Origin of the sequence: Limnoraphis robusta BA-68 BA1, from assembly GCF_034932365.1 — a bacterium.
In the GTDB taxonomy this organism is placed as follows: Bacteria; Cyanobacteriota; Cyanobacteriia; order Cyanobacteriales; family Microcoleaceae; genus Capilliphycus; species Capilliphycus robustus.
In genome coordinates, this window is record NZ_JAYGHR010000002.1 from 111183 (window position 1) to 168853 (window position 57671).

A 57671-nucleotide genomic window follows, 5' to 3' on the forward strand; every position below is an offset into this window, starting at 1 on the left:
TAATCCGATTTAACCCAATCGGTAGGGCCAAGAATACAACAGTAATAACGGTAGTCATAATGTTTCCAACTAATCCGATTTAACCCAATCGGTAGGGAGTTCGTCTCAGAAGGCAGACTGAGAGAGGGTTACAGACGACAAATCGACGCACCCCCAAACAGAGCATTTGTAACACAGTTGAAACTGCCATTGTTACAGTCCTCAAACCTTGATGAGACAAGCAATCGACGCACCTCAACGCAAAAATCATAGTTTCAGCCATTGAGCAACCTGCGTCGAAACTAATCATATCACACCTCAATCATCTGATACAACCCATACTCCTGAGCCATTCCAGCATCAGAAAACGCTAATTTCACAGTCAATGGGGAAAGTTCAGCCAGAGCAACTTTCACAGCACATAAAAAGTAGGAGGAGACTCAGGTTCAGGACTACCAATCGTCAAGACTAGAGATACAGCCTCCTGAGCAATCCAGTAAAACCGAACATCATTCTCTGCGGGAACAACTAACTTTTTGACTTTTTGATGTAGGATTCGCATCTCGTCTAAAGTGATAAAAATCTCGAAGACTGAATACTGAACTCGCCGACCATAGCCTTCTAGAAAATTAGCTAACTTTGTGCGGCGCTTGTCATTAGGGATATCGTAGACCACAAGTACCATTGTTGTGCAAATCAAGAAAGGGAAGCCATCAGCAAACGCTCTGACTCCCTCCATCATATATCTGAGGTTCTACTCGCTGAATTGGAAATCTCCTTTTCCTGCCCTGTGTATAACTAGATTATGCAAACGAAAGGAAATTTCACACAGCCTATGAACCAGAAACTCAATTTATGAAGACAAATCGGCGAGTATTAATCCTCGCAGATAGCGACAATACCTTTCTCAGCGCTCAGAGTTTCAATCGAAAGGTTGATTGGCTACAAATTCGAGACTATTTAGCCGATTCCAACGAAGGAAGAGAATTAATCGAAATGGTCATTTATGTTGGCTTACCTCCTGCAAGGGAGCGATTTATTGAACAACGTAAAACCAAAGAAAAATTCATCTATTGGGCTAAAAGTAACGGATTTTTAGTAGTTCCCAAAGAAGGCAAAGCCAAGGGCGATGATTTTGAAACCAATATTGATATCGTGATGGCAATGGATGCCATTGAACTGGCTCTAGAAGTCCGTCCAGATATCGTTGTTTTGGTAACAGGAGATTCCGACTTTGCCTATCTCGCTGAAAAGCTCAGAAGGAGAGGAATTCGAGTAGAATGCTTCGGTTGAACAATCGCTCGGCAATGACCTAAAAATGGCAGCTAATAGCGTTGTTGATTTAATTGAACTGTTTGACCGTTTTGAACAACAAAAAGGCAACAAAAACCATTACCGAATTGGCTCTCTTAAATTGTTTGATTGACTAATATTTACTTTGAGGTTAAACCCAAAAATGATGAACAAAATTATAGCTCTACCCCAAGCAATTTCCGAGAAAGCGGTAAACATTCTCAATGGAAAATTGACCGTCCATCAAACCACTGGATTAAGATTTATGAATTTCCTGAGTCTAGATGGCACAAAACCGATACTCTTTCTTTGATGGCTCCCGACTGCTACTTTTGTTCTTGAAAGTCTGATTTTTTTTGAGTTTCCCGACGTTTTGGAAGACCCTGCTTCTATGCCATGTGATAATAAAACTCAAGCAAATAGAGGTATTAGCCAAGTGAAAATGCCTAGAATTGCCTAAACTCTAAATTTCTTTATTCCCCATGAATCAGCCAGTTTATACGGTTATTACCTTTGCCCCCGTGCAGGGGTTTATCGAAAAATCCCGCAAACTTCGAGATTTATATGGAAGTTCTTACATCCTGTCTTTTTTGTCTTGGGTTATTTGCCAAGTTGCTGAAACCCAAAAACTGGAGGTTATTTCTCCCGCACTCCCGAATATTACTCAAGGAATGCCCAATCAAATTATTTTAAAAGGCGATGTCTCTCCAGAAAATTTAGATCTAATCAAACGTCGATTTAATCAAGCTTGGCGACTGATTGCTGAAAGCTGTCAAGATTGGATTGAAAACAATATTAAAACCTGGACAGACTCAAAAGAAGAAACCCATCTGTGGAACTATAGTATCTGGAAAAGAGATTGGGATTTGTGGAAAAATCATGCTTGGGAATATTTCGAGGCTTCAGGGAAACCAGGGGAAAGTATTACTCAAGTTCGGGAGCGAATTAATCAAGTTAAGGCTTCGCGAGATTGGACAGGAATTAATTGGCAAGGAGAAAGTTCAACTCTCTCTGGTACCGATGCGATCGCCTATCCCGACTTAGGACGAATTGCCGATCCTCGTCATTACAATTATCCAGCAGAAAGAACAAAAATTCAAGCCTTTTACGAGAAGTTAAGCCTGGTACTCGGAGAATCATTTATTGATATTCGAGAACAATTGAGTATTCCTGAATTGATCAAACGCTTAATCACCCATGAAATGATTGCCAATAGACTCAAAGAAAAATTACCTCAACTGGAAATCGAGGATCACTCCGATCAAATTACTCAAATTGCCAAAGAATTAAATCCGGTATCTTTCAAAGATTTAAACCGACTCAAAGATTCGGAGGACGAGCAAAAATATAAGACGGGGTGGTTTTTAGGAGATGGGGATGGTGCGGCTAAATATTTTAAGCAAATCGGAAAACAAGGCATTGAAGCCGAAGAAAAAGGGACTCAGAGTTTTAGTCAAGAAATGCGAGAATGGGGGAAACAACTTAGAGATCAACAAGCCGAATATTTAGACCATAAAGGACGGATGGTTTATGCAGGTGGAGATGACTTTTTAGGCGTTCTTTACAAGGTAGAAGAACCAATCTCTCCTCTGGAATGTTTTCAATGGTTTTATCAATTCAAGTCACAAGTTTGGCACCAACCCAAACGCAAAATAATTACAGCGAGTGTTGGGTTTGTTTGGGCCGGAGCGCAGGTTCCCCAACGAGATATTTTACAGCATTGTCATCTAGCAGAAAAATCAGCTAAAAGTGGAGGACGCGATCGCATTGCCTTTCGGATTTTATTTAATAGTGGTAATTATTTAGAATGGGTTTGTCCCTGGTGGATGCTAGATAAACAGGATTTATCAGAAGCCGCAAAAAAGCTATCTCTACTCAATCTTCCTGAGAAAAATTTGATTGAAGGAAGTTTATTTCTAGAAAATGCAGTTCAAATGCACCCAGAAACTTGTTTGGTTTACCTCTCAACTCATCCTCTTGAACCGAGTTGGTATCGGTTGGGTGGTGAAGGTCATCTGGTTGAAATTGACTGTATTAACCTCAATGAAAATCACAAAGCTTTACTGAATCAACCCGTTGGTCAACAATTTGCTTTAATTACTCCTGCGGTTTGGGGATCGAATCGTCTTTCCTATCGAGAACCGATAGATTTACAAAAAAGCGATCGCCAAAACCCTCTAAACATAAATAATCAGTTTGTTTGGTCTGTTGAAGCACTTTATACAGCCCGTCCAATTCCATTTCGTTATCGCTTAGGAAATCCTGATTCTCCCAACGATCAAGCCTCTTTAGAAACCCCAAAAAACCGACCAGAAATTACCCCATCAAACTCACCTAAATTGCTTTCACGAGGTCGATATGCGGTTCCCTCTGGAACAGTTTATGTGTTAAAAAATCCGATCAAGCAATCTTGGCAAGAGTGGGATGAGAATTGGTTTCCCAAAGAGGGGCCATCCCTAAAACGTTGGGGGTGCGGTTTAGCTTTACCGTTGTCTATGAAAGAAAAATAATCAGGTGAACTCAAACTCAACTTCAACTATTTCACAATGAGCAATTCAAGACCACACCTGCTATTGGAGGACGACAACCCGGTGATCAAAGACCTACATTTTTTAGCTGTGTTTGGCATCGAATGTTACCGATTGAACAAAATAAATATCTAGAGATTGTCACTCTTTTTCGTGACATACTCTGACACTAATTCTGCGAATATAGTGTCAGCATCCTAACATCACTATTAGGAATTCCTGCTTGATTCGGAGTGTAATCACTTAACCGTCCACAGGCAGCCACCGTGAGTCCCAGGGTGGTTAATCCTTTGTGAAGGATATTAATTGCAGCGTTCTCGTCCCGGTCGATTTCAATCCCGCACTTGGGGCATTGATGAAGACGAACAGAAAGAGTTTTGGGAACTTTGGTTTTACAGGAAGAACAGTCTACGGTTGTGCTGTGAGGATTTACCTTAACAAAATGTACGCCGCTTCTTAGAGCCACTGCTTCTAATATTGTTAGGAATTTTCCCCAAGCTACATCGTAGATCGATTTAGCTAATCTTGTTCTTGCCAGTCCCAAGATGTTCAGATCTTCGACTGCAATTAAGTCGTATTTTTTGACGAGTTGGTGAGCAACATTGTAATGAAAATCCTTTCTCTTTCTACCTATTCGCTGGTGGACAAGAGAAATTTTTTGCTTTTGCTTTTGGGAATTAACAGAACTGGATTGCTTTCTAGCTAGCTTTTTCTGTCGATACCTCGGGGCTTTCCGATACCGGGCACGGGGTCGGGGCTTTCCCCCCTCGGCCCCTATGACCCTGACCCTCGGTTTTCATCCCGGCGAATAACCGAGAACCCCAATGACACTTTTTAGCGGGCTTGCTTTTGGGTTTGTAGCGGTTGCAAAACCCCCGATATTTTCGAGCGCAATCCTCCAAGGTTTCGCCCAACTGCAAGAAAGCCGGATGCCACTGCGTCAAGCCATCATCGGTAAGTTTTTCATAACTGCCGTAGTTGCTGAACTCGTAGAAAAAGGTCGAGCGCATTTTGGCCGCTTTGGGATTGCCGTGGATGTAGCGCAGGGTATTCAATGCCCGGTCTTTGTCGCTGGCGGGAAACCCTTCTGCAAAATAGCGCTTTTCCCAAAACGGCTGGAATATCAACCGGTTGGTCGATGCGGCGTTGGGGACTTTAGATAACCTTGAGGAGGGGAGTGAAGCCCTCCTGCGGGAAGGGCTGACGGCGTTTTTGAATCGGGTCTATTATGAATTGCATAATGTGGGGAAAACGTCCCGCGATCGCGCCCTCAATTTTGCGGTGACAAATACGTTCCAGGCCGCCGCCACCTTTGCCGAAGCGATCGTTTCTGACCGACGGCTGGACACGATTGAAGTGGAAAAAAGCCCCTACTGCCCCCTCAACAGCGACTGCTGGGACGTGTTGCTCACCTTCTTCGATCCCGAAGATGGGAAGCGATCGCGCCAGGTGTTTCGCTTTACAATCGATGTGGCCGATAGTATGCCGGTGACGGTGGGCTCCATCAAACGCTGGTCAATTCCGGGCAAAAAACAGACGCAGGCCGCGAATAGTTAGCAAAAGTCCAGTGGGCGTTAAAGTGGAACTTTCATCGGTCCGAAGCGCTCCAAAACGACGGAAGTTCCACTACATCACCTGCTTGACAATACGGGACGGTGATCGCAGATAGGGCAATAGAGATGCAACCTTTAAAAGTGCTTTTATAGGATTGATGCGCTAAAATGACTGCCCTTGGAGCCATTGGAATACTTTGAAGTATCGAAGACCAGTGTTAACGAGTGAAGGTTTAGATATAATTCATCAGTCGTTCAAACCTGTCATTGAATCTGATGAAATTGTTAGATTCTTAAACGATGGAGTGTTTTTCCTCTTCATCTATAACGAACAGGTTGAACTCTTTGGGGTGTACGATCACATTTTTGACCTCCGCGACAGGGGAAATAGGCGATTACCCTAACAGCCTTTCCCTTGGGGATGACGCACGGACAGGATGCGAGTGGATTTGGTAATCCGCTCACGCTGGGACTGCTGGGATTTACTATCATCGGTTTGGTTATCTTTTTGTGGCAATAATCGCAGATCGCTTCTCTTCTATATTATCTACTATTCTTAGGATTTGAACTAATTTCCATAGGTCGGAGCCATTTATTGATCCATTAAATAGAATTTTGTATGGAGGCTTTTCTATATTCTCCCAAAACCAACTAATTTTGTCTTTTACTCGCGAGGTAAAAGCCACATCATTATGTTTGCAGGCTTGACTGATCGTAGCTTCGTTCAAATCAAACCCTTTTTGATCTGATGAAATTGATTCCCCTGATTTATAAGCGTAAGTAATTCCTTCTAACTGAAGTTCGTTTTTTATTCTTTCTTGTTCGGGATCGAGAGATACAAATTCTCGACGGTCAATTCGGTTTTGAGTATTGTTGAATCTAGTGATTTCTGTAGCAAATTCTTCGGGGCAGTTTTCTAAGGATATAAGACGAATAAGAATTTTGGCTTTTTCAACTTGCTCAGGAGAAGTTTGATACGCTCTTGCTACAGAACCAACTGTTTGAGCGCCGTTGACTATCTTTACATCTTTACACTCAAATATCCCAGTATCTCTCCCACTGCCCCCCAGAGGTTTTTTTCCAATACTAGAACATAAAGCTGTTATTCCATTATTGTAATACCAGAATTTCTCTGGATCATGTCTGACTGAATTCAATATGCCTTCGTTAACTTCACTATCTCTCAGAAAAAATCTAATATTTGAAGAAAACAATCTCGGGGAGTGCTTAGTCCACCAATCCGCTACTTCCCTGGCAGAAACTTGTCCATAATATGATTGATATGGCTCTTTTGTTTGTCCCCAATCAAAAAGGCAAACCTCTAAATCTATCGGATAACCTTTTGCTCCTTGAGAGATTATGTTATATATGTCAGACTGGTTAAAAATTCTTTTGCTTACAATATCTATTGGGTCATTCATCTCGTTCAGTAAATCATCAAGTTCTCTTTTAGGTTCATCCGCTAAGGGAGTTTGACCTGAATAGACAAGAATAACTTCAAACCTTGTACCTGCGTCATTTAGTGATTCTTCAATATCTTTAATCTTATTATTTAATTTTGAGTTGAACCTGTCGTATCTAGCATTAACTAAATCCTTGAAACCTTTAGCAAACTTCATAACTTCCTCTGACTTTATACTTCCTCTGCTTTCATGTTTCCATTTGGACTGTAATACATACATTACCTTTTCTCTTTTATCAAAATAAATGCAATCTATACCATTATCCTGTCCACCATCAACTATTGATTTTGATGCTTCTTCAGGGGAAATATCAGCTAAAGTCATCAATGCAAATGCAGCCAAACTTCTTGTTAAAAACAACGATTCTTTGTCCGTTTCCGATTTATTTTGATAGTCTGATAAATCAATCAAACCATTAAATGTTTTTTGGAGATATGCCTTGATTGGACGTAAGTGAATTTCACTCATAACGATTGAGGGTTAACTTTACTAACTTTAATTTTATCGAATCAATTGTTATAGGCTTGCCTATAATCCTTCGCTAAATAAGACTGAAACCCTTACTCCTATAGCTTTTGAGCGTCTTTTACCTAATTTTATTAGGTATTCAAATCTCATAATTTTATCATAATTAACTCATCTGGTCAGGCATAAGTGCAAGCGCATAGATTTACAAGATTTGTACTCCTGCATCTAAACATGAGACTTATGTCTCTAGGGAGAGGTTTTCAAACTACTACAACAAGATTATAGACAGTAGTTGCAATTGGGTTATAACCTATGAGTGATCAACGCTCCGGAGCGGATGCCAACCGTTTTCTCCGAGACTTCAATCGACGGCAGTTTTTGAAAGGGGTTGGCTTTATTGGAGTTGGGGCGAGTACGGGTTTGGCAGATCATATTCTGCACTCCAATACATCCGTTGAAGCGCCTGAACTCAACACCTCTTCTGCTAAATTGACTCTCGCTCAAACCTCGGAGAACCGTTCGGGTGAAATTCCCCGTCGTCCTTTGGGTAAAACGGGTGTAGAAGTCTCTGCAATTGGGTTGGGGGGCGCGACTCTCGGACAGGCTAAAAGCAAAGAAGAAGCAATTCGCATTACTCACGAGGCGATTGATAATGGCATCACGTTCATGGATAATGCCTGGGAATATAACAACCATCGCAGTGAAGAATGGATGGGTGAAGCTTTACAGGGACGACGGGATCAAGTCTTTCTGATGACTAAGGTTTGCACTCACGGACGCGACGCAAGCGTTGCCATGCAGCAACTCGAAGAATCATTACGTCGTCTGAAAACCGATTATATAGACTTGTGGCAGATCCATGAGGTGATTTATTACAATGACCCGGAGTTAATTTTTCGTCCCGATGGTGCCATTGAAGCCCTCGAACGAGCAAAGCAGGAGGGGAAAGTGAAATTTGTTGGGTTTACCGGACACAAAGACCCGGCAATTCACTTGGAAATGTTGTCTCACAATTATCCTTTCGATACTGTACAATTGCCAATTAATTGTTTTGATGCCAGCTTTATGAGTTTTCAAAACCAGGTTCTTCCCGAACTGGATCGCCAAGGAATTGCCGCGATCGGGATGAAAAGTTTAAGCGGGAACGCAGAAGCGGTGAAAAAAGGTTTGGTAACGCCTCAAGAAGCTATCCGTTATGCGATGAGTATGCCCATTGCAACATTAGTGAGCGGGATTGATTCGGTGGAAGTGCTGCGGCAAAATATAGCGATCGCTCGTGATTTTCAACCGATGACAGCGCAAGAAATGCAGGCATTGCGAGAGCGGGTTGTTCCCTATGCCACCGATGGGCGATTTGAGTTATTTAAGTCTTCTAAAAAATTTGATGCTGATGTTGGCAGGAAGCAACATGGTTTTCCGACTCAAGACCAATTGCCAACTTGATCTAAAAAGCTACGATTTTTCCTTTTGAGTTGAACTTGATAAATACTGTTTTTAATCAGGATATTTCAATGGGACTAAACATTAAGAATTTGCGGATTGTTAGCCCTGCATTTACTTCCGGCGATCGCATTCCCAAACGCTATACCAGCGAAGGCGAAAATGTCTCACCTCCTTTGGAATGGAGCGGGTTGCCGTCAGGAACCCAACAATTAGCATTAATCTGCCATGACCCGGATGCACCGATGCCTCACGGATTTACCCACTGGGTTCTCTATGGCATCCCGGCAACTGTTAATCAGCTTGCAGAAGCGGATGGTAGCCAGTTCACCGAAGGGATAAACAGTTCCAAGCAAGCCGGATATACCGGGCCTGCTCCACCAGAAGGGCATGGCCCCCACCACTACTATTTCGAGTGACAGGAGCCATTTATGCTACCATTTTAACAGGAGTTAATTAATCGTCAATTGAACGACTGTCCACATTGAATGGGATAGCGGCGTCGGGATGAAAGAAGCGATCAAACGGTTAGCCTGCGGTCATTTCCTGCAATAGTTGTTGCACTTCAACCCTTCACGATTTCCCAAGATTTTCCGTTAATTTGACCGGACTCCCAAGCGAGTTAATACGGGTTGATTGGGGTCAAACAAGTCTAATTGATAAAAAGTGTTAATTTTAGGGACTTGATCGGCAACTTGATGAACTCTATGTTAAGTCGAAAGGATCTCAAGTGACCGTTTATCGATTGGCGAAAAATTGAGCTATTGGGAGTTTTTAGAACTCAAAGAAAGTTTTAACAGGTTCAGAAAATCGAGAACCACCGTCTTGTGACTGGGGATGCTCATTGTTAGGATTTCTTTGCGAACCCATTAATCAGTATTGCTCTCGGTGCGGTGACTGGTTGATTATCGGTTTTAGTGATGAACAACTAGCAAACGATCCAGTCTAATAGTTTGTAATGATAGAATTCAATTTAACTTAATCAATGCTCCTTGAACAGTAATAACTCCGCTCGCTTGGATATCAATCTTACCTGCTGATTTCAAGCTAATTCCGGTACGATCCATCCTGAGTGTATGACTTTTAGTTTTTACTTCAATACAACCGTTTTGATCATCTAATCGTAACTCATGTTTGCCCTTTGTTTTTACTTCGATAGCCTTTTCGGTGTCATTTAACCGAATCTGATGTCCGTCTGTTGTCTCAATATAAACACCCGCTTTACTATTCCCTTTATCTTCTTCTATAAACTGAATTTGATGACCCGTGCGTGTTTTGAATGTTCGCACTCGGACATTACTATCTCGAACACTTTCAGCGACTGGTTTTGGAGGAAGATCTTCACCGTTCCAAACCCCTCCTAAAATGTAAGGACGGTGAATATTTCCATGCTCAAATCCAACTAATACTTCATCATTAATTTCCGGCAAACAGTCAAATCCTCGTCCCTTTCCCGCACCAATTGCAACGACTCTAGCCCAATGACTCGCGTGAGCATTTTCTCCCGTTTGAGGGGTGAGGGTGGGAAACCAAACTTTCACTCGCCCTAACCCTTCAGGATCTTGATTATTGGTGACAATTCCAACTAAAAAAGTTTGTCCGGGTTGAAGACGAGTAGGGGGAGAAAGTGTCGTTAATAAATCGCCTCCGCGCAATCCTCGCACAGTAAACTCGGTGGTATATACTCGTTCAAAATAGGTGTGACGAGTCTCCGTAACGTAGTAGGAACCGCTGTGTTTTCCTAACTCTTCTAATATTACCGTTCGTCCGGGTCGAATGTTAGGATTTCCCTCGGCTTGAGCATCTGCATAAACAAATTGTCCGCCCAATTCATCAAATAAAGCTTGGGCGATCGCATCGGCTTCTTTGGGTGTAGAAATGGGTTGATCGACAACATAAACTGTCGGTTTAGTCGGCTTTCCTTTAAATTCAGAAATTGCCACACTTCCTTGACCATTTTCAGTTTTTGTGATCACATTTTCAGAATTACAAGTCGAAACAATTGGCTTTTTTTGTTTGTAGTCCCAAGCTCTAACATTGACTTCTTTAACCTGTTCGGCGCTGGTAACACGCACTCGAAAACTGTGCAAGTCTGTCAGCCATGTGAGTTTTATTTTTTGGGTCGATGTGGGACGGCGAAAGTTTAATTTTCCATCTTGCACAAACATTTCAAATCCTATTCTAGCGGCTCGTTCTCGCAAAAATTCCATGTTGGTTTGATTGTTTTGAAAAACGTACTCATGGGGAATTCCGCTCTCATCAATTTGACCGGGTTCTATAACAACTTCAGCAAGAATCTTCTTGACAATATCGCTATCCGTCATTCCTTGAAACGAACGATTCCACCGTCCCCGATGTAAACGATGGGAAATATCATAACCTCGAATTACAATCGGTGCTTGGGATTGTTCGGTGAAATGGGTTTCAATGGCTGTAATTTCTCCTTCTATTAAATATTCTTCTTTTTCTTCGCTAAAATCTTGAGATTCTGTTGTACTTGAACTAAAGCCTATTTTAACTTTTTTGCCAAATTGTAGCAGGTCTTGATGTTTCCACTTTTTTTCCTCTTGACGACCCGGGAAATAGTCATTTCTAATTACAATGGTGAACATTGCGGGTAGATGCAGACTTTCTTCGACAATGATTTGCACTACATCTTCCAAAACCAGCTTCATTTTTTCAGAAGATTGACCTTCAATATAAACTTTCGGAAGTGCGAGATAATTTGCTGATGTCATAAGAGTTCATTCTTAAAAATAGTTGTTTATTCTATTGAGATTGGTATGAATTTATAACCGACCTTTCCGATTATTTTTGTCTTTCTTACGATTATCTAAACTATCGATTTCACGGCGAACTGTAGAAAGTTTATCGGAGACTTGATCAATTTTATCGTCAACTCTAAGTGACCCGGAAGGCTGAGTATCTTCTACCTCTTTAAGGGTTAAACTATCGATCACCGCTCTCACGGGTGTTCCATCGCTGAGAAACATGGTAAGTTTATAGTTGAGTCGTTCGATAAAGCATCGCCGAAGATAAACTTGATTTCCCCAAATTAACATATAAATTGGCGGACGTTCTTTTCCTTTTGCAAATTCTACAGCTTTCCGAAAGGGTTCAATAAAAGCTGTTACCACGTTAATTCCGGCTTCGTAGGTATCAAATAAAATATTATTAATTGTTACTTTGTAGGCTTTGGTGTGAGAAAAGCTGACTTTAGGAATTCCGCGATCCTGACTCCGCGAACCGGGATTATCTGCGGTTTCTACGACTCCCTCAAATACTAATTCTCCGGGGTTAAACATAAATACGATATCCGGTGCATTATCCTGACATTTTAGGGTTGCTTTAACAAGCTGTGTCATCAGAGTCTCCTTGAAAAATAATTAATAATATACATGATTTACCAGGGGATATTACCTCTATAATAAAATCCTAAACGTTCTCGTTCTGTCTCGATTTTAAATTGTAAGAGTTGATAAACTTTTCGGGTGAGTGTTTGTAATTTATAATTGACTAATGAAACCGTCGATCCGGTTTGGGTTTGAAGCTGTCCGACTGGAGATGTATTTGAGGAAAATGCAGATGCTTTTACGGGATTTGTTTGACTGATAGTATCCAGCCAAGGTAGAGAACCATCGGTTTTGAAATGATGAGTTTCTCGTTCTATTTCTAACTTTTGTCGTAACAAATTATAAACTTTTCTCGCCAACATTTCCAACTGTTCCTCATCAATTAAAACAGGTTCTTCGCGTTCTCCTATTACTTTTTCCGCTTGGGTTGGAGAACTTGAAACCGATGCTGGACTATCTGGAATAGATTCTTTTTGTTCTCTTGTAATCAATTTTGAACTCTCTGAAGTCAATTGAGAATTAGATGAGGGGTTGAAGTTCTCATAATCGATAAGTTCCGTCAGATTTGACCATGACTCTTGTACATTGTCTGTCGCTGGAACACTTTCAGCACTTAGATCAAATTGACTTGACCAAGGTTCTAGTGTTTCATCATTTTGAAAAGAAGTTCTCTCGGGTGAAGGTTCTGAAGTTTTTTGAGATACAATCAAATCTGATTGTTGAATTAAAGGTGAATGGGATTGAATCAGATTTAGATTGGTTAAATTTTCGGAATTCAAACTTGGTTGAATTGGAAAGGCTTGATTTTCTGGAGTTGAATTAATAGATTGTGTTAAACTAGAATTAGAAATAGGTTGAGAAATATCGCCTGACCATTTGGGTTGAACGACGGGTAAATTATCGGATTGATGCTTTATTGATTGGCTTTCTGAGTGTTCGGGTGTTTGCGGAGAAAGTAGTTTGTCAGATGTCGTGGTGAGAATGCGCGATTGAGTTTGAATTAATTGTTCACCCAAGCGGGGATGAAGTTCTGAAAGCGGGTTATTTTGCAGGTTTTCTTCTGGGGAAGGATGAGTTTGAGATTCTTCTGTACTATCAGAAATATTGCGGTTAATATTCGCTTCTGATGTAGATTCTAACTCGGAGTCATCATCGACAAATCTATTAATTGTAGAAATGGGTTTTGCGGGAGTTTCTGAACCTGATAAACTCTCTTGAACAGTGAACAAATTCTCGGACGGTTCTACAGTTGGGGATAACATTAATTGTGTATTCTGAACGAGAGACGAACGCACTTTTAAGATTCCCTGTCGTCCCAATGTTTCGGGAGGACGTAAATAATTATTTAAACCCAAATGAGATGTAGACATTGTTAATTCGCCTTTCGCTAATTCAACTCAAAAAATTGGCAATTCTCTAATTTATATCCTTTTCTTTCTTGTATTAGAATTGGTTTGACTGGCTTGATTAAAAGGTTGTGTTCCAACGTTTGTTAAGTCACTCGCAAAATAGCCTGAATTACCGCGAGTTAATGGACTGGACGGATTAAATCCTCCTGTTTGCTGTCCTAAACTACCTCCTTTATTAATCGTCAAACCTTCGTAGGCTAAGGTTAATTCTTCAATCGCAACGGTATTAGAGTCGGCTTGAAAAGAGGGTGCTTTCCAACTAACCGGAACCGAACCAATCAGCGTCCAAGATTGCATGGTTTCCCCTTCTTGATTGAACAGTAACAGGGTAACGTTCAAACGGATTTTTTTGGGTTCTTGCAAAACTTTTTCTATCCAATTTAAGAAGGTTAAATCATTCGTAATTCCTCGCTTTAAGGTGACTTCTGTAAATTCGGCTTGTCCTAAAATAATTCGCTGTTGATCGTTGACACCCCCTTCATTGTAGGTTTCCCGCTTGATATTGATCCCCAAACCCGAACACTCGCTAAAACAGGCTGAAATCTGGCTGTCAATTTCCACATAAAATCGATTCGCCGTCACATAATTGAGTTCGTAAGCTGAGGGATCTTGACGATTCATTTTCATTATAAAAGTCTCCGTGAGTTGCAGGTGCGATCGCGTTGATTGCGAAGATCTTCTTTCATCAGTTCATAAACTCTATCACAAAGTTTTCGCAGTAAAATTGGATCGTTAGTGACCTTTTTAATTAATTTAGCTTCGACATCTTTATCGGACATTTTAATTAATTTTCCTCCTGATTTTGCTTTAATTCCCGAATCGGAATTAATCCCGCAGAATGTAGTAAATGTTGTCCTTCATCGGTTTTCATTATATTAGAAAAAACCTGACCCGCAGAATCTTTTCCGCCTTCTTTTTTATAAATCACAGCAATTGCATATCCCAAAGGATAATCTCCTTGTTCAAAAACTTTAGGATTGGGTTTGTAGCTTCCTTTATCCATACATAAATCGGTTTCTGGTGTGATTGAACTGCCATTATTCTGTATAATAGGCTGCACTGCTGTCAGTTTCCCTTCTCCGACAATTGCTAAAGGATAGACAGAACACTGGTTAAACACTTTGCTGAACAAATCAATCCCAATCGTTGCTTGACCTCCTTGTTCAAATTCGGCTAAAGCGATTGCTTGTCCTTTAGTATATCCTGTTTGTGTGCAAGCTTTTTTATCTTCATCAATAAGATTTCTAAAGTTATTGATTTCTGCTTCATTTTTCCAGGCTAAATTTTCAAAAAGTGAAGTCACCAGAAACACTTCTTCGGGATTTTTATTACAAATAGAAATCCGTTTTATAGTTTGATTCTGTGAATTATTAATTCCTAAATCTTTCAAGGTTAGGGGTTGATCGGAATACAGTTGTTTGAGAGAGTCTAGAGAAATTTTACCTGAAAGTAATCTGGGTAAACTTCCATCTCGCTGAACATCACTGAAAGCAACATAAGCGAGTAAAGCATCATAAGCAATGATTTCTACTTCTAAGTTTTCGCTGTCTTGTAATAACTGAAGTTCATTTGCAAAGAGAGAAGTCACAATAAACTGAGAAGTTTTTAAAGCAGATATAATCCTATTTTCTAACGTTTCTGTGTTGTTTCCTTCACGAATAAAAGAAAATAAATTTGGAGATTGCAGATTCAATGAAATTTGAGACGGGTTCAACTGGTTAGCTAAAGATTGATTACCACCGTAGCCAACGGAAGTTTTAAGTGCGGTTTTCCATCGTTGATCGGCTGAATAATTAATACTTTTATTGAGCAAACTTGAGGGAATATCAACTTGAGCGAACTGAGAGGGATCGGAGTTTTTATTAAAGACAATATTGGCAGGATTTGGAGGTGTTGAAGCCGATAAAAATCTCCTAATTCCTAGAATTAATATTCCCAAACTCACCAAAGTTGCCAGTAGAAGAATTAAAGGAATACTCCAAGAACGTTGAGATTTTGACCGGGGTTGCTGTTCGCTGTCAACAAAAATAGGATTGACTGAAATCTGTTCTAATGGATGATCTAAAGGTAATTTTAACAACTCTCGATGAGCATCTGAAGCTCTTTTAAACTCACCGGAATATAATCTTAATATAAAGTTTTTGAGTTCGGGATGACAATATTGATGCCACTGGAAATCGTGATCGGGAATCTCCTGTTTTCCGCCAGATAAAACATAGCTAACTCGACCTAAATCTACGAGATCTTGTTGAAAGGCTTTTTTCGAGAGAGACGGATGATTAACTTCTGACTCTAAAGAATCGATCAGATTTTCCCACAGTGCAATGCGACTGAGATAGATAGAAAATTGATCATCTTCTTCATCAAAGGGAGATTGAGTTTCATTGTGAACGAGCAGTATACTATCTAAATTTAGGTTTCCGTGACCAATTCCTGTTCGCATACTTTGAGACAAACGAACTTCATAACAGTTGTGTAAAAACTGCAAGGTTTGCAACACTTGTTTGAGAATTTTACTCACCTGAGTCGGCGTTAAAGGTTGATGTCGCCGTTGCAAATATTCTCGTAAAGTCAAACTTTTGGGAAGTTGTTCAACAATTAAATACCAACGAATATCCTGGGGATTATCCTCATAGAAATCTTTAATGATATCAATCGGTGTCAGCAGACGAAATTCTTTAACTTTTCCGTTTTGCTTGTTAGATTCAGCAAGATAATCAGAATCACTTTGGGTCAAATATTCTTGAATGAACACCCGTTGTTTTTGCTGTGAAATTGGAGTGGCTTCATACTGACGAATCCGATCCGAATGACTCAAACACTGACCAATTTCATAACGCCTACCAAAGCGATCGCGAATTTCGTAACCTTGAACGAGAACTTTTTGGGTTTTGTCTTTACGACGTCGCCGAGAACGTTCTGTTAAAATAGGTTGATCTAAAGTTGCAGGCTGAATGCGAGTTTGTACACCCCCTCTTTGTCGATTTATTGTCGGTTCTACTTGAAAAGAATGCTGTGATTGTTGGGAAACAGGAGTTTCTTTTTTTTGTTTGTTACCATCGCTTCCTCCTATTTCTACCTGTTCATAAATTTGCTGCGCCCGACGCCGAACGATCCGACGAATGGTAGCATCAGGATGAGAAACAAAGTTAAAAATTTCTCGTCCTCTAGCCCTGACCGTGTTGACTAATTCTGATAGTCTCATGGCAATCGATCCTGATAATAAATCATCAATCTAACTCGGCATTCGTTGGGTCATTTTGATTAAATTTCGTAGCACGATTTCTCGCTCTCTACGGGCAATCATATATTCCGGATCTAACTGCAATGCTTGTTCAAAAATAGCCAAAGCATCTTGATAGCGACCCAAACGAGAAAGGGCGATTCCTTTTGCAGTAATTACCCCCACATTGTCGGGACTGAGGGCGTCAGCTTGGGTGTAAGCATTTAAAGCCCCTCGATATTGCTTCAATTCGAGTAAAATTAATCCTTGATTGTGCCAAGCCTCAAAAGATTGGGGATTCAACTGAACCGCTTGCTGAGTGGCGACCAAAGCCTCTGTTAACAGTTGGGGATCTCGCAAGCGCCACAAAACAACGGCTTGATTGGCGAAAATACTGGCTTTGAGGATGCGGTCATTCGGAGTCAGATCGCCTGTTAGCGCCTGCTCGTAAGCCTTTCGTGCGGCTTGATATAGCTCTGCCGCGTCCTCATCCCGTCGCTGTAGACTCAGCAATTGACCGTACTCGCTGAGAATGCGACCGTGATTGTACCAACCCTGAGCGTAGCGGGGATCGAGCTTAACCGCCTGACGGGTCGATAGAAGCGCCTGTTCGTAGTTGATTTCTGCAAATTCATATTGTTGCTGTGCTTGCTGGAGTTGGCCCAAATGCCACAGCATCACCCCTCGGTTGTTCCAGGCGGCGCTGTAGTCTTCCTCCAGAGTAATGGCGCGATCGGCACTCGCCAAAGCATCGTTATACTGTTTTAATCCCGCCAAAGCTGTACTGCGTTGATTCCAAGCTTTCGCCGGACGAGTATCGCCCCAATTTTGATCGCCAGAAAGGGCGGCTTCACAGGCGCTCAGGGCTTGTTGATATTGTTCGAGTTGATTGAGAACTTCGCACTGGTTTGCGAGCGCCAAAGAATAGTTCGGTTGAATCTGAACCGCCCGACTGTAGGAGGTTAACGCTTGAGCCGTTTTTCCTAAAGTTTGTAGAGCAATACCCTGTCTTGTCCAAGCTTCGGCATTGTTGGGATTTTCAGACAAAATTTGTTCGTAGAAACTGACTAAATTTTGAAATTGTTCGGCGAGTTCTTCGGGTTCTTTTGGGTTATTAACCTGGAGCGGATTTGATGGGTCGATTTCTTGACGAATAACGAGCAAATATTCTAAAGCTTGAGCGGGGGTACTGACGCCCCAATTTTCGTTCACGGCGATCGCCAGTTCGCAACTTTCACGGCTTTCTTGATAGCGTTCTAATTCTATCAATATACCACATTTTTCGGTCAAAATCAAGGAAGAATTGGGCGCAATTCTCCGGGCTTGATCGTAGGAAGTGATCGCGTCTTCTAGGCTTTGAATTTTACGGGCTTCTGCCGCATCAACTTGTCCTAAATCTTGCAGTTCTGCCGTTTCTAAGCGTCCCAACTCTAGCACGGCGATCGCTCTTTGTGTCCAAGCATCAGCCGGACTGCTTCGCCCCCAAATTCCATCAATTTTCAGGGCTTCTTCGCAAGATGAAATCGCTTGTTCATACTGTTTTAATTCTAAAAATATTTCGCATTTTTGCAATAAAACTTGAGAATATTTCGGTTCTCGCTGCAAGACATAATTATAGGAAACTAAAGCTTGAGGATATTGTTTCAACTGTTGTAATGAATGGCTTAAACTCATCCAAATTTCTAAATTTTCTTGTTTTGGCTTCAGTTCAATTACCCGTTGACAAGCCGCCACCGCTTCGGCGTATCGTTCCGTCTGTTCGAGGGTGGTGCAGAGTTCTTGCCAAAATTCTACATTATCGTAATCAAAGTCAGCTAATGGAAGTTCGGGGGCTGCATCTGGCTTCGGTTGCGGTGCGGGGGGAAATTGCGGTTGAGGAGGTTGAGGAGGTTGAGGAATTTCAGGGAGTTCTGGAGGCGATACGGAAGGTAAACCCGGCGTTGGTACACCTTGGAGAAGATTGATCGTTCCCTGGGCGAAATTGAGTTGAGAATTTGAAATTTCTCGTCGTTTTAATGCACCCGTTGCTTGAACTGCGGTTTGAATACAGAACCCCAGTCCAATGCTAACAATACCTATCCATCGCAATGTTGATTTCATCCTCATTAATATTTTTACAATTTCTGATAACTGTGATACATTGAATTTAATTTAAGTTGACTTTAACCTTTTGCTTCAGAAAAATTAAAATCTCTTAAATAAGAACCATAATAGCGAGAAAATCAACTAAAATGCAGCCATGTTATTATACTACAGTTTAATTTATTCAGTTTCAAGTATTTGTCTAGACAAAAAATACCAACGCACCGTTCACTCTAAGAGGAGAACAACAAGATGGGGACTGGGCTATGAAACCGAATCTTTACAAAAGTCAAATAATAGCTGTGATTGTGATTGTCCTGGGAATAGTATTGGGGTTGGTAGTACCCGTCTCGTCTGAAATTTCTAGAGTGGTGAAAAAATTACAGCAAAACGGAGAATGTCGGCGTTGTGATTTGGAAAAAGCCGATCTGAGCGGTTTATTTCTACAAAATGTTGATCTGAGTAAAGCGAAACTTAGAGGTGCAAATCTCCGAGGTACAAACCTGATTAGAGCGAACTTAGAGCGAGCCGATTTACGCGATGCAGATCTGCGAGATGCCAACCTAAAAGATGCTGATTTAAGCCGAGTAAAATTAGAGGGAGCAGATCTCAGAAATACTCAAATCAATGAAGAACAACTCGATCCAAAATGGCGTTTGGTTTGGCAAATTGTCAATCATTCAGAACCTTGGACGCAAGACTTAAGCGGGCAAAATTTAGCAGGTGCAAATTTAGAGAATGTTAACTTAACTCAAACTCAACTGGTGGGAACGAATTTGGAAGAAGCCAACCTCAAAAATGCCAATCTTTCTAATGTTAATCTCTCCCATGCTAAACTGCGGGCAGCTAATTTATTTATGGCAAACTTCAGCCACAGTAATTTGAGTTATGCTGACTTAAAAGACGCAGATTTAATGTATGCAAATTTAAGCCATGCCAACCTCAGTTTTTCCAATTTGAGCCGTTCTAATGTTAACTATGCTGACCTCAGTCATACCAATTTACAAGGCGCGAATTTAGATAAAGTCGATCTCGAAAATGCCAACTTAAAAAATTCAAATTTAGAAACGACCACAGTTAAACCATGACCGATCAATATTTCCCGACTCCCTCTCCAAATCCTCTCGATCGCCTTCATGTTACGGACGGTTTAATGATTAATGCTCAACGATGGCGTTTAGCACATACCTATTCTCGGAAACGGCAAAATTTACATTATCAATCGCTGAATCAACCGGGAATTGTTTGCGGGTTGGGTGTGCATCCTACAAGCGCTCCTGCGGGTGTACAGTCAAAATTTCAAACGGGATGGTTAATGGTAAAACCCGGAATTGCGATCGATGGCGAGGGAAATCCAATTATTATTGATCGTCCGATGGAATTTAGGATTACTGACCCCAAACCCTCAAAAACGCAACCGATTATTGTTTATTTGGTGGTCAGTTATGTTGACCCAGAAGAACTCAGTTTGAGAAATGATAATGATGTCGTTCGAGAAACCTTTCGGATCGATCAAAAAACCGATCCACCCAGTCATTTAGAAGTAGAAATTTGTCGAATTAATCTGGAACCGGGAACCGTTCAAATTTGTCAACCCGAGGAGGTTTTATTTCCTCAAGTTAATGAATTAGATTTACGCTATCGAATTGCAGCGCGATCGCGTCCTCAAATTGTTGTGAAAACGGCGATGTTATCCCCTCAAGCTTCTCGAGGAATGATGTCAGAAGCCGAAGGAAAATATTGTCGAGAAAATCTTGCTTTTCTGATGCACTCCGTAGAGTCGCTTGACCCGAGAATGCAAGGAATTTCAGAAATTGAGCAAATTTACTTCATAGGAAATGAGGATTTTGATCTGCTGTATTTAACTGAAAAACAAACTCGTGAATTAGACAACAATCAGTTAGAAATTTTAGGCGGTTATTTAGAAACCGGAAGAACTGTATTAATTGAAATTCCCATTGATGACGATCTCAATCAAAACTTTAAAGAATTAACAGATTGGGGAAAAGAAGAATTTAATCTGAATTTTATTGATTGGGATCGATTAATTCCCGATCATTTATTAAAAGTTCATCCGTTTCTGTTTGCCATTCCTCCTAATATTAACTACGAACCCATAGAACTGTTTTTGGGAGGAGGAATGATCCTGATTATTGGTAGCTTATCAAAAGCATGGGGAATTAACGAACATACCCTTCCCCGCACCGAGATTAGAACGGCTCAAGAATTTGGAATTAACCTACTTTATTTTGCCTGGTACAGAAGACATCAAACTCAATTGTTAGAGGTTGTATCGGAATAAATAACCTGTTTTTACGGCTTCAGTGATTCTCAAACTCACTTAATTTAACAAATCAGATGATAGATTTTATTAGATTAGAAGTTGAACCCAAATACATTAAATTACAGCAAGGTTCACAGCGTTCTTTATCCTTTAAAGCTTATGTTACCAACTACAGCCAGGATTTTTATAGTTTTTATTTAGAGTTAATTGTACCCGGACTCGATCCGGCGTCAAATATTAAATGGTACAGCACAGAACCTCAAGTCGCCGCCAAGAAACCGCCAGGTGCAACAACTGAATTTACCGTTAATATTCATCGTTCTCCCCGTCCGGGCTATGAAAATCCATTAGATTTAACCGTCAGAGCAATTGCCATAGAAAATCCCGAACTTTTCGCCACAGAAACCCTAAATTTAAAGCTGGAAGCCCCCCTAAAACCGCTAACTTTATCAATTCTCACTCCCAGAGATGGATTGAAAGGATATCCCGGCGAAATTATTGAAATTCCTGTAATTGTATCAAATTTTAGTCAAGATTCTATGGCGGTAAATTTGACGTTCAAAGGAGAAGAACAACTCGATAAAAGTTGGATGATTCATGGAACTGAAAAACGAATTACAGAACTTAATCCCGGCGAACCTCAATCGGTTATCTTTGAGTGTAAACCTCCAGAAGAAGGTAAAGCATTGAGTCAAACTTACAGCTTTAGAATCATGGCTAAAGCAAATATAACACTCAATCCTGAACCCGAAGTTGCGGGAACACTCGAAGTTTTACCGAAGGGAATTGTCAGTTGGGAATGCGATCCAATCGAGCAAGTTTTATCCGGCGTTCGATGGAATAATAGCGTCAATTATACCATTAAATTAGAGAATAAGAGTAACCGGACTCAAGATATTAATTTTGATATTATTGAAAGAGCTAAAAGACCGCATCATCTTAGTGTTTTGTCAGTGCAAGGACAAGAACAAGAACTTTTTGTCGAATCCGATCAACAGCAATCTCACTATATTTATACTGGGTTAAATTTTGAGACAATTTATCCCCAAGAGTCGGGATTACAAAAACTGAGAATTAGTCACGCTAGATCTTGGTTGGGGATTGGCAGTCAACTGAAATTTAAACTTAAACCTCATTTATTCAATCAAAATTATGACTCTCCCGAAACGCCAGTTTTTCCCAAGCCTGAAACCCAAACTATTACTTTAGATGTTAAGCCAATAATTCCATTTTGGTTGCAGCTATTAGCCTTATTGTTAATGCTTTTATTGGGTGGACTGTGGTGGTTACTCAAGCCGAAAAATCATCATACCGATCCGGTGAACTCCGTTGCTTTTGATGGCAAAGCAAATACAGTAATTAGTGGTTCTAGCGATCGCAGTATTCGCTACTGGCAAGTCGAAGGAAATCTATTTTATCCCCCGGAAGTGATTACCGATGAAAATGAAAAAGCGGTGCGTGTCGTGCGTTTTTTGCCGAAAGATAATCAACAAGTTGCCGCAGGTTTAGAGACGGGAGAAATTAATCTTTGGAATGTCACGAATAAACAGAGACAAGGAACACTTTATATTGATGAAAGTAGAAATGACCGCGTTTTTGGCTTAGAATTTACTAAGGATTCTCGTTATTTATTGAGCGCTCACGGAAGCGGAATGGTGCGATCCTGGAATTTAGCCGCGATTGATTCTGGCGTTAATTCATCAGAAATTCGACAAACTCGTAAGGTCAAACAGCGCTCTGGACTTGAACCCCTTGCAGAAACCTATGACCTCTACAAAGATAACTTGAGAATTGGTCGAGAATTAACTTTAAAACAACCCTTTTCATTGCTAACCTTAGCTATCAGTGAAAGTCGAAATCAACCGAGATTAGTCTTTTTTGCAGGTCAGTATAATAAGTTAGCTATTTGGGAGAATTGGGAAAACTGGCAGAACTGGCAAGAATTTGATAATAATTACTATTATGAAAATTATTATAATTTTACCAGTTATAATGATTTTCTACAACAACAAAACCAAGAATCTGCAACCCGCAATAAGTTATATTATCTACCTTATACTTGGGAGAATCAACCGGATAATTTGGAGAAGAATTTAATTAATCAATATAACTACATTACCAGCCTAGCAACCCATGAAGAAATTAATAATGCTAACTTCCCCAATTGGTTAGCCAGTGCGGATACGGAGGGATATATTACGCTGTGGAACCTCGATAAAATTCGTCAATGTATTGAACAGTCACCCGGAGTTGGTGAGACTCTTAACTGTTCAGAAAATATGATGATAGAACAGTGGAATAATGGTCATAAAGGCGAACCCGTTCGGACGGTTGCATTGAGTCAAAATGGCTGCTATCTTGCGAGTACCGGAGACGATGGACGAGTGATGCTATGGTCATTAAATCCCGATGGAACACGAGAGAATGAAAAGGGGAAAGTCGTGGCTCAATTTCCTGGGATTAGACTCAATAGCGTTGATATAAAAACGTTTGATGATGAAATTCGCCTCACCTTTGATGGAGAAAATCATCATGTGAATATCAAGAAAATGAAAATCAAAAAGATGGCCAACTGTATGAATGAACGAAGAACCCGTTAGTTAGTTTTATTAAACTGGAGATATTCAGGATGCAATCAACCCGTACACCGATTTTTATTCAAGAAGATCAGAGTCAAAAAAGCCTCAACATTTGGCGAGGTTCGACCGAAAAATATCGCTTAACAGTTACAAACTCGGATAACCAAGAATTATTAATTGTCGTTTGGATAAAAGCCAATGATGCTCGTTCAAAACCGATAGAAAGATGGTGTACAATTATAGATGATAAATCATCGGTTAATAACCGTCTCCGACTAAAGCCAGATGAATCTATCTCAATTGAGCTTCAATTTGAAGTTCCGCAGCAAGCCGCACCGGGAACCTATTACTATACAATATTTGCGGAAGCTCCCGAACAATATCCCGATCAAGTTTTTCGTCGTCCCCAACAACTTCGAGTTCGTTTAGATCGGGAAACAATCTGGGACTACGAACCCGAATTTATCCTTCCTGTTACCAATCCGAATAAACCCTATGAACTGCAAGCGGGAGAAGAAGTAGAAATTCCCATTCAAGTCAAAAATCGCTCCAAATTAGTAGATCGATTTTATATTATTTGTCCCGATTTAGAACCGGATTGGTATGAGGTTCGCTATCCAGAAGTGAATACCAATTTACCGGGATTAATTCGAGAAACAGACGGACTTGAACTCAACCCAGAAGATCCCCCCGGAGAGATTAAATTAATCTTGCATCCGCCTAAATATACCCCCGCAGGAAACTATTTTCCCACAATTCAACTCATTTCAAAAAATAATGAATCTCAGCTAATCATTCGAGTCTTTTATTTACTAATTTCACCAGAATATCAACTCCCCTGTACTCTGCAACCTACCAAAAATAAAGTCAAACAAGGTGAAACAAGTTTTGAAATTGAATTAACCAACGAAGGCAATACCAAACGTTATTTAATTTTAACAACCAACTTTATTCTACAAGAAAAGCTGTGGAATTACTCTTTTTCACCGACTTCAGATGTTAGACTTTTTCCCAGTAAAAGTAAGACGATAACTCTACAAGTTCAGCGTCAAGGTTGGCGATGGCGTCGTTTAATTCCCAGACCCGCTTTAGAACTTCCCTTTGAGATTGAGATAGAAGATGCTCAAAACTTACCTTTAGATCGCCAATCCCTTCAGGGAATATTAATTTGGGATAAAAGTCCTTGGTGGCATTTGTGGCTATTGATTTTGTTGGTATTTTGTATTCTAGCGGGAACTGCATTTGCGATTTGGTGGAATTACTTCAAAATGCCGCCTTTACCTAAAATTAGTGAATTTAGTACCCTAAAACCAACCCCAAAATATAATGAAGGTGAACCGATTCAAATCGAGTGGGAAGTCAGCCACCCTCAACAATTAGATAAACTTGTTTTAACTCGTATTGATAGCCAAGGAAGCCGCGAATTAAAAAACTATCCATTTTTAGACGGAAAACCCAATTTCTCAGATGAAGTCCCCAAAAACTCCGAACCTTGTCAACTGAATGAAGACGAAAAAATAACTCGTTGCAGCTTAACTCTGGCTCCCCCTTCTCCCAATAAATATACGCTAGAAATCGAAACGTTTCCCAAACCGATTAACGAGCTATTTAGAAAGCGTTCATCAAACGAGGCTTCTGATTCCAGTCGGACTGATACAATAGAAATTATTCCAAAACCCGAACCTCTATTATCTCAAATTAACGAAATAACCTCTCCCAAATCAGCCTATTCCAAAGTTCAACAAGAAGAAATTGTTCTTCAGTTTGATATCAAAAATCAGAGCCAGTTAGCTCAACTTGATGTTATTACCGAGGGGAGCGATCAAGTGATTAGAACAGCTTCTTATGTTAAAGACTTAGAAAACACTCAACTCAAACCCAAAGACATCAGAAATATTTGGGGTGATTTAGTTTGTGAAGTTGGAGAAAAACCCTCAGACTTAAGCTGTCAATGGAGCTTAAATACTCGTTTGATTGAACCGGGAAATTATACCTTCAAAGTCGATGTTTACTCTTTATCAAATCCGAAAGAATCCTCTGATTCTCAACCCCTACAAAATACTATCATTGTACAACCGGAACCTTTACCCGAACTTGAACAATTTACAATATCAAAAGCGGTTTATGAAGAAGCTCAAAAAGAACCCATAAAATTCAACTGGGTAATTCAAAATCCCAACCAGGTTAAAGAACTGATTATCACCGCTCAAAGTCAAACGGGTTCAAGTCAAGAAATTCAACGCTATCAATACCCCAGTCAAGTTAGTCAATTCTGTTCAATTCCCGCAACGGTTGATTTACCGCTTGTTTGTCGAGATGTTCCGACAACAACTTTACCCCCCGGAGAATATACGTTTCAGCTAGATGTTATTCCTAAAAAAGCGGAAGAAACTGCTAATATTACTCGCACTTCACCCCCTGTTAAAGTTAGACCAACACCGATTGAAATTGAATTCAAAGTCAACGATCAATCTATTACTCAACCTGTAGAAAATTTCCCACCAATTGCAATTAGTAAAGGAGGCGCACCCGTTTTTATTCAGTTAGCCTGGAAAGTCGAAGGCGGCGAGGGAATTAAAGTCGAATTAAACCCCTTAGTTGGTGTTGTACAGCTTGAAGGTTCAATGACTTATACCATTAGTCAAGCTCCCCTTGCTGAAACCATTACTTTGCAAGTTACCAATAGTTTAGGCGAACAAGAAACCCGCTCTATTGTCATTCAAACCTATGAGTCCAATAGTTCTAGTCCGAGTCAGTTTTCCTTCCCCAAAACGGGAGAATTGGAAACACCAGAATCAGAACTTATTCAACCTTTACCCTCCGAACCTAGTCGTTTAGAACCCCTAGAAATCCCACCTCAACCCGATTAAGTAGGTTGGGTTGAAGAATGAAACCCAACAAATCTCGTAGGTTGGGTTGAAGAATGAAACCCAACAAACCAATCTAACTTTGATGTTGGGTTTCACTGTCGTTCTACCCAACCTACTTTTGCTACTTTTGCGCTCGTTGTGTTAACTTTAATGTTGGGTTTCCTTTGTTAACCCAACCTACTTTTGCGCTCGTTGTGTTAACTTTAATGTTGGGTTTCCTTTGTTAACCCAACCTACTTTTGCGCTCGTTGTGTTAACTTTAATGTTGGGTTTCCTTTGTCAACCCAACCTACTTTTGCGGTCGTTGTGTTAACTTTAATGTTGGGTTTCACTGTCGTTCTACCCAACCTACTTTTGCTACTTTTGCGGTCGTTGTGTTAACTTTAATGTTGGGTTTCACTTTCGTTCTACCCAACCTACTTTTTTGAGTGAAATATGCGATACCGTCGTGCAAAAATTAACGGGGGAACTTACTTTTTTACTGTTGTCACCTATCAACGGCGTAAAATCCTTTGCGAACCTGATAATATAGCACTTCTGCGGGAAGCTTTTCGCTATGTTATGGGAAATCATCCCTTTACAATTGATGCTATAGTAATTCTCCCCGATCATTTGCATTGTATCTGGACATTACCTGAAAATGATTGCGACTTTTCAACCCGTTGGCGACTGATTAAAAGTGAATTTAGCCGTCGATGTGACTCCAAATATAAACAAAAATATTCCTTATCCCGACAACGAAAAAATGAACAAGCAATTTGGCAAAGGCGATTTTGGGAACATTGTATTCGAGATGATAAAGACTTGATTCAACACGTCGATTATATTCATTATAATCCGGTTAAACATGGCTTGGTTAAGTCTCCTAAAGACTGGCAATATTCTAGCTTTCATCGGTTTGTAAAAAATGGTTTGCTAACATTGAATTGGGGTGAAAATGAAGAAATTTACTTTATAGAAGGGATTGGGTTTGAATAGAATTATATTAAGTTTTGGGTTTCCTTTGTCAACCCAACCTACTTTGATGTTGGGTTTCCTTTGTCAACCCAACCTACTTTGATGTTGGGTTTCCTTTGTCAACTCAACCTACTTTGATGTTGGGTTTCCTTTGTCAACCCAACCTACTTTGATTTTGGGTTTCCTTCGTCAACCCAACCTACTACTCAACCTACTTTGATTTTGGGTTTCCTTCGTCAACCCAACCTACTACTCAACCTACATGATGTTGGGTTTCCTTTGTCAACCCAACCTACTTTGATGTTGGGTTTCCTTTGTCAACCCAACCTACATGATGTTAAGTTCGTAGGTGCAAAAAGCGGGTTTATATTGTTCAATAATTTCTCGCACTAACGGTTCATCAATCTGATTTGGAAAGTCAACTCGCAAGCGAACAATAAAGTGATAAGCGCGTCCGCCTCCCAACATCGAATCTTGATTAATATGAGTTGATCCGAGAACAAACCCCCGATTAAAATCTTCCCAAATACTAATATGTTTTTCGGCTTCTGGTAAGTCTTCATCTAAAGGTAAACCCGTAAAAAGATGCAGATAAAACCGCAAACCTTTACGAGTTCCATGCCAACGATAAAGAACAATTGCATTGCGAATGAGGCGGCGTTGAATATCAAGAGGCCAGCGAGAATCCATTTTCCAACCTACCCATTGTGCTAAAAAAGGAAGAAGTGCTTCCGGTGCCGTTAGCGGGTCAAGATAAGCCCATAAATTATCGGTGGTTTGAATGGCTGGGTCATAGGTTTCTTCAAGTATTTTAAAGAAACGACTGAGAAAATCTGTTTCACTGTAAATAACAGGTAAAAAGTCCAGATATTCAATTCTAGGATTAATTTTTAAGTTAAAAACTTGATAACCAATTAACCTATTATTGAAATGATTGCTATAAACAAAAAGTTGGGCAAAATAATTAATTTCTAGTTTACTCTGTTCCGAAGTTAACGCGGTTTGTTCTTCAAAAAAACTTTGCGGAAATTCAAAGTCTATTTCGATTTCTTGCTGTTGTTGAGGCGCAATTGTTAGTTGATAGCTGAACCCTCGAACGTCTTGGGGTTGAGTAACACCATTATTAACGCTTTGCTGATACCATTGACACCAATTTGGATTAATTTTGGGTTCAATTTCTAGCTGTAAGTTTAGTGTGAGAGATTCTTCTGACTGATTCTCTAATTTCAGGATAATTTCACTCGGTTCTCCCGGATAAACCCTTAAGGTTGTTTTTCTTGTATCTTCGGTTTGACGAGGAGATAACGCCAACTTTTCTAAACTTCCACCATCGGGAAGCTGCATGGCGGTAAGTCGAAGATAAAGGGTTGGACGAGAGTTAGTTTGAGTCATCCAATTGAAGAATTTAAGTCTTAATTATCCAGTATAAACTTAATCTCGTGAGCGGTTTTTCTTTCCTCGTTCTCCTCTCCATTATCCCAAGAACAAACAACCCCAAATTCCCCCGGATAAATAACAGGTTCGGGTATGGGCGCAACAATCCAATTCGGGCGATCTTGTGGACGAATTCCCCTCAGTTCTAACGCTTTTAAATAACGAACGTGAGGAATTTGCTGATAAAATTTCTGACAATAGGCGACCACATCCGATGGATAAACCGGATGTCCTAACGGCCAGCCCAGACCGTTTGTTCCGCCCGTAATGGGATTGAGAAACCGATACAAAAGTTGCAGAAATTGAGAACGAATATATTCGCGATCGCCATCCCGCCCAACCAAAACAACAGCCTCAACTTTCACCCCAATATATTTAGGTTCTCGCAGCAAAATTTGCACCCCCAACGGTTTGCGATCGTCCAAATAATCTTTAATCTTTTTAGTCAGTTCATCATCGAGCCTTAATTCTTCAGGAGATAAACCCCGGCTCAAATCTTGAATCTCCGCCTTTGGTATCGTTAAAATACACACCTGACCCGGCTTAATAGCATCCGGTTCAGTCCAACGTCTACCCATTTCCATGTTCGCATCCAAACAATGGGCGCGAGCCACATCAGCACCCGGAACTCGCATCGCATGGTATTCAAAATCATCCCGAATAATCGCCCGTTGACTCGATCGCAACAGTCCCGGTACCCGCAAAACCGCCTTTTCCAAAGACTCCGGTTCCGTTCCTCCCGTCGCCGCTTCGTAGTTAATCACCCGCTTGACGTAGGGGATCGCCGTTCGCAATACCGTTAACGTTTCCGCCTCAACATTTCCCCTCATCCCTCCCCCCGTGCGGTAAGCCTTCATATAAATTTCCGATCCCGGTGGCGGCACCCGACCATACTGACGCTCTTGGGCCTTTCCTTCCGTCTCAACGTTAGCCGGAGAAAGCGCATCCGCAGAGGCTTCTGTTCCGGTAAACTGGGTTTGCAGACTGTCTTGAGTTTGAAAACGGGTTCGCGCCTGGGTTTGTAACCTCAATTGACTTGGTTCTCGAATTAGCGGGCCAAACTGAACCACACCCGTTTGGGAGTCAATTAAATAATGGGGATCGTTCGCTCTAGAATCGGCAAAATCCGGGACTTCCAGCCATCGTTCGCGGGGTTTGCGATCGCCAGGGGGCTGAATTTCAACATATTCGTTGCTCTGTCGTTGGAGAACGGGTTTTCCCTGCAATTCAAACACCTGACCCGCTTTACCGTTACTCACCCCCAACAATTCATCGCGCACCCAAACGCATTGCGTCGCCTCAACGGTTCCGCCAATGGCACGCACCGACAAACCAAAAATCAACGGAGAACTGCTGTAACCGTATTCTTGCTCATCATTATCTCGCAAATATCGATAAATACAACGAATCCAACGACCCCGATATTGAGTTCCCAAATCATCCTCCGGCCAACTATTTGGGAGGTGCAAAATCACATCCGCTCCCTGTTCGGGATTTGGGCCTTGTTGGGTGATTTCTGCAAAACTAAATCCATCGGTGCGATCGTTATCTTCCTGTCGCAAAGTCGAAACCCATTCTCGACCATTCCAAGCTTCCCACTCTCGGGGCGGATTTTTGGGATTAATTCCCGTTGCGGTGGCGGCTTGTCCTTTAAACGTGATGGCGAGAATATTACCTTCAATGCTATTTTCTTCGCCCGTTGCTTTGGGTTCAATCACCAGATAAAAACAATTTCCCCGTTGGGGTGATTGTTCAAAAATAGGAGTGCGAATGGTGGTCAGCCATTCTCCGTTTTCTTGGCGACTCCAAAACGATCGCGATCGCGGAAAAATTGCCTCTAAACTCTCATTACTCAGATTTTCATTATAATCATATTCTGTAGCTTTCAAAAAGCATTTTATCCGAGGAATTCCGATTAACAACTTTCTATCCGTGCTGAAAATAATCGCTTCTTCGGTTTCCGTGCGTTCGGTTGCCACCTCCGTTCCCGCCGGAATTGGAAAGGGTATATTTTGCTCTTTTGTCAGTTCAAAGGTGATCAATGTTCGCGCCGCAGCAGGTGGCTTTAGACGAATCCCCAACATCTCCAAAAATACAATATAATTTCGGATCGGAACTTGATTGAACCGATACAACATCTGATCGGTTAGCCAGGAAAACAGTTCAATCATCGTAATTCCCGGATCGCTCGGATTGTGGTTCGTCCATTCGGGACAATAGCGGGGAATCCGAAGCAAACATTCCTGCACTAAATCTTCAAATTTGCGATCGTCTAGATTCGGTTTGGGTAAATTCGGCAGAAAATCAAAATTCACCATGCTGCTAATTTTAAAAGTTAATACGGATCGCTATTATTGAACAGTTGGTTCGAGGTAAAATGGATAGACCAAACTGCGAGTTTCAAAACTATTTTTGGGTTGATAGATAATATCCAGTTCTACCATACCTCTAATTGGGTCTGGGTTGGTTCGCACTTCTCGCAAAATAATCCGGGGTTCCCACATTTTCAGCGCTTCTTCGACGTAGAGACGCAGCAGTAAAAGCGTTTCGCGGTTGAGCGGCGCAAACACCAACTCCGACAAACGGGAGCCAAAATCGGGCCGATAGACCCGTTCTCCGAGGTCGGTACTCAGGATAATCCATATTGACTCCTCAATGTTACGAGTTGATGAACTCAGCAGCACCCCTCCGGTGACGTTCGTTTGACCGGGAAATGCGATCCCCGATCCGATATAATCTGGGGGTTGATTGTTGTCTGCAAGTGGCATTTGGGTCTTTGATAGGCTTGAAGTACCTGCCGATGCTGATTATCCTAAAATGTCGGCTTGAAGACCCTCGGTTTCACCGTGCGCTCCGGAAAAGCCGACCAGTAAACAAACCGCACAGCAACAAGATTTTAGCATCTTTTCGGTCATCCGTTCACCGCAAGCGAAAAGGCGGTGCCTGCGGATGACTCGCGACCCTTCGTCAAACTAGAAAACTCTGTGCTAAACTATATTTAGGCTAGTGAGGTTGGCATAAATGTTAGTTTTGGAGTTCAAGGTTAGGGCTAAAAAACATCAGTACACAGCCATAGACGAGGCAATACGCACGGCTCAGTTTGTCCAGAATAAATGCTTGCGTTTTTGGATGGATAACGAAAAAGTTAATAAGTATGACCTTAATAAATATTGTCGTGTATTAGCCCATGACTTTGACTTTGCTAACAAATTGAATTCACAAGCTAGACAGTCTAGTGCCGAAAGAACGTGGTCAGCTATATCTCGTTTTTACGAGAATTGTAAACGTAAGATTACTGGTAAAAAAGGGTTCCCAAAGTTCAAGAAAAATTGCCGTTCTGTAGAATATAAAACTACCGGGTGGAAATTAGATTTAACTACCAGAAAAGCTATTACGTTTACCGATAAAAATAATATCGGTAGATTAAAACTGGTTGGAACTTACGACTTAAACTTTTACCCAATTTCGTCCATTAAAAGAATTAGATTAGTTCGTCGAGCGGATGGTTACTATTGTCAGTTCATTCTCTCAGTTGATGTCAAAATAGATACCTCACCAGCCAATAGCGTCATTGGCTTAGATGTAGGATTAGAATCATTTTACACTGACCAGAATGGCAACAAAATTAATAACCCTAGATTTTTAAGAAAAGGGGAAAAGCAACTTCAAAGACTTCAAAGAAGACTGTCTAGAAAAAAGAAAGGGTCTTCTAATAGAAAAAAAGCACGGGCAAGATTAGCTAAAGCTCACCTTAAAATAAGTAGGCAACGTAAAGATTTTGCTGTGAAGTTAGCAAGATGCGTAATTCACTCTAACGATGTGATAGCCTATGAAGATTTAAAGATTAAGAACTTGGTTAAAAATCATTGTTTAGCTAAATCGATTAATGATGCTGCGTGGTATCAATTTCGTCATTGGCTTGAGTATTTGGGAGAAAAACACGGCAAGATAACTATTGCTATACCACCTCAATTTACCAGTCAAAACTGTTCTAACTGTGGGGAGAAAGTCAAAAAATCTCTCTCAACAAGGACTCATTTTTGTGCTTGTGGTTGTCAGTTAGATCGTGACGAAAATGCAGCCCGTAACATCTTGAAACTTGGATTAAGTACCGTAGGGCATTCGGGAACTAGGCTACAAGATAGCCTAAACGCTTTGGGAGAGGATACCTCTACTTTTTCAGAAGAAGTTCTGTCTTAGCAAGTAACCTCTGTGAACAAAGAATCCCTCGCTTTCAGCGACGGGAGTGTCAAATTAAGCTAGAGTTACGATAAGCGAACGTATTTTTGTGTTAATTTAACCTTAAGTTTCTGGGGGCTGCTATGAATCCGATTGACAAATCGCAGCATTTTCACGCCATCTACAAGCGAACCGAGGAATTAATCGAACTGGGTGGTAGTCGTTTGTCCCAAGAAACGGTTGAGTCAATTTTATCAATTGCCAGGGTCATTACAGAAATTGGGAAAGATTGCGATCGCTTTCGGGCCGAAATTCAACAACAGTTAGAACCCAGAGCCAAAGCCGTCAGTCAAACTGAAACTTTAGAGAAAGTTCAAGAACAATTGAGCCGAATTATCGAAGTTTCTCAAGGCGGAGATCGGCCTGCAAAAACCGTTCAAGATTTAATTTCATCCGTTGGGAAATGGCGGGAAAATTTTGTTAGCGTCCTGCATAAAATTGAAGTTTCAGAACAGGAAGCGCGGGTAAAAGAAAAGCGGTTACATCTCGATTTGGAATTAAAAGAACTGCAAAATACCGTTCTCAACAGTTCCCACAGCAATACTCATAAGTTGGAAATATTAAAAGAGTTGCTGACGTTAGAAAATCAGCTTCAATCGTTACAACACTCCTTTCAGGGTGCGGCGAATTGGAAAGATTTGGAGCGAGAAATCAATCAACTGGCAGAGCAATTAAAAGCCGTACAAACCGAATTAGAAACCGATTCTGACTCACAAAAAATTCCAAGTGAGTAGGTTGGGTTGAGGTACGAAACCCAACATTTGCTGGCTGACCGTAAGAGCGATAATCGCGCTATAATAGTCTCATAATCCTTGTTAAAAACTCAATAAAGGTACGAATAAAAAGATGAGCCAAACAGATATTCAGTATGTATTCAATGAACGGGGAGAAACCGTTGCTGTCATTGTTCCGATTGATTTATGGCGCGATATTGAATCGGAAAGGGAAACTGCTTATTTGTTAAAAAGTGAAACGATGAAACGCCGTCTTTTAGAAGCAAAAAATCGTCAAGGTGGAATGGGATTAGAGGAAGCCTGTGAAAAGCTGGGAATTTGATCCGACGGACTCCCTTTCAAGGAACTGGCAAACCTGAAAAATTAAAGCATGAACTATCGGGTTGTTGGTCTAGAAGGATTGACCAAGAACACCGCTTAGTCTATCAAGTGTTAGATGATAAGATTAGAATTCTTGCTTGCAGATATCATTATTAACCGATGAACAGTCAGAAAGTAGGTTGGGTTGAGGTAGGAAACCCAACATTATTAGCGAGGGATCTACTCTCTATTCCAACAGATGATAAATTGTGCTAAAATCAGCCAAGATAAAGTTTACTCTTCTATTGGTAATGGAAGTTCTACAACTAACGACTAAGACTGATGAATCTGGCTGCTTAAATCTTAATATTTTGACTCAGTTAAAGGCAGTAGAGGTAAATGTTGTCCTTGTTTTAAACCCAGTTTCATCACTTGATAAGCAAGAATTAAAGTATGATTTTTCTGATTTGGCAGGACAATTAGCCTGGTCAGAAGATGCAGTTGCAATGCAGAGGACTCTGCGGGATGAGTGGTAATCGCTATTTGCTGGATACGAATGCAATTGTGGCGCTACTGCAAGGAACGACTCAACTCGTCCAATTCTTACAAAATGCTGATTGGATAGGGATTTCAGCTAAACTGCCAGGAGCCGTCCGGCATAATTTCTAATTTGCCGTGACGAGGAATGGCAGACAGGATCTCTATCAATGCACAGGAACTTCCTGTCCTTCGATGTATTTTCTCAACACATCAACAGTAACTCCACCACATGAAGCAATGAAGTAAGATCCATTCCATAATACTGCTTTTCCTCGGTAAGTCTGATTTAATTCTTGTTCAAACTCTTTACGAATTAATCGACTCGTAACCGTTTTTAAGTTGTTAATAAACTTGCACAAATCTAACTGCGGGTAGTAAGAAAAAAGCAAGTGGATGTGGTTGTCCTCGCCAACGAATTCAATAACGAGGACGTTCCATTTTGAACAGAGATTATGTATATGGTCTTTAAGTCGTTCAAGCATAGGTCTAGTTAACACCTTTCTTCTATATTTGGTTGTAAGCACCAAGTGAGCTTGCAAGCTTGAAACAGCACGTCCGGTTGACTTATAAGATTTTGTAGTCACAACACTAAATGATATATGCTACAATCCTAGCATGAGATTAGCATATCAGTATCGATTAAGACTTACGACTGAGCAGAAAGCCAGAATCAACCACTGGCTTGAGTTGTTACGCCGCCATTACAACTATCTTCTAGGGGATAGATTTGATTGGTGGGATCGCAACAGATGCCCTATTAATTCTTGTTCGATACTGGTTTCTCATTTACCAGGACTAAGAGAACAGCCGGAATACTATGGTCAAAAGCGAGACTTAGTTAGGCTTAAGCAACTCTTTCCTGAATACAAAGACATTCATGCTGATGTATTACAGGATATGGTGAAACGAGTCAAACTAGCTTTTGACAGGTATTTAAAAGGCGATTGTAACGGGAAGAAAAGTGGTAAACCTCGCTTTAAAAGTAAAGGTCGATATAGAACTTTTTCTTACTCTAGAGTCAAGGTTGATTGTATTCAAGACGGGTACATTCAACTTCCTAAACTGGGCAAGATTAAGCTCATATATCACAGACCTATACCAGAAGGTGTCACAATAAAAACGGCTCTGGTCACAAAAAAAGCTGATGGTTTTTATGTAACACTTTCCTTAGTTGATAACACTGTTCCTGACTTCAACCCTGATGATATTGAACCAACAGAGAATAATAGTATCGGGATTGATTTAGGGCTAGAGAAATTTGGAACTTTATCGACTGGTGAAGCAATTCCCATTCCTAAATATTTCCGTAAAGCTGAAGACAAGCTGGAAAAGCTACAACGAAAAGCGGCTAGTAGAAAGAAGGGAAGTAGAGCCAGAAAACTCCTGTACGGAAAGGTTGCCAAGATCCACCAAAGAATTCAAAGGCAGAGAAAGCAGTTTCATTATGAGCAGGCTAATCAATTAATCGCTAAGTCCGATGTAATCTTTATCGAAGATTTAAAGATTCGCAATATGATAAAGCGATGTAAGCCTAAACAGGATGAAACCGGAAAATACTTACCTAATGGTCAAGCGGCTAAGTCGGGGTTAAATAAAAGTTTGGCAGATGCAGGTCTAGGTCAATTTGTCGAAATACTATCATTCAAAGCCGAAAACGCTGGAGTGAAAGTCGTCAAAGTTAATCCTAGAAATACGTCTCAATTCTGTTCAAATTGTCTCAATATTGTACCTAAAGAATTATCGGAAAGATGGCATAGTTGCCCTCATTGTTCAACTGAACTTGATAGAGATTTGAACAGTGCCATCTTAATTAAAAAAGTGGGTCTGGGCGTGAAACTCACTATAAAACGCTCTAGAAGAAATTCAAGAGAAGCGACCCCTATAGCGTCAGCTTAGGGTGTTGAGTACGTCACCCTTTTCCATAGTTTGCCACAATTTCACGCGATCGCCACCAAATTTTTAAAGAAATTGTAATAGTTGATTTGTTGGGTTTCGTTTCTCAACCAAACCTACAAGAGAGATCGCATCAATTCACCAACGCAAAAAAAAACAAGAGTTTTAGTCAAAATTGGGTAGCGATCTCGTGGAAAGATGCTAAACTCTTGGGAGAGGCTCACTTTAATAGGGACGTAAAACATGACACATCAGTTCAAGTCGCCGCAAAAAAGTCAATCTTCCTCCTCTTCGGCATCAGTTCCAGCAAGTCGGTATGCTAACCGTGATTTTGCGGAACCTGTGCAACAAAAACCAAAACGGAAATGGTCTGAGGCTACATACGGAGATCGTACACATGAAGCCAAGCGAATTAAGACAAAAACAGGGTTTGAAGTCACAGGAAATACGCATGAATATGAACACGTAATCCGCGATTCTGTGGCGAGAGAAGGTTATAATGCTCCCCGTAAGGGAGATGTAGGAGGTTTGGAGCGAAATGGTTTTGTCTATGCGGAGGGTAAAAACGTACACAAAAACCATCCTGGAACAGGGACAAAGAGAGGAAATAATTTGAGTGGAATGTACGATGGCGAGTACGCTGAAGCCCAATCGGAAGCGTTGCGGGGCCGGTTCGAGGACGGTCGCCATGTATACCCAGAACCGGATATTGGTCTAGCGGTAGCGATAAACCAGTCTGCCTACGCATTCACCCCTGAGTTTGTAGAACAACAAAACACAGAGGTAGGTGAGGTAGCGAAAGATTCATACCGTAACATGGTTAATAAGATGGGAGCCGTGAAGTTTGCTAGGGGACAGGACACCATACAGAGTGTGGACGTCACCCCGGAGCAGAAAGCCCAGATGTTAGCAGATAGGAAAAGTGCGGAAACAGGAATTTATCACGAGGGGACAGTCGGAAGTGACGGTACACCGCAAGTCAGTCGGATACCTGGAGCCAATAACGCAAGAAACCCAAGGGATCAGTTCCTATGGTTCAGGAGGGAAATAAGAAACAGATTAGCTAACATCACTAAGTTGAAAGGGGAGGACAAGACCAAAGCAGAGAAGGAGTTGAATGAATTCGATGAGCGGTGGACACGACTCATGGATGCGAGGAACGAACAGGTTTAATACCGATATTAATCGCTTTTCTACTGTCCTGTTGAGAGGCGATCGCACTCCGTCGAACTCACGTTAAACAGTAAAATAGATAGGGCTGAATGATCAATTGGCATCTCCAGTTTCATCGATACACAAGACAATTTCTTTTTTTCCAATTAAATGAAGAATTATTCCTAATTGGTGGGTAGCGATCTCGTGGAAAAATGCTAAAATCTTGGGAGAGGCTCACTTTAATAGGGACATGAAACATGACCCATCAGTTCAAGTCGCCGCAAAAAAATCAATCTTCCTCCTCTTCGGCATCAGTTCCAGCAAGTCGGTATGCTAACCGTGATTTTGCGGAACCTGTGAAACAAAAACGAGAACAGCCAAACCTGCAAACTATTCTGCAACGAAAAGCACAGATAGGCCATCCCATTAGTACAAAAGTCGCCCAAAAGCAAGAAGAATCTGCTCCCAACAAAACTGGATTACCAGATCATCTGAAAGCTGGGATAGAAAATTTATCAGGATATTCCCTGGATAATGTCAGAGTTCACTACAATTCGTCAAAACCTGCCCAACTACAGGCGTTAGCTTACGCTCAAGGAACAGAAATTTATGTAGCACCTGGACAAGAGGAACATTTACCCCATGAAGCATGGCACGTTGTCCAGCAGATGCAGGGAAGGGTTAAACCAACAATGCAGATGAAGGGGGTACAGATTAATGATGATGCGGGGTTGGAGAAAGAAGCGGATGTGATGAGTCAAGCACTCAATAACTTTAATACGGAAGATCAGAGAAAAACAACATCTGTATTATTTCCGAAAACGAAAATCTTCCAAAGGCAAGTTCCGAGATACGGTACAGAAACCTCAAAGCCAATTCCTGAAACCGGAAGTTATAAAGCAAGAGGAGGGCAAAATGAAATTTTTAACAAAGGCATACACTTAAGAAAATTCTTCAGCTTCGGTTCAAAAACTAGACTAGAAGTTTTATCAAAGTCAAATCTTCAAAAAGTAGGTAACTTGCCGGTTACTGCTAGAACAGGAATAGGCGTGCAGATGAATGTTGAGGGAATACAATTAGACCACGAATATAGTTGGGATAATATTACAAACGCAATGCAAAATAATAACGCAAATTCTAATAGGACCTTTGACTACACGCTCTGGGATGCTAAAATGTACTATAACGATCAGAGTAATTTAATACCACAGCCAGCTGGAGTCAATGCAGCCGCGGGAGCACAAGGAGTTAGAAGAATCCAAGAAATCCACGCTTATATAGCCGAAGAGATAGGAAGAGTATCTCGTGCGTGGCTAAACTACCAAGCCGGTATAACAGCAATAGCACAGGGTGATTTAGATGAGGAAACAAAAATTAAACTGGTGGAGCAATTGTTTCAGATAAGACAGCAAATGGAACGGACAACCGACTTGCTTTTTTAAAAGTGCGCTCCTTTTACAAGTTATGACCTATTGGTCACTCATCAATACCCAACTTGGTTAGTTATAATGAATCGATTTGTCGAATTAATGTCTTATGCGTTATTAGCACTCTGTTGTTACGCGCGAGTTTTGTTGTAAAAAGGAAGTAACGGGAACGAGCTTTATTGATTCGACAGCTTTAGAAGTCTGTCATAAAAATAGATCAACGAGCCATAAAGTCTGTGCTGGACTGGCGGAATGGGGAAAAGTTTAATGGGTTTTTATTTTGGATATAAGTTAAATTTAGTTATTAATGACTATGGAAAATTTTAAAAATTTTAAGTCACAGCAGCGAATATTGTTAAGTCAGTTTGACTTGCAACTAAGTGTTAAAAAAGCTATGATTATCCATCATTAATCTATTCTCGAATCATGGGTAAACCAGCCGCGAGAGTTACTGATAAGGTATCCCATCCAATACCGCCCGTTTTAACAGGTGGCCCCGGTAGCCCTAATGTTTTCATAGGAAACTTACCTGCGTGGCGTGGGATGCCTTCTGCTGCTGTTGCTGCCTTACAGCAGGCGAAAATGGCATCAGATGCTATAATCCAATCAGCCGAAACTGCAACGAAAGCGACAGTTGGAACACTGGCTTTCCCTGCCGCCAAAGCCGCTGAAAATGCTGCAAAAACGGCAGCATTAACCGCAATGAGTAGCACAATTAGGAGCAGTAGTGGAGGTGCAGATATTCATATCTGTATGACGCCTTCACCAATTCCCCCCCACGGCCCTGGAATTGTCATCGGTGGTAGCAAAAGCGTTTTCATTAATGGTCTACCCGCTTGTCGTATGGGCGACACCTTGTTAGAAGCAATTGGGCCATCCAATAAAATTCTCGGCGGTTGCAAGAGCGTCCTGATTGGTGATTAAGTTCTTTGACATACCTCCTCGTCCTAAAGTCCGAGGATTCCTTGACGCTTCACAGCAACCTGCTACAGAAAGTAGTCTTACAGTCGCTCCACGCCCGTTTTAAGTCTCCCAATGCCCTATGGCGACTATGTTCTAATTTTACCAGAAAGCCGTCCTACAAGGACGGGGCTTGTATCCCATTATTTCTGGTCAATCATTTCAACAAACTAGATCCAACCTTTGATTTCCACCTCTGTCAAGGGTCGTTCTAACTTAGCATATTCGCTCTCAGTTGCTTTTAATAAATGTGTCATTGTAATCGGTTGATTTTCATCGGCTGCTAAAAATGCGGCATTGAGCGCAATATTGCGAATATTCCCCGCCGCGAGACTCAACTGAGCTAGTTTTTTAATATTCAAATCTTTTGTAGGCGTATCTTTGGGAAAAATCCGTTGCCACAGTTCCATCCGTTGGCTCACATCTGGTACAGAAAACTTGACAATAAACCGAATGCGTCGCATAAAAGCTGTATCGATGGAATCTTTTAAATTTGTCGTTAAAATCGCTAATCCTTGGTAAGACTCCATCCGTTGTAATAAATAACTTACTTCTAAATTTGCATAGCGATCATGACTATCTTTAACCTCACTTCGTTTACTAAATAATGAATCTGCTTCATCAAAAAGTAAAATTACCCCTCCCGTTTCCGCCGCATCAAAGACTCGTTTTAAATTTTTCTCCGTTTCCCCAATATATTTACTGACCACAGAACTCAAATCAATTTTATAAAGATCCAAGTTTAATTCACCCGCTAAAACTTCAGCCGCCATTGTTTTTCCAGTTCCGCTTGCCCCCGCAAATAAAGCTGTAATTCCTAATCCTCGTCCTCCTTTTTGAGCAAATCCCCAGCGTTCATAAACCGTAGTTCGCTGTCGCACATGACTCGCAATTGTTTGAAGGATTTGTTGCTGAGTTGGAGGTAAAACTAAATCTTCCCAACTCGCCTTCATTTCAATTCGTTGTGCTAATTCATCTAATTTAGGTCTCGCCTGAATTCGGCAAATATTCCAAAGTTGGTTTTGGCAAATTTTTTCGGCTGATTTGACTTGAAGACAGGCGGATTGAATCTCGCTAAAATTGAGATTAAATTGAGCAACTAATTGATCGATTAATCCCGTTAAATCTTCAGAAGAAGTTCCTAACGCTTCCATCCAGAATTTTCGCTGTTCCTGAGCCGTTGGTTTATTCACCTCAAAGGTCAGAATGGGACGAGATCGGGGCGGTTGTCTATCTTGACTGGTAATAATAAAAGGAGTAGAAATTTGTTCGATGAGCAAGGCGATCGCATTTTCTTTAGCTGTATCTATTGTATCACTTTGATCAGCATCTAATAATAAAACCCCTTGATTCAAAATTGCCTCTCGTTCCCACAGTTCGATGAACGGATATAAATCAGTTAAACTGGTGGGAAGGGCATGACTAGAAAGGCAATAAAGATTAAATCCCAACTCATGACAAACTCGACTCGCGATCGCTCGTTTTCCCACCCGTTCATTACTACAAAGTTCAATAATGGGTAACTCTAATTTTTCGAGACCCAGAGAACCTCGAGCTTTTACTCTCCAATTATTAATAATAGCTTTAGCTAAGTTTTCATGAGATTCAGCTAGATCTTCAGCAACCGAGATTAATTTACGAATATTAATCAATCGTCTATCTAACTGATGGATTCCCATCAAATAATTTAAAATTCGTTCATCAATCCTTAACGGACTACTTGCCAAAGAATTTCCGCCTCCCACTTCAATTAAATTCCATCGTCTGAGAGGAGATCCCGGTGCGATCGCTTCCCAGTTAGGATTTTTAAACAACGTTTGTGCTAAACTAAAAGTGGGATAATTGTGTTCAGAATCAATTTGAGCAGCCGCGCATAAAGATGGCCAAGTCGGATCAAGTTCCATTCCTAAACAAAGTAATAAAATCTCTTGTTCAAAAACAGATAAACTAAAATATTGGCTCAGTTGCTCAAGAGCAAAAGGTTCGTGAACAGGAGGCGTAATAAATTTCAGTTCATCTTGATCATCTAGCTCCTCAAAATCTTGATTCTCTAAATATGAAATCTGACGTTTTAAAGCTTGACGAACTTGATTCAAAACAATCCTGAGAAACTGACTATTGGCTGTGTGCCAATCCAGAAAAACGGGTGAATTCATGGGATTTGTAAAATAGGGCCTGAATATCGATCATTATCCACATTTAAAGGACTTTCTGCACCATCAATTTGCACCCTAGCTAGATAGTCTCCGATTTTGACATTCTCCAGCGAAAATATGAGTGTATGAGTTTGGCGAGTTCGTCGTTTTGCGGCAAAAATATAAGACTCAGAATTTTCACCTGTAATGCCATTCAGTAATAAAAATACTCGTTGTTTGAATCCGATTCTTAAATCTACCTGAATTTCAATATCACCAGAGTATAAACCCACTTCAACTTCTTCTAAATTCCTCCTGTGAGGATGAATTGTAATGGTTGGACGCAAAATTAAAGGGATCACATTAGATTCAATCATTCGATTCGAGTGAGCAAATATAGGATCAGTGCTAGCATGGATAACCTGTAAACCCTGTACTCCCGCTCTCAAATTATTGAATTGTTCAGAAGATAAAGCCGAAAAATTTAGAGTAATTTGAGTATCACTAATATTTTGAGGAATGACTCTAGCTTCCCCAATTTGAATTTGAGTTTGATTTCCCAAAAGTTGTTTTCCGCGAATATTTAAGGTGCTACTTGCTATGATGGGTTGGTTGATCCCTGCTGACGGTTCAACCTGTTCGATCATCGGCTGATTTGGAACAAAATAAAATTGACGGACTCGTACAGGTAAAGGGGCTTTTCCGAGTTTTCTTCCCTCAATTAAAATAGCCGTTGCTTGAAAGCCTAAGGATAGGGAATAAGGAAGTTGAAAAAAAGTTGACCACAGACGTGATAATTCTTCTGATGTCATAGGAAGCAGACTTAATTTAATGACTTGAACTTGTTCATCCAGGGTTGATGCGGCAAGAAAAGGAAAAGAGTAACTGTTAACAACTCGATTAATCATTTCAGAAGTAATCGTAGGTTGATCGATAATCGTTTGAATTGCACTCCCCAGTAACCTTTGGGGTTCGAGTTCTTGTTCGTTTCCATAAAAGGTTAATAAATAATATAAATCTAGCCCTAGTTGAGCTTGTTTAATCAGATTATCTTTAGGACGACGAGAACCAAAATCAGCATTACGCCAAGTCAGATTGGGAGAAGCTTGATAGAGAAAAATATTAATTCCTGTATCAGAAACGCCACTTCCTGCATTGTCAGGACGAATCATGGTGACTCTAGCACCAGGAAGATCATTAGCGATACCTGTTTGTAACATTTGCTGTAGAATAGCGGTGACGGTAGCGATCGCTAGATAATTACTCATGGGTTTGCTGCTTGTCTTTGGGTTTTACAAATTCTATCGAAAATCAATGATGAGTTTAGGAAGTTTTCACTTAATTTATTGATGAGTTTGGACATGATTTTTAAAACAAGTTACTAAAATTTAATTAAATTTATAGAATTATTATTTCATTTTTGGCTCAACTCGAGCTATAATGAGGTCATTTCAAATTGGCTCACTAATCAAACAATTGAAGACTCGTTAAGGAGACTTCCTAATGGCTCGTCTAGATTACTTTGCGCCGGGTGTATACGTTGAAGAGATAGAGCGAGGTAGTCGCCCCATTCAAGGGGTAACTATGAATGTCGCAGGATTTGTGGGCTTTACAGAAGATGTTCGCGGAGATGCCCAACTGTTTGAACCTCAACTGATTACAGACTGGGATCAATATCTCGAATGCTTTGGTAAACCAGGTTCCGATGGGTTTACAGACTTTGGAGCGTATTTACCATTTGCGGTCAGAGGATGGTTTGATAATGGAGGAGGTCGCTGTTGGGTCGTCAGTATCGGAACTCAGCTTCCTCAGCCGGCTAGACAAACACCGCAGGTTGAGGAAAATACGACCATTACAGCCATTACAACCGTTAGCCAACGCCCTTCCCTTGGTTTTCGGATGAAACCAGACCAACTGGAAAACGGACGGATCAACGTGATCATTGAACCGGACGATCCCCTACCCTCGGATAACCCTGAAGAAGAACCCTTTGATACGGGTGAATATTTTAAAGTCACTTTAAGACAAGGTGAGGATATTCTCTCAACTTACAGACATCTCTCCATGAGTGCAGAACCGGAAGCGGGGACATTTGTAGAGACGGCATTTCAAGAGTCTCCTTATTTAGAAGTAGAAATTCAAGCCACAAGCGGAATGCCTCTGTCTTGTCGGCCAGCGAATGGATTTTACGAAATCATTCCCCCTCCTGAAGTCTATCCAGTTGATCAACTTTATCGCAAAACTTATGGGGGTCGTAAGGATCGGACAGGGATTCAAGGTTTATTTGAAATTGATGAAATTGCGATTATTGCCTGTCCTGATTTAATGTTAGCTTATCAGCAAGGTTTGTTGAATTTAGAACAGGTTCATGGTCTGATGGAAATGATGATGACCAACTGTGAAAATTCGGCGCCGAGTCCCCCTTTTCGGATGGTTGTATTAGATCCTCCTCCGGTTAAGGTAAGAAGAGGAAATAGCCCAGTTCCTCCCGAACAAAGTAAACCTCAAGATGTCGCAGAATGGCTCGATAATTTTGGCCGTCGTTCTCAATTTGCCGCGTTATATTATCCTTGGATTAAAGTTCCTAATCCCCGTGATAATGGCAAAGGCATTTATGTTCCTCCCTGCGGTCACATGATGGGAATTTGGTGCCAAACGGATGAAACCAGAGGGGTATACAAAGCACCCGCTAATGTTACACCGCGTGGAGTGATTAGTTTAGCTTACGATACCAACTTTCGTGAACAAGAATTGCTGAACCCTAAAGGAATTAATTGTGTTCGCAAGTTTCCTAACCGAGGACTTCAAGTTTGGGGAGCTCGCACCTTGGTTGAACCTGATAATACGTTATGGCGTTATATTAGTGTTCGTCGTTTGATGAGCTACATTGAAAAATCAATTGAACTCGGAACCCAATGGGTTGTTTTTGAGCCGAACGATCAAGATCTTTGGGCGCGAGTTGAACGTACAGTGAATAATTTCCTTGAACGAATTTGGCGAGAAGGAGCGTTATTTGGAAGTTCTCCTCAAGAAGCATTTTATGTGAAATGTGATGGAGAACTCAATCCCGAAGAAACGATGAGATTGGGGATGTTGTACATTGAAGTTGGCGTTCGCCCTGTTCGTCCGGCTGAGTTTGTTGTTTTCCGAGTGAGCCAGTGGGCGCCTAACCAATAACAAACCTACCGAATCATCTAGTGCGTCAGAAATGTAGTGTTAATTACAACGTTCTAAACGAAAATCTGACGCACTCTAGAAGTCGAAAATATTTGCATTGATTTGGGAGTTTTACCAATGGCTGATTTAATTAAACCCATTGCCCCTAGTAGTTTTTATTTAGAATTTGACGGTTTGACTGATTTAGTTTTCAAAAGTGTAACCCTGCCAGAATACAAACCAAAAGTCACTGGAGGTGAAGCTGTAATTGGAACGACTAAAGATGGAAAATCGATCCGTCAGATTAACTCAGGTGGATTTGAAGGATTATTCACCTTTGATTGTACCTGTGTTGCTAGCCTAACGGGTAGCAGTGCTAGCAAGAAAATGTATGAATGGTTTGAAAAATGCTTACCTACATCTGATGGGGGTAAAGGGCAATGGAAAAACAATAAAAAAACAGGCAAAATTAGTGCCTATGATTCAGATAGCGAATTAGTAGCAATGTGGGAATTTTCAGAAGCTTGGCCTTCTAAATACAAATGTGCAGATCTGGATGTAACTCAAGATGCCTATTTGGAAGAAATTTTTACAATTACTTGTGAAAAATTTAATCGAACTCAGTAAATAAAACGAGCGTGCGACTGTTGATTTAAATCTTGATTAGGAGATTAAAAATGGCTGATAATGTTGAGTTTTTGACAAATTCCAAGTTTTACTTTGAAATAGACGGAATTACCGACTTATTGATTAAGAAAGTTAGTGGCCCCGAAATTACGATTGAAGTGGCTGGAGGCGATGCCCCCATCGGCTGTACAAAAGGTGGTAAAAGCCAAACTCAAGCTGTTATCGGTGGGGTTAAGTACAGTTCCGCTATCACCCTCACTTTTGTAGCTGGAAATGAGGCTGCACAAAAAAAATTAGAAGATTGGTATATCAAGTGCCACGCGGAAGCTTATAGTGGTGGGAAGACAGAAGCCAGAAAAAATCGGAAAACTGGATCGCTGACGATTTATGATGGGGATGGCGAGGAAATGCGGTTTGATTTTACTGATTTGTTTCCCGGTACCTTAAAACAAGCGAGTGGTGTCCTTGGGGTTGATCAGTCTGGTCAAAATGCTGAAGATACTCTAGAACTTAAATTCACAAAAATAGTTCGGAAAAAGTAGGAATTTGAAGATTGGATTGACCCAATTGAATTAAAGGTAGAACGATTGTGACAGAGTTTCCTGAAATCCTCACAAGAGCCAAGTTTTACTTAGAGCTAAAACTGGACGGCAGTAATGACTCAATAGACGGTTACTTTATGGAGTGTAGCGGTTTTAAAGCAACTCAAGAAGTGATCGAAATTAGCGAGGTTACGCCACAAAAGTGGGGAAAACAGGGAAACTCTAGGGGTCGGATTGTGCGAACAAAAATTCCTGGTGTTATGACCTATAGTAATCTGACTTTGCGCCGAGGTTTAACCATGTCTATGACTTTTTGGAACTGGCTTCAAGCTGTGCAAGATGGAAACTGGCCCAAACAACGGCGCGATGGTTCCTTAGTCATTTACAATCAGGCAGCAGAAGAACAGTTTCGATTTGAATTCAAACGAGCATGGCCGATTGGATATTCGATTTCTGATGTTAATGTCGCAGGCGGTGATTTTGAAATTGAGGAAGTAGAAGTTACGATTGAAGAGTTAAAAAGAATTGATAGTATCAAATGATTCAGACCGAATTCGAGTTTAGTTTACCTAAAGGATATTTAGATACTGATGGCAATGTTCATCGCATTGGGGTGATGCGTTTAGCCAAAGCCATTGATGAAATTGTCCCCTTGCGAGATCCCCGTGTGAAGTCAAATCCTGCTTATGCGACGGTGTTAATTTTGTCGAGAGTTGTGACTCGTCTCGGTGCGTTAGAGGAGGTGAATCCTGTTATTATTGAAAACTTATATGCTTGTGATTTGGACTATTTAATTAAGTTTTATCGCCAAATTAATGAACTAGAGTAAAATCATTTAAGCTATCAAAACTTACAATAAATATCCCAATTTTGTACAACAAATCATTAGAATTAAGAAAAATATAAAATTTGGCATGACCAGTTCAAACTTACCCCCAACTGAATTTAATTTTACATTACCCAAAGGCTTAATTGACGAGCAAGGACAAGTTCATCGTCAGGGTGTGATGCGGTTGGCAACGGCAAAAGACGAAATCTTTGTTCAGAAAAATACTCGCGTTCAGGTAGAGCCGGTATATGGTGTTTTAATTCGATTATCAAGGGTTATTACTCAGTTGGGAACTTTATCCTCAGTGACTCCAGAAATATTGGAGAATCTATTTACTCTCGATCTGGCTTATTTACGCGAGTTTTATAATCGAATTAATCAACAAAATCACGCCTATTTTGTGGTAAAATGTCCCCAATGTAATGATGAGTTTAGAGTAGATTTAGCCTTGTCGGGGGAGTCGTAAGCTATCCCTCAGAACAACTCCGTGAGGAGGTAGCTTGTATTGCCTTTCATTTTCACTGGTCTTTAGAAGAGATTTTGAATTTAGAACATTCTAGTCGTCGAGAGTGGGTCACAGAAATTCAAAAAATTAACCCAAACTTCTAAGCAAATTGAATTGGTGGCAGTGTGCGATCGCATAAGTACCAGTAAAAAGGAAAATATAGTTGTCATTTACGGTTTCTGTCTGGGGATGAGTTGAAGGGGGTTGAGGAATAATTCTTTCGGGGTATTGTTGGGTTGAAACAGTTTGCAAACCCATTATTGCAAGCGCTTCAATCACCTCAAACGGCAGTCCAACCTGACGAGCAGCTTCCAAAAAAGGAACATTCTGACGCGCCAGGGCGAGAAACTTTTGAATCTTCCCAACAACGGGGTCTGTAGAGGCTGTATATTTTTCTCTAAGAGCAACCACATAACCCCGTTCAATATCTCGCCAGTTGGCTTGTCTTCCATCAGCGAGAGTCAGCAATTGTTGAGTCTGGGTTGATTCTTCTTGAATAAGGGACTTGCGTACAAATAATATACCAGCTAAGGAGGAGCGATCATCACATCCCATTTGGGTAAGGTTTCAGAACATTGCCAGAACTGTCGAAAAGCTTTCAACTCCGGATCTCGAACAATGATACCTTTTTGATAGGTTTCTTTGATGAGATGAATTTGAGGATGATTCCCTTTCCAGATCATGTTAGAAGCCCAAGATAGGACAGCTTCTGTTGAATCTAAAATAGCTCCATTCCAATAGTTTTCTAAAATTGCCCAACATCGCTCAATCGGATTGTATTTACTGTGGTAGGGAGGATAATAGATTAAATGGATTCTTAATTTTGTCGATTGGGCAAACTGGACAATTCGTTTAATAAATTGGCTGCGATTGCTGCGTTGTCCGATGCCATTGTCTAGGTTGATTACTAATTCTTCTACTCCCAAATAATTTCCTTGATTGTCTTGCCACCATTGGCTTAAACAATCTACAATAAAGTCTGATGTTTCTGCTGATGTTCCAAAATATATCGAAAATCTTCCTTCTTGAACATCCAGAATGCCCATCGGAACCAACACTTCAGACCATTGGTGATCGTGATCGTCGGCTTGAAGGGGTTTTAGAGTTCGACTTTTCCCTCCTCTCGACAAGTTACCTACTTTCACCTTTGCTTTTGAATCTAGAGAAATTCTCAGAGTTTTTGGATTTTTATCAGCTTCAATGTTTGCTTTAGCTAAATTTTCAAATATTGCATCCGTTTCTGGTATTTTTTTTAAGGGTTTGACCTTTTGTGTTTTTTTAAACGATAACCCATCCGATTTAGTATTTCTCCAATTGTCTGACGACACGGCAGCTCTTGTGAAGAATATCCCCTTTCCTTAATTAACGCTTCTCTTACCGCTCTGGCACTTACTTTCGCATAGGCAAATGTTGATTTGAACTTCGGATCGGCCTGGGAATAGGTCTCAACTAGGGTTTTGATGTCCGCTTCCAATTTCGGTAGAATTTCTTCCGTTTTTTTTCTTCCTCTTGCTTGATAGTTATCTGCACAAAGGATTCCCGTTTCTCGTTCTTTTAATCCTGTGGCGATCGCCTGCCGTGACCATCCCAATTGCGTTTCGGCTTTCCGAGGAGACCCATTAAAATAATCCTCGGTTACTTCTGCCATGAATGCCCTTTTTTTGTATCCTGTTAGCTTGTGAGCCGCTTTTTTTAGAGTCGATTTCCATTTTTCACTTAACATTTGCTTGGGGGCGATCGCCTACATTCCTATAGATAAAAATGACCAGTGGTCTTCCATTAGTCTAACTGGTAAGTTATTTAAACGCAAGTCCCTAATCGCTACCCCATTAGAAATATTGGGTGTTTGAGAAAGAGATATTTTTAGGTCAAAAATGTAGGTACGCTTTTCCCCGGTAGGAGTTGAAGTAACGACAACTAAATTAGTCGGATAAACGGTTTCATTGGGATAATCTTCGCGAACAGTTCCCCTTGCTGGAGCCTCCACAACACCCGACCACCGCAAAGGTTCAATCGTTCTCAACACAATTACAGAAGCCTGTCCACTGTCAATTGGGAGGTCAGTAGAGAAAACAATTTGATGCACGTCAGCCAGGGAAATGTACTGAATGGTTTCCCCGTTGCGGAACTCAATTAAACTTTGCCGTCCGGGGATGAGAACGATTTCGGTAGTTTGTGCGCGCAATATAATCGGCTACAGTTTCCACTGTCGGAGTTGCAGATACCCTGATCGTAGTAGACAATAGCGTTGCGATCGCACCCAAAACAACTCGATTCCACTTCATCTCACCCCCTCCCAGTCGGAACCCGAAACGTCTTCTTAGAAAAAGTCGAAACCTTCGTATTCTAGTAATCCGTCAATATTAGCAATATCCTCATCTACAGTAATCTCTGTTAGGACATAAGTTCTACCATCCGCTTTTTCGCATTGAGCACTAAGGACATATTCGCGGGTACTGAGGGACTGTCCTAAACCAATATCTTTACAGGTTAGGGAGAACAGATGATCACCCCAAGAAAGGCTACCATTCAAATTACCGATGAAATTATCTAAATTAATAGAGGTATCTTGATGAGAACCACTGATTGTTTCGCAGCTTGCTGAAAGGATTGAACCCTCAAGTTTTATATCCTCACAGGTTTTGCTAAATTGTCCTGTTGCCATGGCTGGATTAATCACCAAGTTAAGAGATAGCACACAAACAAATAACAAGGCAAAAACTGCCTTAAAGACGGTGTAAATTTTGTTCATTTTTAATTGCTCTCAATCCTAAAGTTGTTGAACAAAATCACTATTTCATAGTTTTTGATCTGAGAGCAAAATTTTATAAAATCTTAACAAAAAATGTGGGACAATCAGAAAATTCAGTCGGTTTTCTAAGGTTTTATAAAGTTTTATATCATTTTTTAGCCTAAAGGTTTGAGTAAGTAGGGTTATGGTAACTTGGATACTGGGTAATTAAAAAGTTACGAAAAAAGTCATGAAATTTGCATATAAGTTTACTTATTTTTGCTTTAAAAATTCCTTACTTTAATTTAACTTTAATTACCTGTTCTTAATCGTTTTATCCGACTTTCCATAGGAGATTTAATCACCATGAAAAAATTACTCTTGGCTTTGTTATTTTCTGTCTGTTTATTGTTGTCCTTTGCTACTACTCCTGCATTGGCTGGTGTCTGTGACCAAACCTTGAATACTGGTGCATCTACAACAACTAAAGTATTTTGGGAAGATTCTGCGGCTTATTATGGTTGGTCAGGGGGTGTGATAACTAATGATATGTACTTCAATGGCTGTGGTACTACGGGGACTATCAAAGTTAGTATGGATGATTTTGGGAAACTACTAAAGGAAGGTAAATTAGATGGGCTGCGCTATATCAAAAAAGATTCTAATGGGATAGCCGTCAGAAAAGTTCAAGGAACTTCCATCACCTCTATTCCTCAAGAACAATTCTTTGATTCTACGACACTAGTTGTTACAGGTAATAGATAATTAATTATCCGGGAATCTTTGTAGGGGTCAACGGCCGTTGGTTGATCCCTACAGTATCATTACTAATCCTCACCATCAAAGATAACTAAAGTCAGTACGTAGCGCGTATACTAAGCATTACACTTAGTCATTTGCTTCTTACTGAATCTTACTCTTTTAAAAAAGACTCGCGATCGTGAAATTGAATTTCGGCGGTGGTGGAATTTCCGGGTTGATGACAGACGACAAATCGACGCACCCCCAAACAGATCATTTGTAACACAGTTGAAACTGCCATTGTTACAGTCCTCAAACCTTGATGAGACAAGCAATCGACGCACCTCAACGAAAGAATCAGAGTTTCAGCCATTGAGCAACCTGCGTCGAAACTAATCATATCACACCTCAATCAACTGATACAACCCTTACTCTTGAGGATATTCAAGCGGCGGAGGCAGGGGTATAATAGAACTAACAGTTAACGCTGAATCTACTGACCCGGATCAATTTTTTATAATTTTCAGGAATTCATTGATTCGCTACGGAGATGAGCGATCGCATTTCTGAAGGCGATGGAAATTGCTCCTTCTGGAAGGTTATCGACAATTTGCTGACCCTGTTCCATCAGAAACTTGCGGAAAGAGTTCTCTTGTTCGGCTTCTGCCAATAAGAATTTTTCGATCTGGCTGGTTTGGGGATCTTCACCTGGAGCAGTCTCAGAAGCTAACTGCTGTAAGAAACTTTCTGCTAGGGTTGAAGCTTCAGCAGGATTGTTTTCACGGACTAGGTTTCGCAGTTGGTTGAAGACTTCTGTATATTCAATCTTGCCAGAACCAGAAATATTGGAAATCGTTCCTCCAGTAATAGTGAAGTGATTTCCAAAAGGTTTTTGACTAAAATTCGATAGAGCAGTTGATTGATTCTTGATGGTCATTGTTTGCTCACTGGTGATTCCCATTAGAAATCTGATTTGTTCCTCCTTAGCAGCAAGTTGATGCTTCATCTCTGTAACGACTGCATTAAGTTGTCGCTCAACCTGTTCTCTGGGATAGTCTCCATTGTAAGAAACTTTGACAACTAAGCGATCGCCCCGCCGTTCAATGCCTTTTAATTGTAGTCCTAAATCTTCATTTTCAAGCTGAAGTTTGTCCAAGCCAAATGCAACTGCTTTCCAGTTTTCTCCTTCCTTAAAAATCAACTCAATAACTTCCTCCACTTGTTGATATAGTGATTCAAATTCTCTGGGTTCAAAGTTTCGGTCTACAGGAGAACGTCTGGTAGCTTGACCCTGTTCATCTACATCTAAATAAACATAGTCACATTCAACCTCAGTAAAATTAGTTTGGTCATTCACACTCCAGTCTTTGATACAGCATCCGGTTAGGTTAGCTCCCGTAAAATCAACACCAACTAACTGTGTCCGAATCAACAAACTGCCTCGTAAATCTGCACTTTTGAGATCGGCTCCTGTTAGTTCTGCATCGGTTAGATCAAATCCTCGCATCTCAGTATTTTGTAGGTAAGCTCCTTTTAAGTTGATGTTGCTAAAATCCTTATCTTCGGAGTATGCTTGGGTGAGCAGTTGTTGTACTTTTGGGTTTTCTAAGTCTAAATAGCGACTGTCAACCCTTGCTCTTTCTAGTCCTGTGACACCTTGAAAACAGGTTCGGTAGAGTTTCTTAGCTCTGATATCGTAATGAGCCAAATTCTTTTTTCTAAAGTCTATTTGACTGATATCTTGATTGTAAAAAGAGGGACTTCCCCAAGAACAGATAACAATTGCAAAATTCTTGAATGATTTTAAAAAAACGTGTGTTTTTTTGTTAATATGAATTGTTTTATAGCTAGCCCATAGAATAGTTAAGCTTATAAATATATTTATAATAAAAGAAATAAATTTGTTATTATAATTGCTAGGATCTTCTAAAAGAAGATAAAACATTGCATAGTTTGCTGCAACACCTGTTATTATTTTTATAATATAAAAATAACGAAAAGCTATTTTGTACTTTAATCCCAATAATACTATATTAATATATCCCGATAAAACTAGAGCAAAAAAGATAAATACAAATATAAAAATAGAAAATACAGTAATTAATATAATTACCAAAGCATCTATAATATCAAGATTCACAAACAGCCAGAGATCTCCGTACAAACAAAATAAAAGTACAGCCAATATTTCTGCTAGTATACCAATGATACATATCCAAATACATCTTTGAATACGATTATATATTATTGAGAATAAATTGCAATAAAAGATAGATAATGTGCTAACGAAAATTATAAATGGTCTTATATTGATTTCAACACCAACAACATCTGTCAAGAATGATCCAACCAAGCCCAAACAGATCCATGCAGTAAAATTGATGAAAAAATCTAATGACAATAAAATAAGCTTCTGCAACATTTCTTTGTGATCGTCCTTACTTTCTTTGAAAGTCTTGACAGTATTGTCTACTTAGAATAGAATATATAATCATAATAGCTTATGCCTGTGTATAGTGGGTCATAATCTGGTAATCAGGGTGATAAATAGATTGAAGCCATTACTATGAAGAACTCTCTGTGATCATCAACAGTTTTGTGTAGTCATTGTTTGCTTTGCTTCAATTAAGTATCTGAATATTTAGTGCTTGAAATTCTTGTTTCGTGAATTTGTATAAATACTTATGAATTTTTTTCTCTGGCCAACACAACGGCTCTGTGATTCTTGTGAACGTGAAGAATGCAAAAACGGATGTCGTTGGGGAGACAATTTTATTACTCGAAATATTGAGCCTCAAGAGTGGGAAGATATAGCTATTGAAGTATTTGGAACGGAAGCATCTAATCAGTTCCGTAACCCAAAACCAGCTAATGAGGATGAATTAGAGGCTTCAGTTCTGAGGAGATTTAACGTCACTGAACCGATAGATCCTGCAAGAATATCAGTCGAAAAAGATGAACCAGATTTCTTACCGTATAATTACTTTGAGATGGGAAAAAAATGTGGTCAATCGGTGTGTCGGCTACTTAATAAAGTTAATGATGAGGATAGGGATGATAGCGAAGAATGGCTCGCAACAGGTTTTCTAGTTGGTCGTCGTCATCTTTTGACTAACTATCATGTATTTTATGAAACTATTTGTAAAGGTGAAAAAGAATCTCGCCAGGAACACTTGCTAGAGGAAATTCCACTTTTAAATGGAAAATACGTTGCTGAATTTGGTTATGAACAAGATTATTTGCAGCGCGAGGTTAAATCATTAAAGTACAGTCTCAATAAAGTATTACTGTATAGTAAGGAGCTAGACTACGCTCTGGTAGAGATAGGAAAAGAACCACTAGGAAGACGGGGTTTGCAAGCCGGAGACTGGTTCGGTTGGCTTCAGCTTAGTAGAGACCCTAATACTATATCCCCTCCTTGGAGCGAAGAGATAAAGAAGGCATTTGAAAGTCAAGCTAAAGCACGACAAGTCCAAGACCAACGGAATCAAGAAGCTCCTATTACTTATGATATAAAGAACCTAGAGAAAAGATCTGTTCAAGGAGAGCCTGTTGTTATTATTCAGCATCCTCAAGGAAAAAGAAAGCAGGTTGTTGTTTCTAGTAATAGAACAATAAAATTATACAAAAATTATCTTTATTATGAAGCGGATATTGATTTTGGTTCTTCCGGAAGCCCAGTATTCAACCAGCAATGGCAATTAGTCGCCTTACATAATATGGCTATATTGGAGCGTGAAGACTCTGGTGATAGTAATGATGGTGAGACTAATGTAGAAGCAAAGCAAGGAGTAAGAATATGTCGAATTGTTGAAGATATTCATGAGAAAGTAACAAAACTTCTAGAAAATCCAGCAGATAATAAGAAAAAGCTATATGTATTGAAGTTATGGGACTTTTTTAACGAATATATTGATGCTTCGGTAGGACTGAAAAAAATTAATGCTTTTGACTATAAAGATTTATTGAACTTCTTAGTCAAGCGCCTTAAAAAAGCTGAGTTAAGAGGTATTTGGATACCTTACATTCCAGGAAGTAAAGATTATGGATTTTCTGAGGAATCGATGAAAAGCATTATCGAGAAACTCAAGGATTTGAATTTCAATACCATATACATCTCAGTCTGGGTCTATGGACGTCCTACTTACTCTTCCAACGTATTAAAGGATAAGCAGCTTCCGGTTGAGAGTCCTGAGTATCTCTTAAATCTGAAGAAAATAGTTGACTTTTGTAAAGATCAAGGATTAAGAGTAATAGCGAATTTTGAATCGGGCTTTAAAGTTAGTAAAAAAGAGGATGATTTCTATTATGAAGAATCCTGGTTTTTAAAGAAATCTGACGGCAACCCTTATGAAGAAAAGGATAGAAGTGATAGTGTAATATACAGGTGGCTTGATCCTTTTAAATCAGAGATCCAAGAATTTGTTCTTGATTTGATAGGTGAGATTGTAGGGGACTATGATTTTGATGGTATACAGTTGAACGGTAGTTTTGGGTTCCCTCCTGAATATGATAACAGGAAGGAGGATATGAAATCATCCAATATTACTCTTTTGATGAAGAAAGTTTTTGAGAAGGTGAAAGATAAAAATAAAGATGCAGTTGTTAGTTTGAATATTGGTTACAACTTTAGATGGTATGCTCAAAAAGCTTTGCTAGATTGGCAGACATGGGAACAGAAGGGTTACATAGAGGAATTGATTTTGAGCATGAGTGTAAAGGACAAGGAGGATTTGCCATATAGTTTACTTCCTCACGAAGTGAAGTTAGCTTTTAAGCATATACCAGTTGCTCGAAAAATTGATATCGGAGAAAACATGACAAGAGAAGATGTGAAGCAATTAATCGATAACAGTCAGCGAGATGGATTCATAGGCGTTTACTTGTCATGCCCTTCTCAGCTTGCCTCTTTGGAAAGTGATCGCGAAAATAGCATTCTCAATGGTCTCTTTCAATATTCGGCTGATCCACCAACTGTCTCAGATTTTTTTTAAAATTCTTAATTTATGGGGAGAAATTATTTCACTCTAAGTATAGTTTTATAGAACAAAAAGCCAGTGAATAATATTGATAAAATCAACACAATTCTACAACGACTTGAATCCGGTAACTGGAATAATTCTGATTTAAATTTATTGCGTCAAATCCTCCAGGATAGCGATCGCACTACCCTAGAACAACTCGGTAAATATAACGTATCCATTAGTGAAGGGAAGGAGATTCATATTGGCGATCGCACTTATTATCAGTGGGATGAAACTGCAATTCAAGCCATTGTTAGAGCCATTCAAGAGCAGATTGCTAAGATTCAGCCTTCAACAACAGAAAATATCTTCAACATTTCAGGGGGTACGATTGGGAATATAACGGCTTCTGGCACTATTATAAGCAATCCAGCCCCACCTCAACCCCCTCAGAATCCCCATCAGTAATGGCTTGAGGCGAAATAAAAGTTAAGAAATATTATTAAAATAGTGTGATTTAACTCCGTAAAAATACACAGTCCTCAAGACTTGGCAATCCGTGAATTTGAGGATAGGCTGGATTTACTAAGTCATCAAAGGAGAGTTCACCTGACCCAACTCAATCATCATCGCAAGCACTCTAAGCCTACCGAACTCAGGTAGCTTTGACCCTTAACTAACTTTTTAAACTCGTAACTTTTATTGAGTCAAAGGAACATTAGATGTCCAATCAAAAGTTATTACTCGATGGTATTAAAACAATAGGGGAGTATGACCTAGACCAAGATAGCGAACTGGAGGAACTCGCCTCAAAACTGAAGGAAATTGAGGATACTAAGTTTCCTGATTCAACTTCCCAGGAGAGAGGATTAACTAAAGATGTCGATGGTATTTTAAAATTTCTGGGGTGGGTTCAAGAGCAACCCTGGAACCACGCCAACCACACAATTGGCTATATTGCTCCGAGTCAATTGGGTGCAATGGAACCTTCATCTATTCAGCACGCCAGTTCTATCCAAGCTGATCCAACGCTTAAAAATAGCCGCATTGATATTCACCTCGATCTGCTACGAATCTTCAATTATCCGGGTAGTGGCACTCACAATATCATGGTAACATTTGCCGCTCAAAACCAAGTTTCCAATGCTTCTGAAGCGGTAACTTTTAGCCAGACTTATCGAGTCCCAGAAGGAGAAACCGCTCCCGTCAAAGGATGGCCTATTTTTATTGGATTAAACGTCGGAAATCGGGGAGTTGCCTTTGAATGTTCAACAATTA

The 57671-nt window shown here is 40.3% G+C and carries 53 protein-coding genes, 2 pseudogenes and 1 CRISPR repeat array (2 of these 56 cut by a window edge); of the genes and pseudogenes, 33 read left to right on the forward strand and 22 right to left on the reverse strand.

Annotated features, from left to right (window positions below; genetic code table 11):
* Positions 1–97: direct repeats of the CRISPR family, unit length 36 nt; unit sequence GTTTCCAACTAATCCGATTTAACCCAATCGGTAGGG; it begins 374 nt to the left of the window's first position.
* Positions 98–391: 294 nt separating this feature from the next.
* Positions 392–664 (reverse strand): CRISPR-associated endonuclease Cas2, encoded by a 273-nt coding sequence (gene cas2 / locus VB836_RS01675; RefSeq protein ID WP_323217713.1) that lies wholly within the window; start codon positions 662–664, stop codon positions 392–394.
* Positions 665–834: 170 nt separating this feature from the next.
* On the opposite strand from cas2, the gene VB836_RS01680 reads away from it, so the two are divergent.
* Both VB836_RS01680 and VB836_RS01685 read left to right on the forward strand, forming a co-directional pair.
* The gene (locus VB836_RS01680; protein ID WP_323217714.1) at positions 835–1272 is read left to right on the forward strand and encodes an NYN domain-containing protein; all 438 of its coding nucleotides are present in this window, start codon (positions 835–837) and stop codon (positions 1270–1272) included.
* A gap of 482 nt (positions 1273–1754) precedes the next feature.
* Positions 1755–3782 (forward strand): Cas10/Cmr2 second palm domain-containing protein, encoded by a 2028-nt coding sequence (locus tag VB836_RS01685; RefSeq protein WP_323217715.1) that lies wholly within the window; start codon positions 1755–1757, stop codon positions 3780–3782.
* Between the two features lie 187 nt (positions 3783–3969).
* On the opposite strand, the gene VB836_RS01690 is transcribed toward VB836_RS01685, so the two are convergent.
* Complete coding sequence (locus tag VB836_RS01690; RefSeq protein ID WP_323217812.1) at positions 3970–4578, reverse strand: RNA-guided endonuclease InsQ/TnpB family protein; 609 nt, start codon at positions 4576–4578, stop codon at positions 3970–3972.
* Positions 4579–4624: 46 nt separating this feature from the next.
* Between VB836_RS01690 and VB836_RS01695 the strand changes: the two genes are divergently transcribed.
* Entirely contained in the window at positions 4625–4963 is a 339-nt protein-coding gene (locus VB836_RS01695) for a hypothetical protein (RefSeq protein WP_323217716.1), read from the forward strand.
* Entirely contained in the window at positions 4932–5357 is a 426-nt protein-coding gene (locus tag VB836_RS01700) for a cyanobactin maturation protease PatG family protein (RefSeq protein ID WP_323217717.1), read from the forward strand. The genes VB836_RS01695 and VB836_RS01700 overlap by 32 nt, the downstream gene beginning before the upstream one ends.
* 496 nt (positions 5358–5853) lie before the next feature.
* On the opposite strand, the gene VB836_RS01705 is transcribed toward VB836_RS01700, so the two are convergent.
* Positions 5854–7284: an AIPR family protein gene (locus tag VB836_RS01705; RefSeq protein ID WP_323217718.1), complete on the reverse strand. Its 1431-nt coding sequence runs from the start codon at positions 7282–7284 to the stop codon at positions 5854–5856.
* Between the two features lie 312 nt (positions 7285–7596).
* On the opposite strand from VB836_RS01705, the gene VB836_RS01710 reads away from it, so the two are divergent.
* Together VB836_RS01710 and VB836_RS01715 are read left to right on the forward strand one after the other, a co-directional pair.
* Positions 7597–8727 carry an aldo/keto reductase gene (locus tag VB836_RS01710; protein ID WP_323217719.1) on the forward strand — a complete coding sequence of 377 codons (1131 nt, stop codon included), beginning with the start codon at positions 7597–7599 and terminating at the stop codon, positions 8725–8727.
* Between the two features lie 68 nt (positions 8728–8795).
* A complete protein-coding gene (locus tag VB836_RS01715) occupies positions 8796–9143 on the forward strand; it encodes a YbhB/YbcL family Raf kinase inhibitor-like protein (protein WP_323217720.1) in 348 nt (115 codons plus the stop codon).
* A 549-nt stretch (positions 9144–9692) separates the two neighbouring features.
* Here the strand turns inward: VB836_RS01715 and VB836_RS01720 are convergent.
* Genes VB836_RS01720 through VB836_RS01750 form a run of 7 tightly spaced genes read right to left on the reverse strand, consistent with a single transcriptional unit; the run spans position 9693 to position 18809 of the window.
* Positions 9693–11462, reverse strand: coding sequence for a VgrG-related protein (locus VB836_RS01720; protein ID WP_323217721.1), 1770 nt, complete (start codon positions 11460–11462; stop codon positions 9693–9695).
* Positions 11463–11513: 51 nt separating this feature from the next.
* Entirely contained in the window at positions 11514–12089 is a 576-nt protein-coding gene (locus VB836_RS01725; RefSeq protein ID WP_072075565.1) for a CIS tube protein, read from the reverse strand.
* 38 nt (positions 12090–12127) lie between these two features.
* Positions 12128–13447, reverse strand: a complete 1320-nt coding sequence (locus VB836_RS01730; RefSeq protein WP_323217722.1) for a hypothetical protein — start codon at positions 13445–13447, stop codon at positions 12128–12130.
* A gap of 51 nt (positions 13448–13498) precedes the next feature.
* The gene (locus tag VB836_RS01735; protein WP_323217723.1) at positions 13499–14113 is read right to left on the reverse strand and encodes a phage tail protein; all 615 of its coding nucleotides are present in this window, start codon (positions 14111–14113) and stop codon (positions 13499–13501) included.
* Entirely contained in the window at positions 14113–14265 is a 153-nt protein-coding gene (locus VB836_RS01740; RefSeq protein ID WP_323217724.1) for a hypothetical protein, read from the reverse strand. The genes VB836_RS01735 and VB836_RS01740 overlap by 1 nt, the downstream gene beginning before the upstream one ends.
* Before the next feature lie 5 nt (positions 14266–14270).
* Positions 14271–16691, reverse strand: a complete 2421-nt coding sequence (locus VB836_RS01745; protein ID WP_323217725.1) for a protein kinase family protein — start codon at positions 16689–16691, stop codon at positions 14271–14273.
* Positions 16692–16721: 30 nt separating this feature from the next.
* Positions 16722–18809: a tetratricopeptide repeat protein gene (locus tag VB836_RS01750; protein WP_323217726.1), complete on the reverse strand. Its 2088-nt coding sequence runs from the start codon at positions 18807–18809 to the stop codon at positions 16722–16724.
* 248 nt (positions 18810–19057) lie between these two features.
* On the opposite strand from VB836_RS01750, the gene VB836_RS01755 reads away from it, so the two are divergent.
* From VB836_RS01755 to VB836_RS01775, 5 genes are all read left to right on the forward strand, one after another.
* Positions 19058–19879: a pentapeptide repeat-containing protein gene (locus tag VB836_RS01755; protein ID WP_323217727.1), complete on the forward strand. Its 822-nt coding sequence runs from the start codon at positions 19058–19060 to the stop codon at positions 19877–19879.
* Complete coding sequence (locus VB836_RS01760; RefSeq protein ID WP_323217728.1) at positions 19876–21093, forward strand: hypothetical protein; 1218 nt, start codon at positions 19876–19878, stop codon at positions 21091–21093. Before VB836_RS01755 ends, VB836_RS01760 begins: the two co-directional genes overlap by 4 nt.
* Positions 21094–21149: 56 nt before the next feature.
* Positions 21150–23675 (forward strand): hypothetical protein, encoded by a 2526-nt coding sequence (locus VB836_RS01765; RefSeq protein ID WP_323217729.1) that lies wholly within the window; start codon positions 21150–21152, stop codon positions 23673–23675.
* A 29-nt stretch (positions 23676–23704) separates the two neighbouring features.
* Positions 23705–26524, forward strand: coding sequence for a COG1470 family protein (locus VB836_RS01770; protein ID WP_323217730.1), 2820 nt, complete (start codon positions 23705–23707; stop codon positions 26522–26524).
* Positions 26525–26959: 435 nt separating this feature from the next.
* Positions 26960–27502 carry an REP-associated tyrosine transposase gene (locus tag VB836_RS01775; RefSeq protein ID WP_046277816.1) on the forward strand — a complete coding sequence of 181 codons (543 nt, stop codon included), beginning with the start codon at positions 26960–26962 and terminating at the stop codon, positions 27500–27502.
* 306 nt (positions 27503–27808) lie between these two features.
* Here VB836_RS01775 and VB836_RS01780 read toward each other — a convergent pair whose 3' ends face one another.
* The 3 genes from VB836_RS01780 to VB836_RS01790 are packed head-to-tail and all read right to left on the reverse strand — an operon-like array spanning position 27809 to position 31683.
* Positions 27809–28873 (reverse strand): phage tail protein, encoded by a 1065-nt coding sequence (locus tag VB836_RS01780; RefSeq protein WP_323217731.1) that lies wholly within the window; start codon positions 28871–28873, stop codon positions 27809–27811.
* 20 nt (positions 28874–28893) lie between these two features.
* Positions 28894–31233, reverse strand: coding sequence for a putative baseplate assembly protein (locus tag VB836_RS01785; RefSeq protein WP_323217732.1), 2340 nt, complete (start codon positions 31231–31233; stop codon positions 28894–28896).
* A gap of 33 nt (positions 31234–31266) precedes the next feature.
* Positions 31267–31683 carry a GPW/gp25 family protein gene (locus VB836_RS01790; RefSeq protein WP_046277814.1) on the reverse strand — a complete coding sequence of 139 codons (417 nt, stop codon included), beginning with the start codon at positions 31681–31683 and terminating at the stop codon, positions 31267–31269.
* A 253-nt stretch (positions 31684–31936) separates the two neighbouring features.
* Between VB836_RS01790 and VB836_RS01795 the strand changes: the two genes are divergently transcribed.
* The 6 genes from VB836_RS01795 (at position 31937) to VB836_RS01820 (ending at position 34857) form a co-directional block, all read left to right on the forward strand.
* Positions 31937–33115 carry an RNA-guided endonuclease InsQ/TnpB family protein gene (locus tag VB836_RS01795; RefSeq protein ID WP_323217733.1) on the forward strand — a complete coding sequence of 393 codons (1179 nt, stop codon included), beginning with the start codon at positions 31937–31939 and terminating at the stop codon, positions 33113–33115.
* Positions 33116–33237: 122 nt separating this feature from the next.
* Positions 33238–33888, forward strand: a complete 651-nt coding sequence (locus VB836_RS01800) for a hypothetical protein (RefSeq protein ID WP_323217734.1) — start codon at positions 33238–33240, stop codon at positions 33886–33888.
* A gap of 112 nt (positions 33889–34000) precedes the next feature.
* Positions 34001–34210 (forward strand): prevent-host-death protein, encoded by a 210-nt coding sequence (locus tag VB836_RS01805; RefSeq protein WP_046277812.1) that lies wholly within the window; start codon positions 34001–34003, stop codon positions 34208–34210.
* Positions 34207–34365, forward strand: a complete 159-nt coding sequence (locus VB836_RS01810; RefSeq protein ID WP_082172329.1) for a Txe/YoeB family addiction module toxin — start codon at positions 34207–34209, stop codon at positions 34363–34365. The genes VB836_RS01805 and VB836_RS01810 overlap by 4 nt, the downstream gene beginning before the upstream one ends.
* Positions 34366–34499: 134 nt before the next feature.
* Positions 34500–34724: a hypothetical protein gene (locus VB836_RS01815; RefSeq protein ID WP_046277817.1), complete on the forward strand. Its 225-nt coding sequence runs from the start codon at positions 34500–34502 to the stop codon at positions 34722–34724.
* Positions 34714–34857 carry a PIN domain-containing protein gene (locus tag VB836_RS01820; RefSeq protein ID WP_160315465.1) on the forward strand — a complete coding sequence of 48 codons (144 nt, stop codon included), beginning with the start codon at positions 34714–34716 and terminating at the stop codon, positions 34855–34857. Before VB836_RS01815 ends, VB836_RS01820 begins: the two co-directional genes overlap by 11 nt.
* Positions 34858–34892: 35 nt before the next feature.
* On the opposite strand, the gene tnpA is transcribed toward VB836_RS01820, so the two are convergent.
* Entirely contained in the window at positions 34893–35312 is a 420-nt protein-coding gene (tnpA, locus tag VB836_RS01825; protein ID WP_039895582.1) for an IS200/IS605 family transposase, read from the reverse strand.
* 31 nt (positions 35313–35343) lie between these two features.
* Here tnpA and VB836_RS01830 point away from each other — a divergent pair, with 31 nt between their 5' ends.
* The 5 genes and pseudogenes from VB836_RS01830 to VB836_RS01845 all read left to right on the forward strand — a co-directional run bounded on the left by VB836_RS01830 (position 35344) and on the right by VB836_RS01845 (position 40127).
* The gene (locus VB836_RS01830) at positions 35344–36624 is read left to right on the forward strand and encodes an RNA-guided endonuclease InsQ/TnpB family protein (RefSeq protein WP_323217735.1); all 1281 of its coding nucleotides are present in this window, start codon (positions 35344–35346) and stop codon (positions 36622–36624) included.
* Positions 36625–36963: 339 nt separating this feature from the next.
* On the forward strand, positions 36964–37794 hold the full coding sequence (locus VB836_RS01835) for a hypothetical protein (RefSeq protein ID WP_323217736.1): 831 nt from the start codon (positions 36964–36966) through the stop codon (positions 37792–37794).
* Between the two features lie 239 nt (positions 37795–38033).
* Entirely contained in the window at positions 38034–39218 is a 1185-nt protein-coding gene (locus VB836_RS01840) for an eCIS core domain-containing protein (RefSeq protein ID WP_323217737.1), read from the forward strand.
* Positions 39214–39524: pseudogene (locus VB836_RS30455) on the forward strand (transposase); the annotation flags it as partial. The gene VB836_RS01840 and the pseudogene VB836_RS30455, both read left to right, overlap by 5 nt.
* Positions 39525–39629: 105 nt before the next feature.
* Positions 39630–40127, forward strand: coding sequence for a PAAR domain-containing protein (locus VB836_RS01845; protein WP_323217738.1), 498 nt, complete (start codon positions 39630–39632; stop codon positions 40125–40127).
* 206 nt (positions 40128–40333) lie between these two features.
* On the opposite strand, the gene VB836_RS01850 is transcribed toward VB836_RS01845, so the two are convergent.
* Positions 40334–42319 carry an ATP-binding protein gene (locus VB836_RS01850; RefSeq protein ID WP_323217739.1) on the reverse strand — a complete coding sequence of 662 codons (1986 nt, stop codon included), beginning with the start codon at positions 42317–42319 and terminating at the stop codon, positions 40334–40336.
* Positions 42316–43566, reverse strand: coding sequence for a DUF4255 domain-containing protein (locus VB836_RS01855; protein WP_046276653.1), 1251 nt, complete (start codon positions 43564–43566; stop codon positions 42316–42318). The genes VB836_RS01850 and VB836_RS01855 overlap by 4 nt, the downstream gene beginning before the upstream one ends.
* Before the next feature lie 235 nt (positions 43567–43801).
* Here VB836_RS01855 and VB836_RS01860 point away from each other — a divergent pair, with 235 nt between their 5' ends.
* The 7 genes from VB836_RS01860 to VB836_RS01890 all read left to right on the forward strand — a co-directional run bounded on the left by VB836_RS01860 (position 43802) and on the right by VB836_RS01890 (position 48061).
* Entirely contained in the window at positions 43802–45475 is a 1674-nt protein-coding gene (locus VB836_RS01860) for a phage tail sheath family protein (protein WP_046276652.1), read from the forward strand.
* Positions 45476–45592: 117 nt separating this feature from the next.
* Entirely contained in the window at positions 45593–46081 is a 489-nt protein-coding gene (locus tag VB836_RS01865; protein ID WP_046276651.1) for a phage tail protein, read from the forward strand.
* A 50-nt stretch (positions 46082–46131) separates the two neighbouring features.
* Positions 46132–46623: a phage tail protein gene (locus VB836_RS01870; protein WP_046276650.1), complete on the forward strand. Its 492-nt coding sequence runs from the start codon at positions 46132–46134 to the stop codon at positions 46621–46623.
* A 47-nt stretch (positions 46624–46670) separates the two neighbouring features.
* Positions 46671–47165 carry a phage tail protein gene (locus VB836_RS01875; protein WP_046276649.1) on the forward strand — a complete coding sequence of 165 codons (495 nt, stop codon included), beginning with the start codon at positions 46671–46673 and terminating at the stop codon, positions 47163–47165.
* Complete coding sequence (locus tag VB836_RS01880) at positions 47162–47452, forward strand: hypothetical protein (RefSeq protein WP_323217740.1); 291 nt, start codon at positions 47162–47164, stop codon at positions 47450–47452. Before VB836_RS01875 ends, VB836_RS01880 begins: the two co-directional genes overlap by 4 nt.
* Before the next feature lie 85 nt (positions 47453–47537).
* The gene (locus tag VB836_RS01885; RefSeq protein WP_046276901.1) at positions 47538–47918 is read left to right on the forward strand and encodes a hypothetical protein; all 381 of its coding nucleotides are present in this window, start codon (positions 47538–47540) and stop codon (positions 47916–47918) included.
* Between the two features lie 38 nt (positions 47919–47956).
* Positions 47957–48061, forward strand: coding sequence for a DUF6760 family protein (locus tag VB836_RS01890; RefSeq protein ID WP_323217813.1), 105 nt, complete (start codon positions 47957–47959; stop codon positions 48059–48061).
* Here VB836_RS01890 and VB836_RS01895 read toward each other — a convergent pair.
* From VB836_RS01895 to VB836_RS01915, 4 genes and pseudogenes are all read right to left on the reverse strand, one after another.
* Complete coding sequence (locus tag VB836_RS01895; RefSeq protein WP_323217741.1) at positions 48045–48512, reverse strand: hypothetical protein; 468 nt, start codon at positions 48510–48512, stop codon at positions 48045–48047. The two genes, VB836_RS01890 and VB836_RS01895, sit on opposite strands and share 17 nt — an antisense overlap.
* A pseudogene (locus VB836_RS01900) lies at positions 48485–49680 on the reverse strand (ISAzo13 family transposase). The gene VB836_RS01895 and the pseudogene VB836_RS01900 overlap by 28 nt, the downstream one beginning before the upstream one ends.
* An 18-nt stretch (positions 49681–49698) precedes the next feature.
* Entirely contained in the window at positions 49699–50142 is a 444-nt protein-coding gene (locus VB836_RS01910) for a hypothetical protein (protein ID WP_323217744.1), read from the reverse strand.
* Positions 50143–50277: 135 nt separating this feature from the next.
* Complete coding sequence (locus VB836_RS01915; protein ID WP_323217745.1) at positions 50278–50709, reverse strand: mannose-binding lectin; 432 nt, start codon at positions 50707–50709, stop codon at positions 50278–50280.
* A 345-nt stretch (positions 50710–51054) separates the two neighbouring features.
* Between VB836_RS01915 and VB836_RS01920 the strand changes: the two genes are divergently transcribed.
* Positions 51055–51453, forward strand: coding sequence for a hypothetical protein (locus VB836_RS01920; protein ID WP_323217746.1), 399 nt, complete (start codon positions 51055–51057; stop codon positions 51451–51453).
* A 148-nt stretch (positions 51454–51601) separates the two neighbouring features.
* Here the strand turns inward: VB836_RS01920 and VB836_RS01925 are convergent, their stop codons facing one another.
* Together VB836_RS01925 and VB836_RS01930 are read right to left on the reverse strand one after the other, a co-directional pair.
* A complete protein-coding gene (locus tag VB836_RS01925; RefSeq protein WP_323217747.1) occupies positions 51602–51730 on the reverse strand; it encodes a hypothetical protein in 129 nt (42 codons plus the stop codon).
* Between the two features lie 222 nt (positions 51731–51952).
* Positions 51953–53851 carry a pentapeptide repeat-containing protein gene (locus VB836_RS01930; protein ID WP_323217748.1) on the reverse strand — a complete coding sequence of 633 codons (1899 nt, stop codon included), beginning with the start codon at positions 53849–53851 and terminating at the stop codon, positions 51953–51955.
* Positions 53852–54113: 262 nt separating this feature from the next.
* On the opposite strand from VB836_RS01930, the gene VB836_RS01935 reads away from it, so the two are divergent.
* From VB836_RS01935 to VB836_RS01945, 3 genes are all read left to right on the forward strand, one after another.
* Complete coding sequence (locus VB836_RS01935; protein WP_323217749.1) at positions 54114–56423, forward strand: family 10 glycosylhydrolase; 2310 nt, start codon at positions 54114–54116, stop codon at positions 56421–56423.
* Between the two features lie 63 nt (positions 56424–56486).
* Positions 56487–56861 (forward strand): hypothetical protein, encoded by a 375-nt coding sequence (locus tag VB836_RS01940; RefSeq protein WP_323217750.1) that lies wholly within the window; start codon positions 56487–56489, stop codon positions 56859–56861.
* Between the two features lie 254 nt (positions 56862–57115).
* On the forward strand, positions 57116–57671 hold the 5' portion of the coding sequence (locus VB836_RS01945) for a hypothetical protein (protein WP_323217751.1). Its footprint extends 389 nt past the window's final position; 556 of the gene's 945 nt are visible here — the first part of the coding sequence; its start codon is at positions 57116–57118; its stop codon lies off the right edge, out of view.

Excerpts from the sequence above, each read along its gene's own strand:
- cas2 (WP_323217713.1), bottom strand. The coding sequence starts at position 664 with ATGGTACTTGTGGTCTACGATATCCCTAATGACAAGCGCCGCACAAAG.
- VB836_RS01680 (WP_323217714.1), top strand. The coding sequence starts at position 835 with ATGAAGACAAATCGGCGAGTATTAATCCTCGCAGATAGCGACAATACC.
- VB836_RS01685 (WP_323217715.1), top strand. The coding sequence starts at position 1,755 with ATGAATCAGCCAGTTTATACGGTTATTACCTTTGCCCCCGTGCAGGGG.
- VB836_RS01695 (WP_323217716.1), top strand. The coding sequence starts at position 4,625 with ATGACACTTTTTAGCGGGCTTGCTTTTGGGTTTGTAGCGGTTGCAAAA.
- VB836_RS01705 (WP_323217718.1), bottom strand. The coding sequence starts at position 7,284 with ATGAGTGAAATTCACTTACGTCCAATCAAGGCATATCTCCAAAAAACA.
- VB836_RS01710 (WP_323217719.1), top strand. The coding sequence starts at position 7,597 with ATGAGTGATCAACGCTCCGGAGCGGATGCCAACCGTTTTCTCCGAGAC.
- VB836_RS01715 (WP_323217720.1), top strand. The coding sequence starts at position 8,796 with ATGGGACTAAACATTAAGAATTTGCGGATTGTTAGCCCTGCATTTACT.
- VB836_RS01720 (WP_323217721.1), bottom strand. The coding sequence starts at position 11,462 with ATGACATCAGCAAATTATCTCGCACTTCCGAAAGTTTATATTGAAGGT.
- VB836_RS01725 (WP_072075565.1), bottom strand. The coding sequence starts at position 12,089 with ATGACACAGCTTGTTAAAGCAACCCTAAAATGTCAGGATAATGCACCG.
- VB836_RS01730 (WP_323217722.1), bottom strand. The coding sequence starts at position 13,447 with ATGTCTACATCTCATTTGGGTTTAAATAATTATTTACGTCCTCCCGAA.
- VB836_RS01735 (WP_323217723.1), bottom strand. The coding sequence starts at position 14,113 with ATGAAAATGAATCGTCAAGATCCCTCAGCTTACGAACTCAATTATGTG.
- VB836_RS01740 (WP_323217724.1), bottom strand. The coding sequence starts at position 14,265 with ATGTCCGATAAAGATGTCGAAGCTAAATTAATTAAAAAGGTCACTAAC.
- VB836_RS01745 (WP_323217725.1), bottom strand. The coding sequence starts at position 16,691 with ATGAGACTATCAGAATTAGTCAACACGGTCAGGGCTAGAGGACGAGAA.
- VB836_RS01750 (WP_323217726.1), bottom strand. The coding sequence starts at position 18,809 with ATGAAATCAACATTGCGATGGATAGGTATTGTTAGCATTGGACTGGGG.
- VB836_RS01755 (WP_323217727.1), top strand. The coding sequence starts at position 19,058 with ATGAAACCGAATCTTTACAAAAGTCAAATAATAGCTGTGATTGTGATT.
- VB836_RS01760 (WP_323217728.1), top strand. The coding sequence starts at position 19,876 with ATGACCGATCAATATTTCCCGACTCCCTCTCCAAATCCTCTCGATCGC.
- VB836_RS01765 (WP_323217729.1), top strand. The coding sequence starts at position 21,150 with ATGATAGATTTTATTAGATTAGAAGTTGAACCCAAATACATTAAATTA.
- VB836_RS01770 (WP_323217730.1), top strand. The coding sequence starts at position 23,705 with ATGCAATCAACCCGTACACCGATTTTTATTCAAGAAGATCAGAGTCAA.
- VB836_RS01775 (WP_046277816.1), top strand. The coding sequence starts at position 26,960 with ATGCGATACCGTCGTGCAAAAATTAACGGGGGAACTTACTTTTTTACT.
- VB836_RS01780 (WP_323217731.1), bottom strand. The coding sequence starts at position 28,873 with ATGACTCAAACTAACTCTCGTCCAACCCTTTATCTTCGACTTACCGCC.
- VB836_RS01785 (WP_323217732.1), bottom strand. The coding sequence starts at position 31,233 with ATGGTGAATTTTGATTTTCTGCCGAATTTACCCAAACCGAATCTAGAC.
- VB836_RS01790 (WP_046277814.1), bottom strand. The coding sequence starts at position 31,683 with ATGCCACTTGCAGACAACAATCAACCCCCAGATTATATCGGATCGGGG.
- VB836_RS01795 (WP_323217733.1), top strand. The coding sequence starts at position 31,937 with ATGTTAGTTTTGGAGTTCAAGGTTAGGGCTAAAAAACATCAGTACACA.
- VB836_RS01800 (WP_323217734.1), top strand. The coding sequence starts at position 33,238 with ATGAATCCGATTGACAAATCGCAGCATTTTCACGCCATCTACAAGCGA.
- VB836_RS01805 (WP_046277812.1), top strand. The coding sequence starts at position 34,001 with ATGAGCCAAACAGATATTCAGTATGTATTCAATGAACGGGGAGAAACC.
- VB836_RS01815 (WP_046277817.1), top strand. The coding sequence starts at position 34,500 with ATGGAAGTTCTACAACTAACGACTAAGACTGATGAATCTGGCTGCTTA.
- VB836_RS01820 (WP_160315465.1), top strand. The coding sequence starts at position 34,714 with ATGAGTGGTAATCGCTATTTGCTGGATACGAATGCAATTGTGGCGCTA.
- VB836_RS01830 (WP_323217735.1), top strand. The coding sequence starts at position 35,344 with ATGAGATTAGCATATCAGTATCGATTAAGACTTACGACTGAGCAGAAA.
- VB836_RS01840 (WP_323217737.1), top strand. The coding sequence starts at position 38,034 with ATGACCCATCAGTTCAAGTCGCCGCAAAAAAATCAATCTTCCTCCTCT.
- VB836_RS01845 (WP_323217738.1), top strand. The coding sequence starts at position 39,630 with ATGGGTAAACCAGCCGCGAGAGTTACTGATAAGGTATCCCATCCAATA.
- VB836_RS01850 (WP_323217739.1), bottom strand. The coding sequence starts at position 42,319 with ATGAATTCACCCGTTTTTCTGGATTGGCACACAGCCAATAGTCAGTTT.
- VB836_RS01855 (WP_046276653.1), bottom strand. The coding sequence starts at position 43,566 with ATGAGTAATTATCTAGCGATCGCTACCGTCACCGCTATTCTACAGCAA.
- VB836_RS01860 (WP_046276652.1), top strand. The coding sequence starts at position 43,802 with ATGGCTCGTCTAGATTACTTTGCGCCGGGTGTATACGTTGAAGAGATA.
- VB836_RS01865 (WP_046276651.1), top strand. The coding sequence starts at position 45,593 with ATGGCTGATTTAATTAAACCCATTGCCCCTAGTAGTTTTTATTTAGAA.
- VB836_RS01870 (WP_046276650.1), top strand. The coding sequence starts at position 46,132 with ATGGCTGATAATGTTGAGTTTTTGACAAATTCCAAGTTTTACTTTGAA.
- VB836_RS01880 (WP_323217740.1), top strand. The coding sequence starts at position 47,162 with ATGATTCAGACCGAATTCGAGTTTAGTTTACCTAAAGGATATTTAGAT.
- VB836_RS01885 (WP_046276901.1), top strand. The coding sequence starts at position 47,538 with ATGACCAGTTCAAACTTACCCCCAACTGAATTTAATTTTACATTACCC.
- VB836_RS01895 (WP_323217741.1), bottom strand. The coding sequence starts at position 48,512 with ATGGGATGTGATGATCGCTCCTCCTTAGCTGGTATATTATTTGTACGC.
- VB836_RS01915 (WP_323217745.1), bottom strand. The coding sequence starts at position 50,709 with ATGAACAAAATTTACACCGTCTTTAAGGCAGTTTTTGCCTTGTTATTT.
- VB836_RS01920 (WP_323217746.1), top strand. The coding sequence starts at position 51,055 with ATGAAAAAATTACTCTTGGCTTTGTTATTTTCTGTCTGTTTATTGTTG.
- VB836_RS01925 (WP_323217747.1), bottom strand. The coding sequence starts at position 51,730 with ATGGCAGTTTCAACTGTGTTACAAATGATCTGTTTGGGGGTGCGTCGA.
- VB836_RS01930 (WP_323217748.1), bottom strand. The coding sequence starts at position 53,851 with ATGTTGCAGAAGCTTATTTTATTGTCATTAGATTTTTTCATCAATTTT.
- VB836_RS01935 (WP_323217749.1), top strand. The coding sequence starts at position 54,114 with ATGAATTTTTTTCTCTGGCCAACACAACGGCTCTGTGATTCTTGTGAA.